The organism is Streptomyces hesseae, from assembly GCF_031845785.1.
Lineage (GTDB): Bacteria > Actinomycetota > Actinomycetes > Streptomycetales > Streptomycetaceae > Streptomyces > Streptomyces hesseae.
The window spans coordinates 282787-331508 of record NZ_JAVRFI010000006.1; the positions used below are offsets into that span (position 1 = coordinate 282787).

The following is a 48722-nucleotide window of genomic DNA, read 5'->3' on the forward strand; positions in this document are numbered from 1 at the left end:
TCGGCACGCCCGTCCTCGACCAGCTCGTCGTCACCTGGCTGCTCAACACCGGGGGCTGGGACGAGTCCATCGCCATACGGCGCGACCAGACGCGCGAGAACCGCGACGCGCTCGTCGCGGCGGTCCGGCGCCACCTCCCCGACTGGGAGTTCACCGTCCCCCGCGGCGGCCTCACCCTCTGGTGCCGCACCGGCGGCCTCTCCGGCTCCCGGATCGCCGAGGCGGGCGAGCGCCTGGGGGTACGGGTGCCGTCCGGTCCCCGCTTCGGCGTCGACGGAGCGTTCGAGGGCTATGTGCGTCTGCCGTTCACCGTGAACGGCGCCGTCGCGGAGGAGGCGGCGGCCCGCCTCGCCGAAGCCGCCCGCCTGGTCGCGAGCGGTGCGACGGCGGCGGTGGAGATGCCGCGCACGTACGTCGCCTGACGGGCCGGGGGCTCCGGGGGCGGAGCCCCCGGGCCCCGTAGGGCGAGGGGCTTCGCCCCGCCCAGGCCCGTCCGGGGCTATGGGGTTTCCACTACCGGGGTGGCCCGGGGCGAAGCCCTCGGGCCCGACCCCGGGGGCCGGTCGGAGCCCAAGTGGGTCCCGTGCGGTGCCGCCACGAAGGCCCGCCGGCCGGGGGTCCGGGGGCGGAGCCCCTGGGGAAACGGTGAAAGGGCGGGACCGGGGCCACTCACCCCGTGGGCTGCGCCGGTTGCGGCAGCAGGGCCAGTACCGCCCGCCGTTGCGCGTCGGACGTCTCCTCGTCGTAGGGATCCGGCGTCGCCGGCACCTGGAGCCGGTGCACCGGGCCCGTGCCCACCCGCGCGTAGCCGCGCCCCGGCGGGACGTGGTCGGCCGGGGTGGTGTGCGAGGGCGCGCCGAGCACGGCCGTCACCTGCTCCGGGGCGACCGCGCCCAGGACGGCCCGGGCCCGGGTGTGGGTGAGCACCGCCTCGGCGAGCCGCCCCACGCCCTCCAGGTGTTCCCCCACCGCGACGGTGACCTGCGCCGTCCGCCCGTGCCGCAGCGGAACCGCGAGCAGATCCTGCGGATCGGGCCGCCCCTCCCGCGCGGCGAGATGGCTCAGCGCCCCGGGCCGGTCCACGACGATCCACAGCGGGCGCCGCACATCCTCCGGCAGGGACCGCCCCTCCCGCCGGGCGCGTCCGGCGGCGAGCAGCCGCCGCTCGGTCTCGTGGGAGGCCCACTCCAGGATGGCGAGCGCGCCCGGCAGCGAGGACTCGACGGCCAGTACCCCGTCCCGGCCCTCCAGACAGGCATACTCGCCAGCGCCCCCGCCATCCACTACCACCACGTCGCCGTGGAGCAGGGCCTGCAGGACGACCGAGCGCAGCAGCGTCGTGACCCCGGCCGACGGCTGGCCGAGGGCCAGCAGGTGCGGCTCGGTGGAGCGCGGGCCGGTGCGCCAGACGACGGGCGGCGCGTCGTACGTCTCCTCGCCCGCCGTCACCGGCACGGTCCGCAGTACGGCGGACGGGTCGGTGAAGCCCAGCACGGTCTCGCCGGGCGCGGTCACGAAGCGCTGGGCCCAGACGTCGGTGGGCAGCACGGGCAGGACGCCCAGGCCGAGGCGGTTGGCGGCCTCGTCCCAGTCGAAGCGGTACTCCGGGCCCCGGCCCGCCTTGAGGTGCAGCAGTTGCTCGATCCTGCTCCGCGCGCCCTCCTCCCCGTCGGTGAAGTAGCCGGGGTAGCGCAGCCGGAGGGCGGTCAGCCGGCCCAGGCCGTCGAACGCGTGCTCCTCGAACGCCTGCCGCCAGTCGCCGCCGTGCTCGTAGAGCGGCCGGGGGTCCTGCGGGGCGGAGAAGTAGGGCACGAGCGCCTCGTAGAGCGCCTGGAGCCGGTGGCTCTGCTCCTCGTCCGGCTCGGCCACAGCCCCTCGTGCCCCGCCCCGGTCGCGCCCGGCCCAGGCGCCCGCCGCCAGCAGGGCCGCCGTGCCCAGGGTCGGCCCATAGGGGACGAGCGCCACGATGGCCAGGCACGAGGCCACCAGGAGCAGGGTGGGGCCGCGGCGTTCCCGTGGCATCCGCCCCCAGCCGTGGCGTCCGGTGGTGGCCAGCGACCGCAGCCCGCGGGCGACGACGAGCAGCGGGTAGAACATGTCCCGGGCGTTGTCGGCGAGGCCGCGCGCCAGCTCCCGGCCCGGGGAGGGCACGGCGGGTCCGGTCGGGATGCGGGGGAGTGAACGCCGGCCCACGTCGTTCTCCTAGAACTTGATGCCGCCCAGCAGGCTGGCCAGGCTCGCGCCGCCCGCCTTGATGCTCGGCGCGATGCCCGTTCCCGCCAGGTAGAAGCCGAACAGGGCGCAGACGAGGCCGTGCGACGGCTTGAGGTTGTCCTTGCGGAAGAACAGGAATACGACGACACCGAGCAGTACGACGCCCGAGATGGAGAGGATCATGGGAATCTCCTGGGAACTGGGGGCGGTCACCACAAGTTCCTCCAGCTTCACAGAAAGTATTTTTTAAGCAACTGGGGATACACCCGTACGGAGGATGACGAATTATGACCGAGCCGACACCCGTATCCGGCGAGCCCGCACACGACCCGGAGGTGCTCCAACTCGCGGCCAAGGTTTTCGACCTGGCGCGGCACGGCGACACCGATACCCTGGCCGCATATGTGGACGCTGGAGTTCCGGTCAATCTCACCAATGACCGGGGGGACTCGCTGCTGATGCTCGCCGCCTATCACGGCCACCTCGCGACGGTCACCGCCCTCCTGGAGCGCGGCGCCGACGCGGACCGTCCCAACGACCGGGGCCAGACCCCACTGGCGGGCGCCGTTTTCAAGGGGGAGAGCGAGGTCGTCCGCCTTCTGGTCGCCCATGGCGCGGACCCGGCCGCCGGGATGCCCTCGGCCGTCGACACCGCGGCCATGTTCGCCCGCCAGGACATGCTGGACCTCCTCCAGGGCGGCTGACCGGCGCCGGCCGGGGGTGCCGCGCGGCGGCGTGACGCTCCCTCAGCACCCCCGGCCGGGGCGGCGGTTGGGGCGTCCGGTAGTCGACCGGCAGGCGGACCGCAGCGGTCACCGCGGCCGCGGGATCAGCTGAGGTGTCCCCTCCCGCCCCTCCGACCGTTCCGTGAGGACCTCGCGGTAGTGGTCGAGGAGCTGGTCGCCGATCGCGCTCCAGGTGCGGGTGAGGACTGCCGCCCGGCCCGCGCGGCCGTAGGCGTCGCGGGTGCCCCGGGCGGCCTCCAGGGTGAGGACCGCGTCGCGGAGGGCCTCGGGGTCGCGGGGGCGGACCAGCAGGCCCGTACGGGTGTGGTCGATCAGGTCCAGGGGGCCGCCGACGGCGGGGGCGACGACCGGCACGCCGCTGGCCTGGGCCTCCTGGATGGTCTGGCAGAAGGTCTCCTGGGGGCCGGTGTGGACGAAGACGTCCAGCGAGGCGAAGACGCGGGCGAGTTCGTCGCCGGTGCGGGTGCCGAGGAAGCGCGCCCCGGGCAGCAGGGCGCGCAGCCGCGCCGAGTGCGGTCCGTCGCCCGCGATGACGACCCGTACACCGGGCAGCGCGCAGACGGGGGCCAGTAACTCCACGTGCTTCTCGGGCGCGAGCCGCCCCACGTAGCCGACGATCAGTTCGCCGCCGGGCGCGAGCGCGCGCCGCAGCTCCAGGTCGCGCCGGGCCGGGTGGAAGCGCTCGGAGTCCACTCCGCGCCGCCACAGCCGGACCCGGGGCACCCCGTGCGCCACCAGGTCGCGGACGGCCGCGGCGGAGGGCGCGAGGGTGCGGTCGGCCGCGCCGTGGATGGCGCGCAGCCGGTGCCAGGCGTAGGACTCGCCCGCGCCGACGTACGTCCGGGCGTAACCGGCGAGGTCGGTCTGGTAGACGGCGACGGCCGGGAGTCCGAGGCGCCCGGCGGCGCGCATGGCGCGGGCGCCGAGGACGAAGGGGCTGCCGAGGTGGACGACGTCGGGCCGGTGGGCGCCGATCGCTGCGGCCAGTCGCCTGCCCGGCAGCGCGACGCGGACCTGCGCGTAGCCGGGCAGCGGGACGGACCGTACCCGTACGACCGGGCAGGGCACGGCCGCGCCGGTCCCGGGCTCCGTGCCCCGAGGCCCGGCCGGGGCCACGACCAGCGGTTCGTGGCCGCGCAGCACGAGGTGCCGGGCGGTCTGCCAGGCGCAGTGCGCGACGCCGTTGACGTCGGGCGGAAACGATTCGGTGACGATGACGACACGCATACGGCTGTTGTCGGCGTTCCGCACGCCCGACGGGCCACGTCGATCTTTCCGCCCGGGAAACGTCCCGTGAGCGTCAGGTCGGTCCGTCAGTCCATGCCGCGGATGATGTGGGACTCGGCGGCCTCCGCTCCCTCCGGATCGTCCTCGGTGGGCGGGGGTGCCGCCTTGTCCGGGGCGTCGGTGCGGGCGCGGGCGCGCTCTTCCCGTCCTGCCGGTTCTTCCATGGGTGGGTCGCCTCCCCCTGCCGTTCGGTTCTGACCCGTAAGCCTTCCCTCTTCCCTCACTCGATACACCGCCCATTTGGGTGAATTAAAGGGTAATTGGGGTAAAATGGCGCCAGGTCCAGACCCACAGGGAAAGAAGGTGGCTGACGTGACCGTTCCTACGTCGCCCCGGATCGAAACCCACCCCGACATCCTGGCGCTCCGTGCCCATTCCGAGGAGACGACGGCGACCACCGCCGCCCAGGCCGTCGAGGCCCTCGCACTCCTCTGCGGCGTTTACCTGGCCGCCTCACCATGGATTGTGGGCTTCAGTTTCGCCACCAACCTGGCCATCAATAATCTGATCGTGGGCATCGCCTTCGCATGCCTGGTCGGAGGTTTTGGCTCCGCCTACGAGCGCACCCACGCCATGAGCTGGGCCGCCGTCGGCCTGGCCCTCTGGACGATCGTCTCGCCCTGGGTCGTCGCCGGCCACGCCCTCGTCACCGCCTTCGCCACCCGCGCCGTCGTCAGCAATGTCGTCATCGGCGCCGTGTGCTGCCTGATCGCCCTCGCCTGCGCGCGTATGGGACTCAGCAAGGGCGCTCTCGGCAGAGGCGCTCTCAGCAGAGGTACTCCGGGAGGCCGCCGCTGACCCCCGCCCGTTGAGGCCCCCGCCCTTTCCCCTCCCGTCGACGCCCCGCCGCCCGCCAACCCGGACGGCGGGGCGCGTCGGCTATTCGCCCTGCTGCGCGGGCCCGGTGGCGGCGGGCGCGGCCGCCTCCGCGCCGGAGCGCACGCCCTCGCCGGGCTCCCCGGCCCCGCTCGCGACGGCCCCATCCGTGCCGGTCTCGCCCGAGACGGCCCACCCCGACGGCCCGTCGAGCGCCCGCCGCGCCCGCTTGCGCAACTCGGTGTTCATGTCTCTGCGAATCCGTCGGATGATCTGATCCATATCTGGCATACGGGGGACGCTAGAACCCGCCCGACGGCAACAGCCCGCAGGTCAAGACGTATTCACCCGCTCGGATGAATACTCAGGTGATCTTCCGGGGTCCTGGCTTCGGCGGGCGGGAAGTGGCAATGCTCCCCTCCCCCGATCGGCCCACGGATCCCAAGAGGTGCCAGGCGATGACGACCGTACGCGCAGCCACTCGTGAGCTGTTGCGGTCCCGCGGAGCGACAACGGTGTTCGGCAACCCGGGCTCCACCGAGCTCCCCTTCCTCCAGGACTTCCCCGAGGACTTCCGGTACGTGCTCGGCCTCCAGGAGGCCGTGGTCGTGGGGATGGCCGACGGCCACGCCCAGGCCACCGGGCGGACGGCCCTGGTCAACCTCCACACCGCGCCCGGGGTGGGCAACGCCATGGGGGCGATCGTCACGGCCGCCGCCAACCACACCCCGATGGTGGTGACGGCGGGGCAGCAGGTGCGGGCCATGATGACCATGGAGGCGCTGCTCACCAACGTCGACGCCACCCTCCTGCCGCGCCCCGCCGTGAAATGGGCCTACGAGCCGCCGCGCCCCCAGGACGTGCCGGCCGCGCTCGCCCGGGCGTTCCACATCGCCGAGAGCGCGCCGCGCGGCCCGGTGTTCCTCTCGCTGCCGATGGACGACTTCGACGTGGAGCTCGACGCGGCCGAGGCCCGCGCAGCGCGGCACGCCACCGCCCGCCGGGTCGGCGGGGCCGCCCAGGCGGACCGTGCCGAGGTCGAGGCGCTCGCCCGCAAACTGATGACGGCCGTCAACCCCGTGCTGGTGACGGGCGGCGCGGTGGACGCGGAGGGCGCCTGGGACGCCGCCGTCGCGCTCGCCGAGCGCCGGGGGCTGCCTGTGTGGGCCTCGCCGATCGAGGGACGCGTGGGCTTCCCGGAGACCCACCCGCTCTACCAGGGCGTCCTGCCCCCGGCCATCGGGCCGCTCGCGCAGACCCTCGCCGGGCACGACCTGGTCCTGGTAGTGGGCGCGCCCGTCTTCCGCTACTACCCGTACGTCCCCGGCCCGCTGCTCCCCGAGGGCACCGAGCTGACGCTGCTCACCAGCGACCCCGGCGAGGCCGCCCGGGCACCCGTCGGCGACGCGCTCGTGGCGGGGCTGCGGCCCACCCTGGAGCTGCTGTGCGAGCTGGTCGACAAGCGCCCGCACGACGAGGCGGCGCACCGCGCCGACGACACCCCCGTCGAGGTCCCGGAGGCCGACGGGGAGCCGATGTCGGCGTCCATCGCGCTCGCCGCCATGGCCAGCGCGGCCCCCGCCGACACCGTGTGGGTCAATGAATCCCCCTCCAACATCCAGGCGTTCCGCGACCACGTCCGCATCGACCGGCCCGGCTCCTTCCTGATGACGACGGGCGGCGGGCTGGGCTTCGGCCTGTCGGCCGCCGTCGGGGCCCAGCTCGGCCGCCCCGACCGGCCGGTGGTGGCGCTGGTGGGAGACGGCTCCGCGCAGTACGCCATCACCGCGCTGTGGACGGCGGCCGCCTACCGGGTGCCCGTCACCTTCGTCGTCCCCGCCAACCGCGAGTACGCGATCCTCAAATGGTTCGGCCGCTTCGAGAACACCCCCGGCGTGCCCGGCCTGGACCTCCCCGGGCTCGACCTGTGCGCGCTGGCCCGGGGCTACGGGGTGCCCGCGCACCGCGCGACCGACCCCGCCCACCTCGCCGAACTGGTCGGCGCCGCCACGACCGACCCGGACGGGCCCGTGCTCATCGAGGCCCCGGTCACCACCGTGCCGCCCGTCCTCTGACACCTCCCGCCTCCCGGTGCCGCGCACGGCGTCCGCCCGCGCGCGGCCGCTCCACCACGCCTTCCACCGGCCCCCCACCGCATGGAGCTGAAACATGTCCGTTTCCGTAGCAAGCCCCCCGGAGAGCACCTCGCTGCTCACGGCCCTCGGCGCGGGACTGCCCCCCGACGCGCTGCTCACCGGGGACGCCGAACGCGCCCTCCACAGCCGCGACGCGGCCCCCTTCGGCGTGGCGGGGCGGCCTGCCGTGGTCGTGCTGCCCGAGACGGTGGAGCAGGTGCGCCACGTGGTGCGCACGGCCCGCGCGCTCGGCGTCCCGGTGGTGCCGCAGGGCGCGCGGACGGGGCTGGCGGGCGCCGCGAACGCCGTGGACGGCTGTGTGGTGCTCTCCCTGGTCCGGATGGACCGCGTGCTGGAGATCGACACCGCCAACCGGCTGGTGCGCTGCGAACCCGGCGTGGTCACCGCCGACCTCGCGGCGGCCGTCGCCCGGCACGGGCTGTGCTACCCGCCGGACCCCGCCTCGTGGGAGACCTGCACGATCGGCGGGAACATCGCCACGGGCGCGGGCGGCCTGTGCTGTGTGAAATACGGGGTGACCGCCGACTACGTCCTGGGACTGACGGTCGTCCTGGCCGACGGGGAGATCCTGCGGACCGGGCGGCGCACCGTCAAGGGCGTCGCCGGCTACGACCTGACCCGGCTGTTCGTCGGGTCCGAGGGGACGCTCGGCGTCATCGTCGAGGCGACGCTCGCGCTGCGCCCGTCCCGGCCGCCGGAGCTCGCGCTGCTGGCCCGCTTCGGGTCCGCCGCCGACGCGGGCGAGGCCGTCGCCGCGATCGTCCGCGCGGGCCATACGCCGTCCGCGCTGGAGCTGATGGACCGTACGACGACCGCGGCGGTCGCGGCCCTCGGCCACCCGCTGCTGGCGGACGACGCCGGGCGGGAGGCGGCCACGCTGATCGTGGCCTCCGACGCGCCCGACGCTCCTGAGCGCCTCGCGGAGATGGCCGGGCTGTGCCGGGAGGCCAAGGCGCTGTCCGTGACGGTCGCCGCCGACGCGGCGGAGACCCGCGGGGTGCTGGACGCCCGCCGCATGGTGATGCCCGCGCTCACGGCCCGCGCCCGGGAGGTGGCGGGCGAGGCGGCGGCGTTCATCGAGGACGTCGCCGTGCCCCGCGACCGGCTGGCCGCCCTCGTCGACCGGATCGAGGAGATCGCCGAGGAGTACGGGCTGTACATCGCCACGGCCGGGCACGCGGGCGACGGCAACCTCCATCCGGCCGTCGTCTTCGACCGTTCCGATCCCGACGCGGTGCGCAGGGCCGAGGAGGCCTACGACGCCATCATGGCCGCCGGGCTGGAACTGGGCGGCACCATCACCGGCGAGCACGGCGTGGGCGTCCTCAAGCGCGACTGGCTGGAGCGCGAACTGCCCGCCCGTAACCTGCGGTTGCAGCAGGACATCAAGCGGCTGCTGGACCCCGAGGGGCTCCTCAACCCGGGGAAGGTGCTGGCATGACCTGGACGAGCGAGACCTCCGGCACCACGACCGTCCGGGACGAGGCGGGCACCGCCCTGCCGGTCGCCTCCCGGAGCGAGAACCTGCGGCTGACGCTGGCCTACTTCCTGCCCAACTACCTCAAGGGCGTCTTCCGGCCCCGGCCGCGCGTCGCCCGGCTCGTGGCCCGGCTGGACCCCGGCCGGCACGGCGCGGAGCTGATGCGCGCCCTGCGCCGCCGGCACGGCAAGGGGCCGGTCGTGGTGCGCGGCACCTCGGGCCCCACGCTGCTGGTGCTGGACGCCGAGGACGCCCGGCAGGTGCTGGCCGGGCCCGTGGAGATCTACGCGGTGGACACCTGGGAGAAGGTGAGCGGCTTCGCCGCCGTGCAGCCCGAGGCCCTGATCGCCTCGCACGGCCGGCAGCGCACGGTACGGCGCGCCTTCAACGACGCGGTGCTGGACGCGGGCTGCCCGGCGCACCGGCTCGCCGGGCACTTCCTGCGCGTGGTGGGCGAGGAGGCCCGGGCGCTGCTGGGCCCGGAGGCGGCGGCCGGGCTGCCCGCCGGCCGGGTGCGCGAGCGCCTCGACCGGGTGGGGCGGCGCTGCTTCCTGGGCGACGCGGCCGCCGACGACCTGGAGTTCTCCCGGCTGCTGGACGAACTGCTGGCCGAGGCCAACTGGATGGGCGCCCGGCGCTGGCGGACGGCACGCACCCGCCGGGTACGGCGCCGGATGATGCAGCGGCAGGCCCGCTATCTGTGCGACGCCGATCCGCGCAGCCTCGGCGGGCTGTTCCGGACCTCGCCCCGGGGCCCGGAGACGGCCCCCGAGGGACAGGTCGCCCACTGGTTCATGGCGCTGGCCGTGGTGCACGCGGCGGTGGTGCAGACCCTGGCCCTGCTCGCCACCCACCCGGCGCACTACCGGAAGGCCGCCGAGGAGGTACGGGAGGCGGACCGGGCGCACGGCGCCCACACGGTGCCCGGGTTCCTGGCGATGCCCTATCTGCGGGCCTGTGTGCAGGAGGCGGCGCGGCTGTGGCCGCCGGTGGCGAACCTGATGCGGCGCACCACCGCCGAGACCCGCTGGCGGTCGGCGGTGGCCCCCGGCGGCGTCAACGTGCTGGTGCCCGCCACGTTCCACGCGCGGGACGCGGAGCGCATCGACTACGCGCACCGGTTCGCGCCGGAGAAGTGGCTGGACGGCACGGCCGAACGCGACTGGGCGATCAGCCCCTTCAGCCGGGGCGAGGCGCGGTGCAGCGGCATGGAGCTGGGGCTCCTGCTGGCCACCGGGTTCGTCGCCGAGTTCCTGCGCGGCGGCGAACTGGCGGTGGCCGGGGTGCGGCTGGGACCCAAGCGGCCGCTGCCGTACGCCTTCGACGCGACACGGCTGCGCATCGGCTACCGCCCTTACCGGACACCGGAGGGGTCATGACGGCCGGCACCGCCCTCGCCGTGCCCGGGCAGCCGTCCGAGGAGGACCTGGCGGCCCTCGCCGCGGTGGCCCGGACCCTGGGCGAGGTGGCGGGCGAGATCCGCGCGGCGGGCCGGGCCCTGACGGCCGTGGCCACCGACCCGGCGCTGGCCGGCTCGCTGACCCGCTCCCCGCGCACCGGGCTGCGGGCCCTGGCGGCCCTGGCCCGTTCGCTGACCGCCCCCGCCGGACTGGGCTACGCCCCGGACGGCGGCGGGCTGGGCCGGGCCGCCTGGCTGGGCGGGGTGCTCACCGGCCGGGAGAGCCTGGCCGTCGCCGTGGCGGTGGCCTCGCTGAAGCTGCGCATCCGGCTGTGCGCGGTGCGGCACCCGGAGTTCGGGCCGGAGGGGCCGGTGCGGCGGCTGCTGGACGCGATCGAGGCGGGGCGGCAGACGAGGGCGCTGCGGGTGCTGCGGGAGCACGTCCGCGAGGAGGGCGCCGAACGGGCGCTGGCCCGGCTGGCGCCGTCGCTGGCCGAGGTGATGGCGTGGAACGCGCTGGTCGACGAGAACCCGTTCAACGACGCGGCCGCCTGGCACATCGTCACCGGCACGCGCGCCGACGGCGATCCGCTGCTGGGCACGACCATCGGCGCCTGGGCCCGCTGGGACCGGGGCCCGGGCCGGGCCGAGGTGGTGGCGGACGAGGGCCTGGCGGCCCGGCTGGACCACGGCGGGAGCGTCAGCGCGCACGTGCGCAACATCGCCGCCCTGGGCACCGACGGCCGGATGCTGGTGACCCGGGTGGCCGGGCCGGACGGCGAGATTCGCCATGTGCTGCTGCTGCCCGGCATGGCCTTCGGCCGGCCCCGCAACTCCACCCCGCAGGACCTGGTCGGGGCGGTCACCGCCGTGGGCCGCAACGACACCCCGTACACCCGTGCCGTCCGCAAGGCCCTGGACATCACGGTGCCGGAAGGGGCGTCGGTGGCGCTGATCGGGCACAGCCTGGGCGGCATCACGGCCATGAACCTGGCCGAGCTGCCCGCCGTCAACGACCGCTGGCGGATCACACACGTCGTCGCCGTTGGCTCGCCGATCGACTTCAAACGCCCCTACGACCCGCGCACGAAGGTGGTGAGCCTCGTCAACGAGCACGACGTGGTGCCCAACCTGGAGGGCCGCAGCCCCGTGTCGGTCTTCCCGCTGCCCGCCGGCTGGCTGGAGATCACCTGGGTGGACCGGGCGCACGACTTCCCGCAGTGCCACAACGCCGCGGTGTACGCGCAGAGCCTCGACGAGGTGGTGCCGGACGCCCGCGACCGGGTGGACGCCCTGCTGGGCGAGTACCGGGGCCGGGTGGAGGAGACCGTCGTCCTCCGGCTCCACGACCGCTGAACCGATCCCTGGAGAGTGACGGATGACCCCGGTACCGCGGCCCCGCCGCGAATGGCACTCCCTGCCCTTCCCGCTGGCCCTGCTGGAGATCAGGCGGCAGCGGGAACTGCTGCGCACCCACAATCTGCACGACACCTACGGCGCCGGCGGCGAGCGCCCCCGCCGGCCCACCCCGCGAATGCTGCCCCACCGCAGCTACGACGGCTCCGGCTACGACCCGGACGACGCCGACATGGGCCGGGCGGGCACCCGCTTCGACCGCAACTGCGCGCTGCCGGGAACCTTCCCGGAGGCGGAGGACGACGGGCTGTTCGCCCCCGGCCCCCGCGAGGTGAGCCGGCGGCTGCTGGCCCGCGACGGGGGCTTCCGCCCGGCCCCGACGCTCAACCTGCTGGCGGCGGCCTGGATCCAGTTCCAGAACCACGGCTGGTTCAGCCACGGCGACAACACCACCGACCGGCCCCTGGACGTGCCCCTGGGCGAGGGCGACGACTGGCCGCAGTGCCCCATGCTCGTCCGCCGCACCCGCCCCGACCCTGTCGCCCATACCGGTTCCGGGCGGCCGCCGACGTACGAGAACACGGTCACCCACTGGTGGGACGGCTCGCAGATCTACGGCTCGAGCGAGGAGCGGTGCCGGGAGCTGCGGACGGGCGAGGGCGGCAGACTGGCCGTCGTCGACGGCAGGCTGCCGGACGAGAGCGGGCCCGGGCTCTCGGGCATCGACGCCACGGGCTTCAACGACAACTACTGGGTGGGGCTGTCGCTGCTGCACACGCTCTTCGCCAAGGAGCACAACGCGATCTGCGACCGGATCGCCGCCGCCCATCCCACCTGGGACGACGAACGGCTCTTCCAGACGGCCCGGTTGGTCAACGCCGCCGTGATGGCGAAGATCCACACGGTGGAGTGGACCCCGGCGGCCATCGACCAGCCGGTGACCCGGGCGGCGATGCACCTCAACTGGTACGGCGTGCTGCCCGCCCGGATCCGCCGGCGGGTGCGCCGCCGGGGCGGGGGCGAGGCGCTCTTCGGCATCCTCGGATCCCCCACCGCGCACCACAGCGCCCCGTACTCGATGACGGAGGAGTTCGTCACCTCCTACCGGCTGCACCCGCTGATCCGCGACGAGTACGAGATCCGCTCGCACCGCACGGGTGAGATCGTCGAGCGCTGCGGCTTCGAGCCGCTCCAGGCACTGGCCACCCGCAAGGCCGTGGACAAGTGGGGCCTCACCGACCTGTTCTACTCCTTCGGCACCATGCACCCCGGCGCCATCACCCTCCACAACCACCCCGACTGTCTGCGGGATCTGCTGAGGATCTCCGGCGAGCGCGTGGACCTCGGCACGGTCGACGTACTGCGCGACCGCGAGCGCGGCGTACCCCGCTACACCGCCTTCCGCGCGGCCCTCCACCGCCCGCCGGTGCGCGACTTCGAGGAACTCACCGGCGGGGACCGCGCGCTGGCCGCCGAGCTGCGGGAGGTCTACGACGGGCGGCTGGACCGGGTCGACACGATGGTCGGCATGTACGCCGAACCCCGGCCGCGCGGCTTCGCGTTCAGCGACACGGCGTTCCGGGTGTTCGTGCTGATGGCGTCCCGGCGGCTGAAGAGCGACCGCTTCTTCACCGTCGACTACCGGCCGGAGGTCTATACGCCGGAGGGCCTGGAGTGGGTGGACCGGACGGGCATGCGGGACGTCCTGCTGCGCCATCATCCGGAGCTGGCGCCCGCCCTGGAGGGCGCGCGCAATGTCTTCGCCCCCTGGCCGGGTGCGCGGTGAGCGCCCCGGACGCCGGGGACGGGGCGCCCTGGTCGGGCCGGGTGCGGGCCCAGGCGGGCCGGCTGCGCGAGCAGGCCGGGCGGCTGCGGGCGGGCGCGGAGGCCGTGGCGCTGCCCGGCGCGGAGGGCACGGCCCTGCGGCGGAACCTCCTCGCCCACGCGGGCCGGGCGGAGACCGCCGCCCGGTCCCTGGAGCGCGCGGCCGACGCGCTCCACGGTCACGAGGCCGTGCTCGCCGCCCTCGCCCGCGCCCGGCGCGAGGGCGGGGGCGCGCGGAACACCGGCCGGTGAGAGAGACCGTCCGTTGAGAGAGACGCCGGGCCGGGGGAGTGCGGGATCCCCCCGGCCCGGAGCACGTCAGCGGCCGGCGGCCGCGGGCTGCCGGCCGGCGCTCTCCAGGGCCTCGGCCGTGGCGTACCAGCGCTCGTCGCGCAGCTCCGCCAGACCGTGATCGGCGAGCCCGGCGACGTGCTTGACGATGGTGCGCGCCTGATAGCCCACCGCGAGGCACAGTTCGTCGACGGAGGCGCCCTCGGCGCCTCGGGCGAGCAGCCCGTTCCAAGTGCGTGCCTCATGACGGCCGAGCGCGGGGACCTCTTTGGACCGCGCTTTCACACGCGCCTCCACGCGCCCCTCCACACGCGGCTCGTGGCGCTGCTCCGCCCGGTGCTCCGGCCTCGGCTCGGGCCGCGCCGCGCCGTGGCGGGAGGGGCCCACCGGGCGCGGCGTGCGGTTGACCCTGCGGTGTCGGCGGCCCTTCTGGCGCTTGCTCATCGCTGAACCACTGCTCCGTTCTGCGTCGTCGATCCTGCGGTGCCGGTGCGTCAACCCGCCGCGACACCGCCCGGTTACGACCCTTCCACTAAGTGTGCGCGACATCACGCACCGTGACTCCGGATGGCGGTGCCCGAGTTGCGTCCCGTCAGCTATGTGAGGCTTGGGGCGTGCGCATCTTGATAGTCGAGGACGAGACGGGTCTCGCGGACACCCTCCGACGGGGGCTGGCCGCCGAGGGACACTGGGCGGACGTCGTCCACGACGGGCACCGGGGCCTGGAGGCCGCCCTGGCCGGCCCGTACGACGTGATCATCCTGGATGTGATGCTGCCGGGCCTCGACGGCTACGAGGTCTGCGGGCGGCTGCGCCGGCTGGGCGTGTGGACGCCGGTGCTGATGCTGACGGCGAGGGACGGCGAGTACGACGAGGCGGAGGGGCTCGACGCGGGCGCCGACGACTACCTCACCAAGCCGTTCTCCTTCGTGGTGCTGCTCGCCCGGCTGCGGGCTCTGGGCCGCCGCCGGGGCGCGGCCGGCAGCCCCGTGCTGCGGGCCGGGGACCTGGAGCTGGACACGGCCGGGCGGCGCTGCCGCCGGGGCGGCCGGGAGATCGAGCTGACCGCCCGCGAGCTGGCCGTACTGCGCTGCCTGATGGCCGCCGAGGGAGGGACGGTGGCCAAGCGGGACGTCCTCGACGAGGTGTGGGACTCGCCCGGCGGGACGGACCCCAACATCGTCGAGGTCTATGTCTCCTCCCTCCGCAGGAAGATCGACGCGCCCTTCGGCCGCCGGTCCATCCTCACCGTGCACGGCACCGGCTACCGCATGGCGCCCGACGGTGGCTGAGCCCCTCCGGCCGCGCCGCCCCCGTCCCTTCCCCCGGACCGTCCGGGGCCGCTGCGCGGCGGCGGCCGCGCTGGCGATGGCACTGCTGCTCACGGCGGGCGGGGCCTGGCTCTACACGGTCCTGCGCGCCAACCTCCTGGACAACGTGAGCGGCCGCACCGAGCTGGCCGCCCGCGAGGTGGCGGCCCGGGCGGACGCCGGACCACTGCCCGCGCTGCTGCCCGCGCCCCGGGACGGCGTCGACGTCGTGCTCGTCCTCGACCCGCGCGGCACGGTGATCGCCACGACCCGCCCCTCGGCCGAGCCCCTGGCCCGCCGGTTCGCCCCGCTGCGGCCCGCCCCGGGCGCCGACACCGCCTCCACGGTGACCCGGGCCATGGGCGGCCAGCGCGGCGACCTCGTGGTCGTCCGCGCCACACCGCCCGGCGCGGAGGAACACTACGTCTACGCGCTGACCGTCCTCAGCGACGTCGACGACGCCACCCACACCATCGCCATGGGCCTGCTCGCCGCCGCGCCCCTGCTGATCGCGTTGGCCGCCGGCCTCGGCTGGGCGGTCACCGGGCTGGCGCTGCGGCCGGTGACCCGGATCCGTACCGAACTGGCGGCGGTGACCGCCAGCGAGCTGGACCGCCGGGTGCCCGAGCCGCCGGCCGACGACGAGGTGGCCCGGCTGGCCCTGACCGTCAACGCCACCCTGGACCGGCTGGAGCAGGCGGTCGGCAGACAGCGGCAGTTCGTCGCCGACGCCTCCCACGAGCTGCGCAACCCCGTGGCCGCCGTGCGCTCCCAGCTGGAGGTCGCGCTGAGCGCGCCCGGCGGGCCGACGACGGAGTCGGTACGGGCGGCCCTGGCCGACACCGTGCGGCTCCAGCGCGTCGCGGCGGACCTGCTGCTGCTCGCCCGGTTCGACGCGCGCGTCCCCTCGGGCGCGACGGAACCCGTCGACCTGGCGCTGCTGGCCGCCGAGGAGGCCGCCCGCCGCCCCGCGCCCCGGGTACCGGTCACGGTGGACGCCCCCGGGCCCGTACCGCTGCGCGGCCGGGCGGCCCAGCTGGAACGGCTGCTGGCCAACCTGGTGGACAACGCCCTGCGGCACGCCGCCTCGGGGGTCACCGTGCGGGCGTACGTCATGGAGGGGGAACCGGAGGCGGGAACGGGCCGGTGTGCGGTGCTGGAGGTCGTCGACGACGGGCCCGGGATCCCGCCGGAGCAGCGGGAGCGGGTCTTCGAGCGGTTCGTGCGGCTGGACGCGGCGCGCGACCGGGAGAGCGGCGGCAGCGGGCTGGGGCTGGCCATCGCCCGGGAGATCGCCCGGGCGCACGGCGGCGATCTGGCGGCGGGCGCGCGGACGGGCGGCGGAGCGCTCCTGGTGGCGCGTTTCCCGCTGCCGGAGGAGACGGGTGAACCGGTCGGGAAGCGCCGCTTCCGGGGCTTTTAGATTCCGGGACTTCTGAACGGGCCTTCAGGAACCTCAGATTTCTTTCAGCACCCGCCGATCACCATGGCCGGTGTGACCGTGGAAACCGTACGAGCCACCGCGTACCGGCGCCGGCGCGGGGAGGCGCTGCTGCTCGGCCTCACCGTTCTCATCAGCTGTTTCGGCTATCTGTACACCGGCCTGGCGACCACGGGGAGCGTGCCCGGCGGGCTCCCGGGGTTCGCGGGGAGCATGACCTGCCTGGCGCTGGTGCCGCATCTGGCGGTGCGCCGCTGGGCCCCGCACGCCGATCCCCTGATCCTGCCGCTGGCGGTGCTGCTCTCCGTGTTCGGGCTGGTGCTGCTGTACCGGCTGGACCCGGCCTACCGCGCGCGGTACCACGCCGAGCCCACCGCCTCCGGCCAGCTGATGTGGACGGTGATCGGGGTGGGCCTGTGCGTGCTGGTGCTGGTGTTGCTGCGCGACCACCGCCGGCTCCAGCGCTACATCTATCTGACGATGGCCGTGGCGCTGGTGCTGCTGATGGCGCCCGCGTTCTTCCCCGGGGACACCTACGGCGCCAAGCGGTGGATCTTCATCGGGCCGCTGTCCTTCCAGCCCGGCGAGTTCGTCAAGACCATGATCGCGGTGTTCTTCGCGGGCTATCTGGTCACCCACCGCGACGCGCTCGCCCTGACCGGCCGCCGGTTCCTGGGCGTACGGCTGCCACCGGGCCGGCAGCTGGGGCCGATCGTGACGGTGTGGGTGCTGAGCCTGATGGTGCTGGTCCTGGAGCGGGATCTGGGCACCTCGCTGATCTTCTTCGGGCTGTTCGTGGTGATGCTCTACGCGGCCACCGAGCGGACCAGCTGGGTGGTGTGCGGGCTGCTGATGGCCGTCGTGGGGGCGGGCGTCGTCGGCTCGCTGGAGCCGCACGTCAAGAGCCGGGTCGACGCCTGGCTGCACCCCTTCGGGGCGTTCGAGCCGGGCAGCACGTTCTCCCCACAGGCCGCCCAGGCGCTGTTCGGCTTCGGCAGCGGCGGCGTCACGGGCGCGGGGCTGGGCCGGGGCCACCCGGAGCTGATCGGCTTCGCGGGCCGCAGCGACTTCATCCTCACGACCGTCGGGGAGGACCTGGGGCTGGCCGGCACGATGGTCGTCCTCGTCCTCTACGCGCTGCTGGCGCAGCGGGGCCTGAGCACGGCGCTGCGCTCGGCCGACCCGTTCGGCAAGCTGCTGGCGATGGGCCTGGCGGCGGCGCTGGCGCTCCAGGTCTTCGTGGTGGCGGGCGGGGTGATGGGCCTGATCCCGCTGACCGGCAAGGCGCTGCCGTTCCTGGCGAAGAGCGGTTCGTCGCTGGTGGCGAACTGGCTGATGGTGGCGCTGCTGATCAGGGTCAGCGACAACGCGGGGAGACAGGGCGGGAACCAAGCGGCGAGACAGGACGGGCCGGACTCCTGACCTGCGCCGCCCCCGGCCGGGGCGCACGATGAAGGCATGCTGCTGAGCGACGTCGCGCGGGCGTCGGAGGAGATCGCGGCGACCCGTTCCCGGTCGGCGAAGACCGCCGTGCTGGCCGGGGTGTTCCGGGCGGCCGGGCCGGACGAGGCGCCGATCGTGATCCCGTATCTGGCGGGCCGGCTGCCGCAGCGCCGGACCGGGGTCGGCTGGAGCACGCTGCGGGACGTGCCCGCCCCGGCCGCCGCGCCCTCGCTGACCGTGGGGGACGTGGACCGGGCGCTGACCGCGATCGCCGCCGTGGCGGGACCGGGCGCGCGGGCCGAGCGCAGACGACTCCTGGACGGGCTGCTGGGGGCGGCGACGGAACGGGAGCAGCACTTCCTGCTGCGGCTGATCGGCGGCGAGTTGCGGCAGGGCGCCCTGGACGCGCTGGCCGTGGAGGGCCTCGCGGCCGCGACGGGGGCGGCGCCGGAGGAGGTACGGCGGGCGGTGATGCTCGGCGGCTCGCTGGGCGCGGTGGCCCGGGCGCTGCTGGCCGACGGTCCGGGGGCGCCGGCGGGGTTCCGGCTGGAGGTGGGGCGGCCGGTGCTGCCGATGCTGGCGCGGAGCGCGAAGGACGTCGACGAGGCGCTGGACCGGCTGGGGCCGTGCGCGGTGGAGGAGAAGCTCGACGGGGTCCGGGTACAGGTGCACCGCGACGGCGGGGACGTGCGCGTCTTCACCCGCACGCTGGACGAGATCACCGGACGGCTGCCGGAACTGGTGGGGGCGGCGCTGGAGTTGCCGGTGTCGTCGGTGGTCCTGGACGGCGAGGCCGTCGCCCTGGACGCGGCGGGCCGCCCCCACGCGTTCCAGGACGTCGCGGGCCGGGTCGGGACGCGAACGGAGGGAGCGGGAACGAAGGCGTCGACGCTTCCCTTGTCAGCGGTCTTCTTCGACGTGCTGGCCGTCGAGGGCAGGGAACTGCTGGCACTGCCGACAGCCGAACGCCACGCCGTGCTGGCCCGCGTGGTACCCGAGTCCCTGCGGGTGCGGCGGCTGGTGGTGGCGGACCCCTCGGACGAGACCGCCCGGGCCTCGGCCCGGGACTTCGCGGCGGACGTGCTGCGCGACGGCCGCGAGGGCGTGATGCTCAAGGCCCTGGACGCCGCCTATGTCGCCGGCCGCCGGGGCGCGGCATGGCTGAAGGTGAAGCCGGTGCACACGCTGGACCTGGTGATCCTGGCGGCGGAGTGGGGCCACGGCCGGCGGCACGGCCGGCTCTCCAACCTCCACCTGGGAGCGCGCCGCCCGGACGGCTCGTTCGCCATGCTGGGCAAGACGTTCAAGGGCCTGACGGACGACATGCTGGCCTGGCAGACGGACCGGCTGGGGTCGCTGGCGGTGAGCGACGACGGGTATGTGGTGCGGGTGCGGCCGGAGCTGGTGGTGGAGATCGCGTTCGACGGTTTGCAGCGGTCTTCGCGGTATCCGGCGGGGGTGACGTTGAGATTCGCGCGGGTGGTGCGGTACCGCGAGGACAAGGGGCCGGAGGAGGCGGACACGGTGGAGACGGTGCTGGGCTTTCTGCCCTGACCGGGGGCTCCGCCCCGGGCCCCTCGCGGGGGGTCACCCACGCTGCGGGACGAAGCGGATCGGCGTGCCCGGTGGGGACTGGGCCGCGCCCGGGAGGGACGGCTCGGGAACGACGCCGACGACCGGGTAGCCCCCCGTCGTGGGGTGGTCCGCGAGAAAGACGACCGGCCGCCCGTCCGGCGGCACCTGGACCGCCCCCAGGACCAGCCCCTCGCTCGGCAGTTCACCGCCCCGGATCCGCGGCAGCCCCGGCCCGTCCACCCGCAGCCCGATCCGGTTGCTCGCGGACGACACCCGGAAACCGCCGCCAGCCAGCACCCCCACCGCCTCCGGCGCGAACCAGTCCGCCCGCGGCCCGAGAACGACCGGCAGAACGAGCTCATCGAGCGGCAGCGCCACGCACGGCACGGCGTCCACGCCCGCCGGCGGCCCGCAGGGCGCCCCCAGCGGCAGCCGGGCGCCGTCGGAGAGCGGCTCCGGGCCCAGCCCCGACAGCAGGTCCCGCGACCGGCTGCCCAGCACCGGCGGCACCGCTACCCCGCCCGCGAAGGCCACGTACGACCGCAGCCCCGCCGTGGCGGCGCCCACCTCCAGGACCGCCCCCGCGGGCACCCGCACCGGCGCGCCCCACGCCACGGGCCGCCCATCGGCCCGTACCGCGCAGGGCGCGCCCGTCACGGCCACGGTCACGGCCGCGTCGACCCGTACGGCGCAGCCGTCGATGGTCGTCTCCAGCGTGGCGTGGTCCACGGGGTTGCCGACCAGGCGGTTGGCGAGCCGGTGGGCGGGTTCGTCGAGGGCGCCGGAGCGGGGCACGCCGAGGTGGGCGTGGCCGGGCCGGCCCAGGTCCTGGACGGTGGTGAGCGCCCCGGCCCGGAGGACGGTGACGGCGGTGAGAGCGTTCAGGTCGGTCATCCGTGCTCCTCGAAGCGGACTCGCGTCCCCGGCGCGAGCAGCGCCGCCGGCTCCCGTTCCGGGTCCCACAGCACTGCGTCCGTCCGGCCGACGATTTGCCAGCCGCCGGGGGAGGAGCGTGGGTAGACGCCGGTGTACGGGCCGGCCAGCCCGACCGCGCCGACGGGCACGGAGGTGCGCGGCGTGGCCCGGCGCGGTACGTGCAAACGCTCCGGAAGCCCGGTGAGATAGCCGAAACCCGGCGCGAATCCACAGAAGGCGACGCGGAATTCGATGCCGGAATGAATGCGCGCCACCTCGTCCTCGGTCACCCCCCACAGCGCGGCGACCTCCGCGAGGTCGGCCCCGTCGTAGCGGACGGGCAGCACGACGAGCGGCGCGTCGGCGGTGGCCACGGGCGGCACGTCCCAGCGGGGCAGTTCGGCGGCGAGGCCGTGCGGGTCGGCGAGCCCGTCCAGCAGCACGGTCCGGGCGGCCGGCACGATCTCGCGCACGGGCGGCAGAGTGCCCGCGTCGCGGCGCCGCAGCAGTTCGGCGTGGAGGGCCTGGGCCTCCTCGGCGGTGGCGACCTCCACGAGCAGGGCGTGCCGCCCGACGGGCAGGACGCGCCGCGCGCCGCCGTCGAGCGGTACGCCCGGGGGGCCGCCGGCGGCGCTCACGCGAACGCCTCCACCGCGACCCCCGCCGCCGAGAGCGCCTCGCGCACCCGCCGGGCCAGCAGCGCCGCCCCCGGGGTGTCGCCGTGGACGCACAGCGAACGCGCCCGGACGGCGACGTCCTCACCGGTGAGCGCGGAGACCTCCGCGTCACGGGCGATACGGACGGACCGGGCGACTACCGCGTCCGGGTCGAGGACCACGGCCCCCGGGTCCCGGCGCGGTACGAGCGTGCCGAGCGCGGTGTACGCGCGGTCGGCGAACGCCTCGGCGACGACCGGCAGTCCGGCGCGCTCCGCCGCCTCGTGCAGCCGCGACCCGGGCAGGCCCAGGACGGGCAGCGTCCCGCCCGCGCGCAGCACCCCGCTCACGACGGCCTCGGCCTGCTCGACGTCGGTGACCACACGGTTGTAGAGCGCGCCATGGGGCTTCACATACGTCACATCCGTCCCGGCGGCCCGGGCGAAGACGCGCAGCGCGCCGATCTGATAGGTGATCTCGTCGGCGAGCTCGTCCGGGGGCACGTCCATGGCGCGGCGCCCGAAGCCCGCGAGGTCGCGGTAGGAGACCTGGGCCCCCACGCGCACTCCGCGTTCGGCGGCGCGCTCGCACACCCACCGCATGGTGGAGGGGTCGCCGGCGTGGAAGCCGCAGGCCACGTTGGCGCTGGTGACGACCGACAGCAGGGCGTCGTCGTCGGTCAGGCGCCAGCGGCCGAAACCTTCGCCGAGGTCGGCGTTGAGGTCCATCGACGTCACCATCGGCGTCATCGGTCGGTCTCCCTCATCGCGTCGAGGACGATCGCTCGCGCGTCGTCCAGATAGGTGGTCAGCTCCGCCTCGGCGCGCTCGTGCGCGCCTTCCGTCAGCAGCCGGGCGATCGCGCGGTTGCGTGCGACGAACGGTTCGTGGAAGCGCCGGGGCGAGGGCATCTCGTGGAAGGCGAGCCGCAGTTCGGCCAGCAGGCGGTCCATCGCCGTGTCGACGCGCTCGCTGCCGGCGAGTGCGGCGAGCGCCCGGTGGAAGAAGAGGTCCGCTGAGCCGACCCGGCGCCAGTCGCCGTCGGCGGCGGCCCGCTCGGCCTCGGCCACGGCGGCCGTGACGGCCGAGAGCGCGGCGGGCGGGGCGCCGGGGGCCGCCCGTACGCCCGCGGTCTCCAGGGCCGCCCGCATCCGGTAGATGTCCACGACGTCGGCGGGCTCCAGGACCCGGACGAACACCCCGCGGTTGAGGAGGTGGACGACGAGGTTCTCGTGGACGAGCAGCCGGAATGCCTCGCGCAGCGTGTTGCGCGACACCCCGAGCTCCCGCCCCAGGGCCTCCTCCGACAGCTGGGTGCCGGGCGGCAGTTCCCCGCCCTCGATCCGGTCGCGCAGCGCCGCGGCGACGCGCTGGGCGCCGGAAGCGGTGGTTCGGGCCATGGGTTCGCTCATTCGTCCAGCGTCACCTATTGAGGATTGTTGAACAATATCTTAGCGTCCTCCGCAGTCGCCTCACCTGATCGAGTGAGGTCCGGGAATGCGGAAGGCCCACGCATGCTCGTACTCCTGGGTGTCCTCGTGGTCGTAGCGGGCTTCGCCACGAGGCGCAACCCCCTGCTGGTGGTCGGCGCGGCCGGCATCGTCACCGGCCTGCTGGGCGGGCTGTCCCCGCAGCGGATCCTCGCCGACTTCGGCACCGGCTTCGCCTCCAGCCGCGCGGTGACCGTCTTCGCCATCACCCTCCCCGTCATCGGCCTGCTGGAGCGCCACGGCCTCCAGGAACAGGCCCGGCATCTGATCGGCCGCTTCGCCGGGCTCACCGCCGGCCGCTTCCTCGCCCTCTACCTCCTGCTGCGCCAGCTCACGGCGGCCCTCGGGCTCAACGGAGTGTTCGGGCCGGCCCAGACCGTGCGCCCGCTCGCCGCGCCCATGGCCGAGGGCGCGGCCGAGCGCAGCCATGGGCCGCTGTCCGGCCGGGCGCGGGAGAAGGTGCGCTCGTTCGCCGCCAGCGCGGACAACGTCGGGCTCTTCTTCGGCGAGGACGTCTTCCTCGCCGTCGGCTCGATCCTGCTGATCACCGGATTCGTCAACACCACCTACCACGCGCACCTGGAGCCGCTGGACCTCGCGCTGTGGGCCGTGCCCACCGCGCTGTGCGCCCTCGCCGTCCACGGCTGGCGGCTGCTGCGCCTGGACCGCGCCCTCGCGCACCCGCCGACAGGCCACAGGGAACCGGAGGACGCGGTCAAATGATCAAGGCGGAGTGGTTCTACTGGCTCGTCGGCGGCGTCCTCCTGGTGATGTCCGCCCAGATGCTCGCCGACCGCACCAACCCCCGGCGCCTGGGCACCGCCGCCTTCTGGGGCCTGCTCGGCGCGGGCTTCTGCTACGGCACATGGGTGGCCGACGGGAGCGCCCCGCCCGAACCGCTGGGCGCCGCCGTCCTCGTCATGGCCTGCCTGGCCGGCTTCGGCCTCACCGGCCGCGGTACGCCCCGCACCGCCGGCCCGGAGCGGCGGGCGGCCGACGCCCGCCGGCACGGCAACGCGCTCTTCGTACCCGCCCTCACCATCCCCGCCGTCGCCCTGGTGTGCGCGGTCGGGCTGAAGCGGGTGTCCCTCGGCGGGGTACCGGTCCTCCAGAAGGGCAGCGAGACCGTCCTGGGGCTGGGCATCGGCGCCGTCGTCGCGCTCGCCCTCGGCATGGTGATGCTGCGTGAGCGGCGGCCGTCCGTACCGCTGCACGCGGGGCGCTCGATGCTGGAGGCCATGGGCTGGGCCATGCTGCTGCCGCAGCTGCTCGCCACGCTCGGCGCCATCTTCGCCGACGCGGGCGTCGGCAAGCAGGTCGGCCGCCTCACCGCGGCCGTACTGCCGCAGGGTTCGGTGTTCCTCGCGGTCGTCGTCTACTGCTGCGGCATGTTCCTCTTCACCGTCCTCATGGGCAACGGCTTCGCCGCCTTCCCCGTGATGACCGCCGCCGTCGGCTGGCCCGTCCTCGTGGAGCAGGCGCACGGCAACCCCGCCGCCGTCCTCGCCGTCGGCATGCTCGCGGGCTTCTGCGGCGCGCTGGTGACGCCCATGGCGGCGAACTACAACCTGGTCCCGGCGGCCCTGCTGGAGCTGACGGACCAGTACGGGCCCATCAAGGCACAGCTGCCCACGGCGTTCGTCCTGCTCGGCTGCAATATAGGCATCATGTCCGTTTTTGCGGTGTGACGGGTGGCGGGTGACGGGTGACGGACGACCGGAGGGGCGCCGTCCGGACGGGCGGGGCCCGGCCCTAGACTGATGGGCCGGCGGCCCGGCCGAGCCCGTGCCGTTTCGTCCGTTGTCGGTGCGACCACCTACTCTGTGCGACGTGACTTCTCCAGCCCCGGCGGCCGTTCCGCCCCAGCTCAACGGGCCTTCCCGGCCGGCCCCGGGCCCCGCCGCCGACGAGGGCCTGGCCCGTCGGCTGCGCGCGCTCGCCTGCACCGCGCCGCTGCACGACCTCGACGCGCGCAAGGCCAACCTCGCGGGGGAGTTCGGCGTCTACGCCATGGCGGAGGTGGCGCTGTCCGCCATCGACCTCGTCACGCTCAACATGGACTTCGACACCGGGGCCGACCACGAGCAGATAGTGGCCAGGCTCCAGCCGCGCGTCGCCGCGCAGGCCCCCGAGCGGCCGGCCGCCGAGCACGAGCGCGTCGCCCGCTGGGTCCTGGAGAACCTCATCAACGTCGGCAGCGTCGACCGGGGCTTCCGCGCCGTCTACGGCACGTTCGGCGCCGACGGCGCGTACGTCAGGCGCGACTACGACTTCAAGCTCATCGAGGAGGTCCCCGGGCCCGGCGGCACGGTCTTCCTGCGCACCACCGACGAGGCGGTCAACGTCCTGGTCGGCGCCCTCGACACGGACGTCACCAGCGCGCAGATCGCCGCCGAGGTCAAGCTGGAGGTCCTCATCAGCCGGGGCCGCCTCGCCGACGCCCAGCTCGCCGCCGAGCAGGCCCGCTACCGGACCGTGCAGTACGCGGAGACCCTCCGCAAGACCCTCGACGCCACCCGGCGCAACGTCCGCGCCGTCGACTGGCTCCAGACCGTCCCCGACATGATCGCCGAGGCGCTCGACCACGTCGCCGACCGCTACCGCCACGAGAACGCGATCCTCACCAACATCCGCAAGGCGCGCGACGAGGCCGAAGCCGCGGTCGACTCGAAGACGGCCGAGCACAAGCGGCGCGCCGCCGAGCTCGTCGACATCGTCAAGGACTGCATCCGCCGGCACACCCAGCTCCAGTCCCGCCTCCTGGAGGCCGGCCCGCTCTTCCGCGCCGAGCAGGACCGGCAGGCCTTCGCCACACCCGCCGCCAGTGCCGGCCTCGACCTCTACGGCCAGCTCCTGGCGCCCGTTCTGCCGCTGCCCCTGGAGCGGGCGGGCCGGGTCACCGACGCCTTCTTCGCCCGCGGCACGGGCCTGCGCGTCCCGGCCTCGGTACGGGTCGGCGACCTCGTCGAGATGCTGCTCACGCCGCCCGTCGAGCGCGAGCACCTGGGCGCGGAGATGCCCGAGCCGGACCTGGTCGAGACGCCCGACGACAGCCGCTTCAGCGAGGAGCAGCTGGCGAGTGCCCTGGAGCTGCTCGACCTGCCCGCCGACGCGCCGCGCCGCCTCTCCGGCCTGCTCGCCGAGGCCCGCCGCCGCGACCCCGAACTGCCCTACCTCCTCGCCCTGCTGGCCGTCCACGCCGCCAGCCCCTCCGTCGGCACGGCCTACCGCCAGGGTGAGCAGTCCCTGCTCTTCGCCGTCGACGACGGCACCCGCCTCGACGACCCGGAGTTCGGCGGCGCCGACCTCATCGTGGGCAGGGCCCTCCTGGACGCGGCGGGCATGGCGGCGGACCGGGCGGAGGCGTCGTGAGCGCCGTCCCCGGGTCCGGGGCACAGCCCTCGACCGCGTGCCCGGCGGTGCCGAACCGACCACACCCCATGGACCCCAGCAGGAGCACCAACCGTGACTGAGTACGACGCCGAGGCCCCCGCCGAGGAACCCGGCACCGGCGAGACCGGTGAACCCCGAGCGGCGAGCGGCACCGCTCAGGTGACCCCCGCCGACGCCGCCGACGCCGCCCGCCTCATCGCCTTCGGCCTCCAGCCCAAGCTCCAGCCCGCCCGCGACGCCGAGTACGCCGACCTGCTGCGCCGGCACCGCGACGAGCCCGCGTTCGCGCGCCTCGCCGACGCCGTCGCCGCCGGGCTCGGGCTCATCGTGCTGGAGGTCTCCACCCGCGCGGGCATGGCCGTCACCGCCGCCGAGGACTCCGTCTTCGCCGTCCGCATGGGCGACTACGCCCGCCGGGCCACCGTCGACTCCGGCGACCGCTTCCTCCACGGCCTCGCCCACCTCGCCGTCGCGGCCATGGCCTTCCCGCGCCCCGAGGACCTCGCCGACGACGGCTACATCGGCCGTATCACCGTCAACGGCGTCGACGCGTTCGTCCGCCAGGCGTGCCGCCGGCTGGAGGAGCGGGCCGCCGAGCAGGGCGAGAACACCGACCCCACCAGCGACGCCCCCGGCCTGGAGGCGGCCTGGCGGGTCTACGCGCGCCGCAGCGCCACCGGCGCCACCAAGGACGCCCGCCGCCTCGCCGGGTCCACCACCGGCATCATCGCCAAGGCCGTCGCCTTCCTCGTCGACTCCGGCTTCCTCCAGCGCACCGGCGACGACGCGGGCGGCGCCTTCCGCACCACCGCCCGCTACCAGCTCCAGGTCCGCGACATGGCCGCCACCGCCGCCATGGCCGAGCTGCTGGAGCTGGGCGTCGTCCCCGTCGGGGACGGCACCCCCACCCTGCTCCCGCCGGACGACACCGACGACCTCGAACTGGTCGCCGACGCGGGCCTGCCCTTCCACGGGTGAGAACCCCCGGCCGGCCATCATCCCGTCCGTAAACCGTCAACCCAGCGACAAACAAACGAGAGTCCGCCGCCATGTACGAGCTGTCCCGGGTCCGCCTCTACTCCATCGGGCCCGCCGGCGCGCGCTATGCCGACACCGTGCTGGACCTGCGCGGGGTCGGCGCGCCGGTGCCGAACCCCGCGCCCGCGCAGGCGGAGTTCTTCGAGGACGAGCCCGTCGGCCCGCCGCGCCGCCCCGCGCCCGCCGGCGTGCTCTTCCTGGAGAACGGCGGCGGCAAGTCCGTCCTGCTCAAGCTGATCTTCTCGGTGATGCTGCCGGGCCACCGCAACACCCTGGGCGGCGCCAGCTCCGGCGTGCTCCGCAAGTTCCTCCTCGCCGACGACTGCGGTCACGTCGCCCTGGAGTGGCAGCACGTCCTCACCGGCGAGAGCGTCGTCGTCGGCAAGGTCAGCGAGTGGCGCGGCCGCCAGGTCTCCAACGACCCCCGCAAGTTCGCCGAGGCCTGGTACTCCTTCCGGCCCGGCCCCGGTCTCAGCCTGGACTCGCTGCCCGTCGCCGAGTCCTCCGCGATGCGCCCCAAGGCGGACGGCGCCTCCGGCGCCCGGGGCCGCCGCCGCACCATGAAGGGCTTCCGCGACGCCCTCACCGAGGCCGGCAAGGCCTACCCCAACCTGGACGTGGTGTGGGAGGAGATCCACGAGCGCTGGAACGAGCACCTCGGCGAGCTGGGCCTGGACCCCGAGCTCTTCCGCTACCAGCGCGAGATGAACGCCGACGAAGGTGAGGCCGCCGGCCTCTTCGCCGTCAAGAACGACTCCGACTTCACCGACCTGCTGCTGCGCGCGGTCACCGACACCCGGGACACCGACGGCCTCGCCGACCTGGTCCACGGCTTCGCCCACAAGCTGGGCCGCCGCGCCGAGCTGACCGCCGAACGGGACTTCACCGCCGGCTCCCTCGACCTGCTCTCCCGCATCGCCGAGGCCGCCGGGCAGCGCGACCGGGCCCGGGGCGTGCACACCGGCGCCGAGCGCCGCACCCGCCTCCTCGCCCGCCGGCTGTCCGCGCGCGGCGCCGAGGAGCGCGGCCGCGTCGTCGAGCTCGCCGAGCGGGTCGCCGCCGCCGCGCACGCCGTCACCGACGCCGAGACCGGGCGCGGCCGCGCCGCCCTGGTCGCCGCCGAACTCGCCTACCGCCACGCCTCCCTCGCGCTGGCCGCCGCCGAGAAGTCCGCCGCCGCCCAGCGCCGCGAGCTCAACGACGCCCGTACGCTGCACTCCGCCTGGCAGGCCGCCGAGACCGTGCTGCGCCACCGCGCCGCCGCCGACCGCTCCGCGCGCGTCGCCGCCGCCATCCACGAGGCCGAACGGGACGCCGCCCCGGCGCTGGCCGCCCGCTCCCTGGCCGCCACCGAGCTCGTACGGGCCCTCAACACCGCCGCCGAGAAGGGCGAGCGGCTCGCCAACGAGCAGGAGGAACGGTCCGCCACCCTCCAGGAGGCCGGCGAGGCCGCCCACCGGGACGCCACCTCCGCCGCCACCGAGGCCCAGCGCGCCCGCAGCGAATCGGGCCATCTGCGCCAGCGCCTCGCCGAGGTCGAGCAGGAGACCGCCGAGGCGGTCCGCGCCGGCTGGATCGACGACAGCGACCCCGACGCCGACCCGGCCCGTGCCGCGCTCGCCGCCAGCGACGCCGAGAAGCCGGCCGTCGCCGCCTACGAGACCGCCCGCGAGGCGGCCCGGCAGGCCGCCGAGCAGGCGAAGGAGACCGCCGCGGCCGAGAGCCGCGCCGAGCTCGCCGCAGCCCGTGCCGCGGACGCGGCGACGGCGGCGGAGGCCGCCCACGACGCCGAGCGCCGGGCGGCGGAGTCCATCGGCGCCGACCGGCGCCTGGTCGAACTCCTCGGTCTGCCGGAGCCGACGGCCTCCGGCCAGGTCCCGGGCCAGCGGGGCGCCTCCGGCGCCCGAGGCACGGACGGCACCGGTGCTCCCGGCGCCGGCGAGGCGGCCGGGCAGCCGAGCGGTCCCCACGCCGCGCACGGCGACGGCGCCGTCCCGCGCGGCAGCGCGCCCGGTGGGGCCCTCACCGCCGAGGAGTTCGACCGCAGCGCCGACGCGCTGCGCGAGCTGCTCGACGAGAACGTCGCCGCCGCCGAGCGACAGCTGTTCGACCTGCGTACCGCCGCCGCCGACGACTCCCGCATCCTCGGCGCCCTCGGCGACGGCGGCCTGCTGCCGCCCAGCGCCGACGTGCTCGCCGCCGTGGAGTACCTCGGCGAGCACGGCATCCCCGCCCTGCCCGGCTGGCGCTACCTCGCCCAGTCCGTCGACCCCGCCGAGCACGCGGCCGTCCTGGCCGCCCGCCCCGAGCTCGTCGACGGCGTCATCATCACCGACACCGACTCGCACGCCCGGGCCCGCGAGGTCCTCGCCGCGGCCTTGCTGCTGCCCCGCTCGGCCGTGGCCGTCGGCACCGCCGCCGCCCTCCTCGCCCCCGCTCCCACCACGGACGGCGGCGACGGCGTCTTCCTCGTCCCGCCGAACCCGGCCATGCACGACGAGCGCGCCGCCGACGAGGAGCGGCACGCCCTGCGCGAGCGGGCCCTGGCCCGCGACGAGGAGATCCGGTCCGTCGCGGCCCGGCTGGCCGGCGACCGCACGCTCGCCGCCCGCATCGCGTCCTGGCGCGCCGGCTGCCCCGCCGGGCGGCTCGCCGAGCTCGCCGCCGAGGCCGAGCGCTGCCGCACCGCCGCCGACACCGCCCAGGAGACCCTGGCCGAGGCCCGTACGGCCCGCGCCGAGGCCGACCAGGCCGCCACCGAGGCGGCCCGGCTGCGCGACGAGCGCCAGGAGACCGCCCAGCGCGCCCGCCGCGTCGCCGACGCCCTCGCCGGCCTCGCCTACCGGCTGCGCGAGCGCGCCAACTGGCAGAGCAGGCTGCGCGAACTGGCCGAGGAGGCCGCCGAGGCCGAGGAGCGAGCCGAGACCTGCGTCGACCGCGCCCGCGCCGCCGACGAGGACCGCCGTGCCGCCCAGCGCGCGGCCGACGACGCGCGCCGTACCGCCCGCGCCCTGCGCGCCGAGCGCGCCGAGATCGCCGGCGCCCCCGACGACGTCGCCGAGAGCGCCGACGCGCCCACCGCCTCCCTGCCCGCCCTCCGCGAGGCCTACCGCGCCGCCTCCCAGGTCTACGAGAAGGTCGGCGTCGGCGCCGACCTGCGCGCCGAGCAGGCCCGCGCCGAGAGCGACGAGACCGCCGCCCGCGCCGAACTCGAGCGTCTCACCAACAAGGTGCGCACCCGCGCCGCCCAGCTCCTGGAGGGCACCGACGGCGCCGACGGCCCGTCCCGGCAGGCCGCCGCCGCCCGCGCGGAGTCGCTGGTCCAGACGCTGGAGTCCCGCATCTCGGCCGCCAGCGAGCAACTGGGCCGGCTGCGCGGCGAGGCCGAGCGCCTCGCCCCCGCCGACGGCGAGGCCCACACCGAGCTCCCCGAGGAGCTCGTGCCCGACGGCGCCGACCGGGCCAAGGAGCTGCTGCGCACCGCCACCGGCGAGCTCACCGCCCGCACGGAGGCCCTGGAGGCCGCCCGCACCGCTCACGGCGACCTGCTGCGCGCCCACCGCGCCGCCGAGGACGCCGCGACCGGCTTCGACGACACGGCCGCGCTCCTGCGCGACCTGCTGCGCGACAACACCCCCGAGGACGACGCCGAGCAGCCCGAGCCGTACACCGGGACGCTGGAGGAGGCCCGGCAGGCCGCCGCCGAGACCCGCCGTTCGCTGCGCGGCTGCGCGGGCGACCTGTCGGCCGCCGACGCCGCCGTCCGCGAGGCGAGCGACGTACTCGTCCGGCACGCCAACTCCACCCGCTACGAGCAGGTGCGCACCCCCGCCCGGCAGCAGATCCGCGAACTGCCCGCCGCCGCCCTGCCCGAGCACGCCACCGCCTGGGCCGAGGCCTTCGCGCCCCGCCTGCGCGTCCTCACCGACGAGCTGGAGCAGCTGGAGCGCAACCGCGACAGCATCGTCGACCGGCTGCGCGGGCTGGTCGAGTCCTCGCTGACCACGCTGCGCTCCGCGCAGCGCCTCTCCCGGCTGCCCGAGGGCCTGGGGGAGTGGTCGGGACAGGAGTTCCTGCGCATCCGCTTCGACGACCCCGACCAGGCCACGCTCACCGAGCGGCTGGGCGAGGTCATCGACGAGGCGACCCGCTCCGCCGTCAAGAAGAACTCCGACCTGCGCCGCGACGGCATGTCGCTGCTGCTGCGCGGCGTGCAGGCGGCGCTGCTGCCGCGCGGCGTGGCCGTGGAGATCCTCAAGCCGGACGCGGTGCTGCGCGCCGAGCGCGTGCCGGTCCGGCAGATGGGCGACGTGTTCTCCGGCGGCCAGCTGCTGACCGCCGCCATCGCGCTGTACTGCACCATGGCGGCGCTGCGCAGCAACGACCGGGGCCGCGACAAGCAGGCGCACGCGGGCACGCTGTTCCTGGACAACCCCATCGGCCGCGCCAACGCCACGTATCTGCTGGAGCTCCAGCGGGCCGTCGCCGACGCGCTGGGCGTCCAGCTGCTCTACACCACCGGCCTGTTCGACACGACGGCCCTCGCCGAGTTCCCGCTGGTCATCCGGCTGCGCAACGACGCGGACCTGCGGGCGGGCCTGAAGTACATCAGCGTCGAGGAGCACCTGCGCCCGGGCCTGCCGCAGCCGCAGGACCCGGAGGAGGAGAAGGTGCACGGCCAGATCACGGCCACGCGCATGTACCGCCGCCCGGCGGACGAGCTCGCCGAGCAGACCGAGCCCGCCCGCGCCTGACGCGCCGTTCGCCCGCCCGGCATGCCGGGCGGGCGAGCTCACCCCACCAAGGCGCGCGTGATGTGGTCGGCGAGCCGGGGCAGCCAGTCCGCCCGCGCGTTGCCCAGAAGGTGATCACCGTGCGGCACCGACAGATAGGTGCCGTGCGGCGCCAGCCGGGCCAGCGGCCCGCCGTTCGTCGCGCCGGGTATGACGTCGTCGCCCCCGTCCACGACCAGCAGCGGGGCCGCGATGCGGGGCGCCAGGGCGGAGAGGTCCACGTGGCCGGCGAACTCACGGGCCGCCTCGGCCCCTCCGGTGCGCCGGGCCATGATGTCCCGCACCGGCCCTGGCAGTTCCTCCCAATCGAGGCGGAACGGACCGCTGACGGTCGCGACCGCGGCCACACGCGGCTCCAGCGCCGCGCTCCGGGCCGCGAAATAGCCGCCCAGGCTGAGGCCGACGAGCCCCACGCGCGCGACACCGAGGGCGTCGACGACCCGGCCCACGACCCGTTCGTAGTCCGGCCGGAGGGTCGACATGGCCGCGAGCACGCCCTGCCCGGGACCGTCCATCGCGAACACGGCCAGCCCCCTGGCCAGCAGCGCCGACACCAGATCGAGGAACTCCTCCTTGGCCGAGTCCAGGCCCGGGACGACGATCACGGTGCCGGGCGCGTCGGCGGGGCCGCGCAGCCAGCCCGTGAATCCCTCGCCGCTCACGCGCCGGGCACCGGGCTCCAGCACCGTCAGGGCCCTGCCCAGGGCGCGGTCCGCCTCGGCGGCGGCGCGATGCGCCTCCGCGTACGGCGCGAGCGTGGCGACGTGGAACCACCGGGCCGCCATCAGCAGGTACTCGCCCACCGAGACGGAGGATTCCGCGTTCTCCGCGCGCTCCAGATAGTCCTGTCCGGTGCGCAGGAAGGCCGGTCCCCAGTCGGCGACGGAGGCCAGGCCGTCGGTGACGCGCCGGTACTCATGGGGGTCGACGCCCGCGCCGGTGGCGCGTGTCCACTGGGCGGCGGCGAATTCGGACGTGTTCATCGTGCTCCTCCTGTCAGCAGGACCGCCTTGCCGCGTATCCGGCGCTCTCGCAGGTCGACCAGGGTGCCGGCGGTCTCGGTCCAGTCGGCGGTCCGGCCGATCTCCGGGTGCAGCCGCCCCCGTTCCACAAGACGCACCAGTGCCGCGAGGTCGTCGCCGTAGGGGGCGCCGGCGTAGTGGAAGTGCTGGATCGTGACGCGCTCGGGCCCGCCCAGCAGCTGGAAGAAGTCGAGGGTCACCGGGGTGCGGCTCGCCTGGCCGAACCAGACGAGCGTGCCGCCCGGGCGCACCTTGGAGAGGGCGACCGGCAGATCCGGCCCGCCCGTGGACTCCAGCACCACGTCGAAGGGCCCCTGGGCGGCCGCCACGTCGTGCACCACCTCCGCGCCCAGCTCCGCGAGCCGCTCGCCGCGCGCCGGCGTGGCCGTCACCGCCGTCAGCTCGGCTCCGGCCCCGACGGCCAGTTCGGTGACGTAGTGGCCGACGCCGCCCGAGGCTCCGGTCAGCAGCACCCGCCGGCCGGCCAGGGAACCGGCCGTGCGCAGCAGCCGCAGGGCGGTGATCCCGGCCAGGGGCAGGGCCGCCGCCCGTACGGCGTCGATGCCGTCCGGGAGCACCGCGAGCGAGTGCGTGGGCACGGCGGCGTACTCGGCCCAGCCGCCCAGCGCCGGATGCCCGACCACACGAGTGCCGATGCCGGGTCCCGAGCCGTCGGCGGCGGCCTGCACGATGAGCCCGGCGACGTCCTTGCCGGGCAGCAGCCCCGGCCGGGGGCGTTCGAGGAGGAAGGTCTCGCCCCGGTTCGGCGCGAACGCCTCGACCTTGACCAGCGCCTCACCGGGCTCCGGGACGGGCTGAGGGACCTCGGCGAACGCGACCGGACGCGCCGCGTCCCCTGTGGGAATCAGTCTTCGCATGACGGGTATGCAACCCCCGCGACCGCCCCGCGATCCAACAACGAACGAGCACGACCGACAACTTCTGGTTGTCGCCTATGGTGGGGGCCATGGATCTCGACGTGGCGCAGATACGTGCCTTCGTCCGTACCGCCGAGGAACTGCACTTCGGGCGGGCCGCCGGGACGCTCGCGGTCTCCCAGCAGGCGCTGTCCAAGAGGATCGCGCGGCTGGAGTCCCTGCTCGGCACCGAGCTGTTCCACCGCGGCGGCAACGGGGTGCGCCTCACCGAGGCCGGGGAGCGCTTCCTCCCACCGGCCCGGCAGACCCTGGCCGCAGCGGACGCCGCGGTCGCGGCGGTGATCGGGACGGACCGTCCGCTGCGCGTCGACGTCTGGGGCCATCTCTACGCGCCGATGCGGACACTGGCCCGGGTCGCCGGACGGGCCGGCGAGCTGGAGCTGGGGCACGGACGCGACCTGCCGTCCGTGACGGCGGCCTTGCTGCACGGCGACATCGACGCGGCCTTCGGCCGGGTCCACCCACCCCTGCACACCGGGCTGACACACCGTCTCGTCCGCCTCGAACCGGTCGACGCCGTCATCGGCGCGGACCATCCGCTCGCGGCCGAGGCGGCGCTACGCCCGGACCAGTTGCGCGACAGCGTGCTGTGGGCACCCGGCGCGCTGGACCGGCTCGACTTCCTCCATCAGTTCGCCGACCGGTTCGGCATCGGGAACCGGGCCACGAGCGTCAACCTGGGGCTGACCCACTTCCTCACCGAGGTGGCGGCGGACCCGCGACGCTTCTCGCTGCTGCCCGCCGACCTGCCCCTGCCGAAGCTCCCCGGGCTGCGCTGCGTCCCGCTGGTCGACCCCACGCCGCTCTACGCCTGGTCGCTGCTGTGGCGCACCGGCGACACCCATCCGGGGCTGAGCGGCCTCACCGCCGCCTGTGCCGAGGAAGGCGGGCGCGGCCGCTGGCTGGAGTACGACCCGGCGCGCGACTGGCTGCCCGAACCGCCCGCCCACGCCCCCACAGCCACCGCGCCCACGCCCGCAGCGCCTATAACCTCTCCGGGCTGACCGCCCCGGGGAAGCGCGCACGCCGTGCCTTGCGCACCGCCCGGGCCGTACTGCTCGGCACGGACACCACACCGTGCCGCTGGCGCCACACCTGCCGCGTCACCCACACATCGAGCACCGCCCACGTGGCGGCCACCGTCCCTCCCACCGCGCACAGCACGGCCGGGAGGACCAGCCATACCCCGGCGAGGGCGAACAGCACCGTCACCGTGGTCACCTCAAGCGTCCCCGCGATGACGAGGACCGCCCGCACGGCGGACGAACGCACCGGATCGGGCATACGCGGCCTGCGCGCCGGTTCCTCGACCCACAACGGCCTGCGCGCGCCCGAGTCATGGGACGAGACGTCACGTTCCAGGTCCATGGCGGCTCACCTCCCCCTGTGGCTGCCCCGAACGGGTTCTCCCGAAGCGCCCGGAAACAGCCCCGCCTCCCCTGTGAGGGAAGAGCGAACGGGACGCCCCGAAGGTTCCCCGTTACGAGGAGAAATCCGGCCAGACCGATGTGCCCCGGACGTACTGGTCTTCGAGCCGAGCGCGTGGCAGTAGTAGGCTCGCGGCGCATCACTGTCGCCACGATCTGATCGGAACACCATCCCCGTGCGCCGGGGTTGACGTAGGGGAGGCCATGCGCTTTCGCGGGAAGTCGATCCGCCGGAAGATCGTGACGCTGCTCCTGGTGCCCCTGGTGTCCCTGACCGGTCTGTGGGCCTTCGCCACCGTCATCACCGGCAACGAGGCCGTCCAGCTGATGGACGCGGCCGACGTCATGCGCACCGTCGGCTACCCCGCGGGGGACATGGTCCGTACCCTCCAGAAGGAGCGCCGGCAGACCCTCGTCCACCTCGCCGACCCCCGCCGCGCCGACGTCCGGGGCGAACTGCGCGCCGAGCAGCGCGCCACCGACAAGGCGGTCGCCGCCTTCCGCGCCGGCATCCACGGCGATGTGCGCGAGGACATGAGCCCCACCGCCGCCCGGCGCTTCCGCATCCTGGAGAAGACCCTCGACGGGCTCCCCGGCGTGCGCCGCAAGGTGGAGGACGGCACCCTCACCCGCTACGCCGCCTTCCAGGCGTACAACGACATCGTCGAGCCCTACTACGACTTCCTCGGCAGCCTCGCCGCCCTCCAGGACGCCGAGACGGACCGGCAGAGCCGCGCCATGGTGGGCCTCGGCCGCGCCCGCGAGGCCGTCGCCCGCGAGGACGCCCTGCTGGCCGCCGCCCTCGCCGCGGGCAGCATGAGCCGTCAGGATCTACGCGCGTTCTCCGACCACATCGCCGAACGCCGCACCCTCTACAACACCCACCTCGCCGTCCTGCCCGTCGCCGAGCAGAAGACCTACGAGGACTACTGGCGCGGCACCAACGCCGAGGCGCTGCGCGCCGCCGAGGACACCGTCGTCCTCGCCGGCTCCGCCCGGGCCCCGCACGCCATCGACGCCCGGCGCTGGCAGACCACCGTCACGCCCGTCCTCGACGACCTCGGCCGGATGAGCATCGAGGCCATCGACCGCTTCAGCGACCGGGTCCGGCCCGTCGCCCTCGGCGTCATCGCCAAGGCCGTCGTCGCCGGCGTCCTCGGCCTGATCGCCCTCGTCTGCTCCGTCGTCATCTCCTTCCGCGTCGGCCGGGGCCTCGTCAAGGACCTCCACCGGCTGCGCAAGGAGGCCCACGAGGCGTCCGGCGTCCGGCTGCCGGGCGTGATGCGCCGCCTCGCGGCGGGCGAGCGCGTCGACGTCGAGGCCGAGGTCCCCCGGCTCGCCCACGGGCCCGACGAACTCGGCCAGGTCGGCCAGGCCCTCGACACCCTCCAGCGGGCCGCCGTCGAGGCGGCCGTCAAACAGGCCGACCTGCGGCGCGGCGTCTCCGACGTCTTCGTCAACCTCGCCCGCCGCAGCCAGGTCCTGCTCCACCGTCAGCTGACCCTGCTGGACGCCATGGAACGTCGCACCGAGGACACCGACCACCTCGCCGACCTCTTCCGCCTCGACCACCTCACCACCCGGATGCGCCGCCACGCCGAGGGCCTGGTCATCCTCTCCGGCGCCGCCCCCTCCCGGCAGTGGCGCAAGCCCGTCCCGCTGATGGACGTCGTCCGGGCGGCCGTCGGCGAGGTCGAGGCGTACGAGCGGATCGAGGTGCGCCGGCTGCCCCGGCTGGCCCTCGACGGCCCCGCCGTCGCCGACCTCACCCACCTCCTCGCCGAACTCCTCGAGAACGCCACGGCGTTCTCCCCGCCGCACACCACCGTCCACGCCCTCGGCGAGCGCGTCCCCAACGGCTTCGCCCTGGAGATCCACGACCGCGGCCTCGGCATGAGCCCCGACGCGCTGCTGGAGGCCAACCTCCGCCTCGCCGATCCTGTCGAGTTCGAGCTGTCCGACACCGACCGCCTCGGCCTGTTCGTCGTCGGCCGGCTCGCCCGCCGCCAGGGCGTCCGCGTCTCCCTCCAGCCCTCCCCGTACGGCGGCACCACCGCCGTCGTCCTCATCCCGTCCGCGCTGCTCACCGAGATCGCCCCGAGCGGCGGACGGACGGACCGGGAGGACACCGGCGGCCGGCCCCTCGTACGCACCCCGGCCCGTCGCGCGGTGTTCCCCGACGAGGAGACCCACCAGCAGGCCGCCGACGGCGCCCACGACGAGCGCACCCCCACCGGGGGCCTGCCCCGGCGCGTCCGGCAGGCCAGCCTCGCCCCACAGCTGCGGGAGCCCGCCCAGGCGCCGGCCACCCGCACCCGTCCCGCCCCGGAACCCGACTCCGACCGCGACGCCGAGGAGGTACGGGCACGCATGGCCGCCCTCCAGCGCGGCTGGCAACGGGCACGGGAGGACAATGAGATGACGACGAGCACCACAGCACCACGAACGACAACTGAGGGGGACGGTCGATGACCGCACACCAGGCCGCGATACGCAACACTCCGTCGGCGACGGGCGAGGACCGCTCACGCGCCGGATCCGGCGAGCTCAACTGGCTCCTCGACGACCTCGTCGAGCGCGTCGGCACCATCGGCAAGGCGCTGGTGCTCTCCAGCGACGGCCTGGCCAAGGGCACCTCCAAGGGCCTGTCCCAGGAGGACGGCGAGCACCTCGCCGCCGTCGCCTCCGGCTTCCACAGCCTCGCCAAGGGCGTCGGCCGCCACTTCGCGGCGGGCGAGGTCCGCCAGACCATGGTCGAGCTGGACCGGGCGTTCCTGTTCGTCACCGCCGCCGGCGACGGCAGCTGTCTGGCCGTCATCGCCGACGCCGACTCCGACATCGGCCAGGTCGCCTATGAGATGACGCTGCTCGTCAAGCGGGTCGGCGCGCACCTGGCCACCGCTCCGCGCACCGGCGTCGCCGGCGAGTGACCGGCGGTATGACCGAGGACCCCACCGCGTTCCCGCGGCAGACACCCTCCGGGCCCACGGCCGGGACCACCGGCCGGTGGGGTCCGGCCGCCCGGCCGGGCGCGGCGCCCGGCGGCGAGCACACCGCCCAGTGGTACGACGACGCGGCGGGCCCCGTGGTCCGCCCGTACACCATGACCCGGGGCCGCACCAAGGCCCCGGCCGAGGGACGGCTCGACCTGATCGCGCTCGTCGTCGCCGAGGAGTTCCTGCTGGCCCACCCCGGCGGCGCGTACGCGATCGCCGACCGGACCCTCTCGCCGGAACACCTCGACATCGCCGACCTCGCCCGCCGGGAGCCCCACTCCATCGCGGAGCTGGCCGCCACGCTGGACCTGCCGGTCGGCGTGGTCCGGGTCCTGGTCGGCGATCTGATCGACGCCGGGTACGTCCGGGTCTCCCGCCCGGTCCCGCCGGCGGAGCTGCCCGACGCGGGCGTCCTGCGCGAGGTGATCGACGGTCTGCGCGCCCTGTGAGGCCGCCCGGCCCACGGGAAGGGCCGAAAGGGGGTTGAACAGACCGCCGCCCGTACGGAACGATCACCACGAGGGGGAACACGGGGGCACGACCACGGGGGAGCGCCATGTCGCACCGATCCTGAATTCGGAGGAAATCCCATGGTTTTCGGGCGCCCCGACCGCGGAATACAGCCCCAGGCCGCACCGCTGACCCTCAAGCTCCTGGTCGCCGGCGGCTTCGGCGTCGGCAAGACCACGCTGGTCGGCTCCGTCAGCGAGATCATGCCCCTGCGCACCGAGGAACTGCTGACCGAGGCGGGCCGCCCGGTCGACGACACCTCGGGCGTCGAGGCCAAGCGCACCACCACCGTCGCCATGGACTTCGGCCGGATCACCCTCCGCGAGGACCTCGTCCTCTACCTCTTCGGCACCCCCGGCCAGGACCGCTTCTGGTTCCTCTGGGACGAGCTGGCCCAGGGCGCCCTCGGCGCGGTCGTCCTCGCCGACACCCGGCGCCTGGCCGACTGCTTCGCCGCCGTCGACTACTTCGAACGGCGCGGCATCGCCTTCACCCTCGCCGTCAACTGCTTCGACGACGCCCCGCGCCACTCCGCCGAGGCCATACGCGACGCCCTCGACCTCGACCCCGAGGTGCCCGTGATGATGTGCGACGCCCGCGAACGCGAATCCGTGAAGCGCGTCCTGGTCTCCGTCGTCGAACACGCCCTGGCGACAGGCATCACCGCCCGCCGCCCGGCGACCGTCTGAGGGCACCTGCCCGCTGCGCCGGTGTCAGCGGACCGGGAAGTCGAAGTAGGTGTCCGGATACGGCTCACCACGCAGCGTGTAGTGCCACCACTCCTCCGGGAGATTGCCGAACCCCGCCCCCTCCATCACCGACTTCAGCCGCAGCCGGTTGGCCCGCTGCTGCCCCTGGATCCGTGGGTCGAGGGTGTGGGCGAGGGTGTCGAAACAGTCGAAACCCGTCCCCATGTCCAGGGAATTGTCGGGAAAACGCTGCCATCGAGGAGCGAAGCACGGCACGAGCGGCTCACCGGGCACATACGGACGCGTGGGCCACGCCGGCAACCGCACGATCGTCAGATCCATCGTGCTGCCCCGGCTGTGCCCGGACTTCGCCGCGATATAGCCGTCCTCGAACAGCCGCGACTTGGCCACCCGCGGATAGAACTCCGCCTTCATCCGCTCGTCGCCCAGGTCCTTCGCCCACGCGACGAAGTCGTTCACCGCGCGCTGCGGGCGGTAGCAGTCGTACACCTTGAGCGAGAGCCCCTGCCGCAACAGCACCCGCTGCGCCCGCCGCAGCGCCTCGGCGGCCGGGCGCGTCAGCAGACACCGCGGACGTTCGTAGCCGTCGACGCGGTGACCGGTGAAGTTGTGCGGGGTGAAGTACCGCATCTCCTGCACGATCGTCGGATCGACGTCGGCGAGGGCGACGAACCCCGGGGGCGGCTTCGGCCCGGACGGGGCCGCCTGGGCGGCGGGCGCGGAGGCGAGGGCCGTGAGCGCGGCGAACGGAAGGACGAGCGCGCGACAGAGCGCGGAGAATCTCGGCATGGCCCACGGGAATACCAGCCCACGGGGCGGTACGGAAGGGGGCGTACCCGCGCAGTGGGCCCCGGGCTCACCCCCGCACCCGCACCCGATACCCCACCTCCTCCGCCCCCTCCCGCTCCACCGTCACGACCCCACCCCGCGACCGCGAGGTGAACCGCACCACCTCCGGCCCCTCCCACCCCGTCCCGGCGTCGGTGATGAGCACCCCGCCCCCCGTACGCCCTGGAGCCGGCGCCCACACCTCCAGCTCCACCTCCCCGTCCGCACCCGCCACCGGAATCACCGATCCCGCCCGCGCCAGCACCGGAACGCGCGACAGCGGCGCGTCCAGCAGCACCTGCCCCGGCCCCTCGTACGGCCGCCCCGTCGCCGTGTCGTACCAGCGCCCGCGCGGCAGCCGCACCGCCCGCCGGTCCGCCCCCAGCTCCAGCACCGGCGCCACCAGCAGCGAATCACCCAGCAGGAACGCGTCCTCGCAGTCCCGCAGCGCCCGGTCCTCCGGCGAGCGCCACCACACCGGCCGCACATACGGCGCCCCCGTGCGCTGCGCCAGATGCGCCAGCGTCACGAAGTACGGCAGCAGCCGCGCCCGCTCCCGCAGCGCCGCCCCCGCGTGCTCCAGCACCTCCGCCCCGAACTCCCACGGCTCCCGCCGCCCCGCCGAGATCGCCGCGTGCGTACGGAACAGCGGCAGATACGCGCCCAGCTGGAACCACCGCAGATACAGCTCCGGCGACGGGAACCCCGTGAACCCCCCGATGTCCGGCCCCGAATACGGCACCCCGCACAACCCCAGCCCCAGCACCAGCGCCAGCGACGCCCGCAGCCCCGGCCAGCCCGTCGCCACGTCCCCCGACCACGTACCGCCATAGCGCTGCATCCCCGCCCAGCCCGAGCGCGAGAACAGGAACGGCCGCTCGTCCGGGCGCAGCTTCCGCAGCCCCTCGTACCCGGCCCGGGCCATCGCCAGCCCGTACACGTTGTGGGCCTCGCGGTGGTCGCCGCCCCGGCCCTCCAGCGCGTGCCGCGCCGAGCGAGGCAGCGTCGGATCGCCGAACGCCGCGAACGACACCGGCTCGTTCATGTCGTGCCACACCCCGGAGAACCCCTGCGCCAGCCGCTCCGCGTACAGCCCGCCCCACCACGCGCGCGCCCCCGGATCCGTGAAGTCCGGGAAGACGCACTCGCCCGGCCACACCTCGCCGCGCACCTCACGCCCCCGCGCGTCCTTCACGAACGCCCCCGCCGCCACCCCCGTGTCGTACTCCGCCAGCCCCGGCTCGGCCTTCACCGCCGGGTCGACGATCGACACCAGCCGCACCCCCTCCTCCTTCAGCCCGGCGGCCAGCCCCGGCAGATCGGGGAAGCGCTCCCGGTCCACCGTGAACACCCGGTGCCCCCGGAAGTGGTCGATGTCCAGGTGCACCGCCGACAGCGGCAGCCCCCGCTCCAGATAGCCGGTCACCACCCGCCGCACCTCCCGCTCGCTGCCGAAGCCCCAGCGCGCGTGCTGATACCCCAGCGCCCACGCCGGCGGCAGCGCGGCACCCCCGGTCAGCGCCGCCCAGCCGTGGAGCACCCGCGCCGGGGTGCCCACCATCACCCAGTAGCGCAGCGGGCCGCCCTCCATCCGCGTCTCGCAGCGCCCCGGCCGGTCGTGCCCCGAACCCGCGCCCTCCTCGCCCTCCCACAGGGTGACCCGGCCGTCCCAGGTGTTGTCGTGGAACACCAGATGCGTCCCCGCGTCCGCCACCACCAGCTGCACCGGCATCGTGATGTACAGCGGATCGTCCCCCGGCCCGAACGCCCCGCCCGGATCGGTGTTCCACAGCCGGTACACGCCGTCGCGCAGCCGCGGCCCCGACGCCCGCCCGCCCAGCCCGAAGAACCGCGCGTCCGCCGCCACTTCCGAGCGCTGCACCCACCGCCCGCCACTCTCCGCGCCCGCCGGCTCCCACCAGCGCGGCGCCGGATCGCGCCGCAGCACCACCCCGCCCGGCGTACGCACCTCCACCGTGCCGTGCCGGGACACCGCCACCAGCACCCGCTCGGAGACCACCCGCCAGCCGCCGTCCGTGTCCGGCTCCAGCACCGCCCGCTCGTCCGCCTCCGGACAGCCGCCCGCCAGCGCGTACGACGGCTCCGGCACCGCCCCGTCCCACCCGCAGAACACCGCGCCGCCCGCCGCCACCCGCACCCGCAGCGAGGAACGGGCGAACCGCACCACCCCGCCCCCCGGCTCCGGATCCGCGCCCTCCGCCACCCCCGGCACCCGGGCCCGCGCCGCCCCCTGCCGGGGCAGCCCCACCGCGTCCACCCGGTGCCGCCGCCAGGCCGACCGCACGGACCGCAGCCCCTGCGCGCTCCCCACCGCCCGCAACGAGGCCATCCACTTCACCGATCGCACAAGGTCACCAGCGTCCATGCCGCTCACCCTGCCACCCGCCCGGGCCGCTCCGCGCACCGTTCAACCCCCGTTCACCCCCGCAAGACGTGCCCCTCCCGCGACGGTGTGACACCGGCCCTGGTGCACGAGTCGATCACATGGCATCGTCCTCACAGCCACCGCACGCGCGCACCCCGTTCGTGCGCACGGCTCCGCCCACGACGCGCAGAAGCCCGGGAGCAGCCACATGACCACCGCACCGCAGCCCGTCGACCAGCCGGCGCCCCTGTGGCGGCCCGGCGCGGACCGCGTCGACAGCGCGCAGGTCACCCGCTTCCACGCCCGGGCCGCCGAACGCCACGGCGCGCCCGCCCCCCTCCCCGGCGACCCCGTCGCGAGCTACGCGGCCCTCCACCGCTGGTCCGTGGCCGAACCGGAGACCTTCTGGCAGGCCGTCACCGAATGGTGCGACGTCCGCTTCACCACCCCCTACGAGCGCGTCCTCGCCGACCCGGCCATGCCCGGCGCCCGCTGGTTCCCCGGCGCCACCCTCAACTACGCCGAGCACGCCCTGCGCACCGCCGAGGACCCCGCGCGAGCCGACGAGCCCGCCCTGCTCCACGTCGACGAGACCCACGACCCCCGCCCCATCACCTGGGCGGAACTCCGCCGCCGGGTCGGCTCACTCGCCGAGGAACTGCGCCGCCTCGGCGTCCGCCCCGGCGACCGCGTCAGCGGCTACCTGCCCAACGTCCCGCAGGCCGTCGTCGCCCTCCTCGCCACCGCCGCCGTCGGCGCCGTCTGGACCTCCTGCGCCCCCGACTTCGGCGCCCGCAGCGTCCTCGACCGCTTCCAGCAGGTCGAACCCATCGTCCTCTTCGCCGTCGACGGCTACCACTACGGCGGCAAGCGCCACGAGCGCGCCGACGTCGTCGCCGAGCTGCGCGCCGAGCTCCCCACCCTGCGCGCCGTCGTCCACATCCCGCTGCTCGGCACCCCGGCCCCCGAGGGCACGCTGGAGTGGGACGCCCTGACCGCAGCCGACACCGAGCCGGTCTTCGAGCAGGTCCCCTTCGACCATCCCCTGTGGGTGCTCTACTCCTCCGGCACCACCGGGCTGCCCAAGGCCATCGTCCAGTCCCAGGGCGGCATCCTCGTCGAACACCTCAAGCAGCTCTCCCTCCACTGCGACCTCGGCCCCGGCGACCGCTTCTTCTGGTACACCTCCACCGGCTGGATGATGTGGAACTTCCTCGTCTCCGGCCTCCTGGTGGGCGCGACCGTCGTCCTCTACGACGGCAGCCCCGGCCACCCCGACACCGCCGCCCAGTGGCGCGTCGCCGAACGCACCGGCACCACCCTCTTCGGCACCTCCGCCGCCTACGTCATGGCCTGCCGCAAGGCCGGTGTCCGCCCCGGCCACGACTTCGACCTCTCCCGCGTCCGCTGCGTCGCCACCACCGGCTCCCCGCTGCCGCCCGACGGCTTCCGCTGGATCCACGACGAGGTCTCCGAGGACATGTGGATCGCCTCCGTCAGCGGCGGCACGGACGTGTGCAGCTGCTTCGCCGGCGCCGTCCCCACCCTCCCCGTGTACATCGGCGAGCTCCAGGCCCCCTGCCTGGGCACGGACCTCCAGGCCTGGGACGCCCAGGGCAAGCCCGTCGTCGACGAGGTCGGCGAGCTGGTCGTCACCAACCCCATGCCCTCCATGCCGATCCACTTCTGGAACGACCCCGACGGCCACCGCTACCGCGAGAGCTACTTCGAGATGTTCCCGGGCGTCTGGCGGCACGGCGACTGGATCACCCTCACCTCCCGGGGAACCGTCGTCATCCACGGCCGCTCCGACTCCACCCTCAACCGCCAGGGCGTACGGATGGGCTCCGCCGACATCTACGAGGCCGTGGAACGCCTCCCCGAGATCCGCGAATCCCTCGTCATCGGCGTCGAACAGCCCGACGGCGGCTACTGGATGCCCCTCTTCGTCCACCTCGCACCGGGCGCGGCACTGGACGACAGCCTGCTCGCGAAGATCAAGAGCACCATCCGCGAGCAGCTCTCCCCGCGCCACGTCCCCGACGAGGTCATCGAGGTCCCCGCCGTCCCCCACACCCTCACCGGCAAGCGCATCGAGGTCCCGGTCAAGCGCCTCCTTCAGGGCACCCCCCTGGAGAAGGCGGTCAACCCCGGGTCCGTCGACAACGCCGAACTGCTGGGCTTCTACGAGCGCCTGGCCCGCGAACGCCGCTGACCTGGGCGAACGGAGCGCGGAGGGCCGTTGTCAGTGCCCCTGGTTACGCTGAGTGAGCATTGTTTCACGCAGCGCCGAGGGGGAGTTCATGCCGCACACCGACAACGGCCGGAAGCGACCGACCGCGCGACAAAGGCTGCGCCACGAGACACCGAGCACCGTGGCCGTCCTCGCCGACGAGACGGACTTCGCCGCCATGCGGCGATACCGCAGCTTCCGCTTCGACGACCACGCCGGCTACCTCCGGCAGGTCGAAGGCCTGCTCAGAGCACTCGCCGCCCAGGGCACCCACATCAGCCTCGCCCTCTTCGACCCCACCGCCTACGAGGAGTACTGCGCCGACACCCGCCTCGACCCCGACACCCCCACCAGCCGCACCCGCTACACCGCCGACATCGCGGCGGCCGGCGCCCGCCTCACCTACGACGGCCGCCCCCTCGCCCACCTGCTGCCCGACCTCGTCCGGGAGGCCGAACAACAGGCGACCTGGGAATACGCCTCCGCCCTCCTCGAACCCGGCGAGGACGCCGGCCGGGCCGCCTTCGCCAGGGCATCGAAGCTCCTGCGCCGCCTCGTCGAAACGGCGGGCGACGGCAGACACCACCTCGTGTGCAGCGTCTCCGCGCCCGACGACGCGAACACCCCGCTGGTCGCCGTCGTCGAAGCCCAATGCCACGACGGACTGCTGCGCCTCGGGGAATCGGCGGCCCTGCTCTTCTGCACGGTCCTCGCGGCGGGCATCGCCCTGCGCAGCCCCGGCGGCGTCGTGCTCCGCACCACTCGCTCCGGCGAGTCCGAGACCGTCCGCGGCTGGTGCCTGGACGGCGACGGACTGCGCCCCCTGACGGCGGGCGAGGTCTTCGCCGCCTACTGCACCGACACCCGCACCGGCGAACCCGTACCCCCGGAGCCCGGAGTCGACTACCTGGCGGGCCTCCAGCTCGAACAGCTCGAATAGAAAGAGGTGAGGGGTGCCCCACCGGCAGGTGGGACACCCCTCACTCATGGAACAACCGGGCTCACTCGCCCGACAGCACCGCCTGCGCGGCCAGACGGGCCTCCTCGGCCGAGTCCGTCGCACGGGCGGCCGCGGCCGCCCGCTCGCACTGCGCCAGCGTGTGCTTGGCCAGCGTCGCCCGCACATAGGGGATCGACGCCGCGCCCATCGACAGGCTGGTCACGCCCAGACCCGTCAGCACACAGGCCAGCAGCGGGTCGGACGCCGCCTCACCGCAGACGCCACAGCTCTTGCCCTCGGCCTTGGCGGCCTCGGCCGACATGGCCACCAGGTCGAGCAGCGCCGGCTGCCACGGGTCCTGAAGACGCGAGACCGCGCCCACCTGACGGTCGGCGGCGAAGGTGTACTGCGCCAGGTCGTTCGTGCCCAGCGACAGGAACTCGACCTCCTGAAGGATCGAGCGGGCCCGCAGCGCGGCGGAGGGGATCTCCACCATCGCGCCGAACTTCGCCTGGAGCCCGGCCTCGCGGCACGCGTCCGCGAACGCCTTGGCGTCCGTGCGGTCCGCCACCATCGGGGCCATGACCTCGAGGTACACCGGCAGCCCCTTGGCCGCCTCGGCCAGCGCGGTGAGCTGAGTGCGCAGCACCTCCGGGTGGTCCAGCAGCGTCCGCAGACCACGCACGCCGAGCGCCGGGTTGGGCTCGTCGGCCGGGGTCAGGAAGTCCAGCGGCTTGTCCGCGCCCGCGTCCAGCACGCGCACGACCACACGGCCCTCGGGGAACGCCTCCAGCACCTTGCGGTACGCCTCGACCTGCTTGGCCTCGGACGGCGCCTTCGCGCTGTCGTCCAGGAAGAGGAACTCGGTACGGAACAGGCCGACGCCCTCCGCACCCGCCTCGACCGCGGCCGCCACGTCCGCCGGACCGCCGATGTTCGCCAGCAGCGGCACCTTGTGACCGTCGGACGTCGCACCCGGACCGGACGACGCGGAGAGCGCCGCCTTCCGCTCCTCGGCCGCCCTGGTCAGCTCGGCGCGCTTCGCCTCGCTCGGGTCGACGAAGACGTCACCCGTGCTGCCGTCCACGGCCACCACCGTGCCCTCGGCGAGCTCACCGGCGCCGGGCAGCGCCACCACGGCCGGCACCCCGAGCGCCCGCGCCAGGATGGCGGAGTGACTCGTCGGCCCGCCCTCCTCGGTCACGAAGCCCAGCACCAGCGCCGGGTCCAGCAGCGCGGTGTCGGCCGGAGCCAGGTCCCGCGCGATCAGCACATAAGGCTCGTCGCTGTCCGGCACACCCGGCATCGGCACGCCCAGCAGGCGCGCCACGATGCGGTTGCGGACGTCGTCGAGGTCGGCCACCCGGCCGGCCAGGTACTCACCGGCGTTGGCGAGCAGCGCCCGGTAGGCGGCGAACGCGTCGTACACCGCGCGCTCGGCGGTGCTGCCGACGGTGATGCGTCGGTCGACGTCGGCCATCAGCTCGGGGTCCTGGGCCATCATGGCCTGGGCCTCCAGCACGTGCTGGGCCTCGCCGCCGGCCAGGTTGCCGCGCGCGATCAGATCGGCGGCGACGGCCTCGACGGCCTGCCGCGCGCGCCCCTGCTCACGCGGCGCCTCGTCCGCCGGGATCTGCTTGGCCGGCGGTTCCAGGACCGCCGTGCCCATGTGCCGGACCTCGCCGATCGCCACACCGTGGCTCACGCCGACGCCTCGCAGCGTTGTCTCCATTTCACGTCTCCGGTTGGATGCGGCGGCTCATGGCCGCCGCGGTGGATGTCGTACGCGCCGTCCGTCCGGACGGCTCAAGATCACCGAAGGTGAAAGGTCACTGCCAGGAGAAGAGGGCGTCGCCGGCCTTCACATCGCCGTCCTCGACGACGTCGCCCAGCGAGTCGGCGGTCGCCTCGAGCGCGACGACGGGGCAGACCGGGGACTTGCCGGCCTCCTCGACGGCGACCGGGTTCCAGCGCACGATCTCCTGGCCGCGCGTGACGGTGTCGCCCTTGTTGACGAGCAGCTCGAAGCCCTCGCCGTTGAGCTGAACGGTGTCGATGCCGAGGTGCGTCAGCACTCCGTGGCCCTCGCCGTCGACGACGACAAAGGCGTGGGGGTGGAGCGAGACGATGACGCCGTCGACCGGGGAAACCGCGGCGTGCGGCTCACGGACCGGGTCGATAGCGGTACCGGGTCCCACCATCGCGCCGGAGAAGACCGGATCGGGCACTGCCGCGAGTCCGATGGCGCGTCCGGCGATCGGGGACGACACGGTGGTCATGGGAAGCCTCCCAGAGGTGGAGAATCATCACGCGCCGTCACTACCTGTCCTGGACGGCGCACTGGTCGGAAGCCTAAGTCATAGGAACTGAGGATTCCGCACGAGCGTGCGCGCTGCGCACGCGTAGGAGCGCGGGGCGGGAACCGTGTGCGGTGCGTAATCGATTTGCCTCGACCTGGCAGTCGCTGTACTGTCGGGTTCCTGCCCACCACCGAGGCCCGCAGCAAGCTGCTGGCGAGGCGGGGGCGGCACTCCAATGGACGAGATCCTTTCCCGGATCCGCTGCTGTGTGCCTGCATGCCTTTGTGTATGCGAGGTGAACGGGGCGGAAACGGGGCCGGAAAACTCCTGATAGAGTGGTGGAACACCGAAGGGAAGCCCGGAGGAAAGCCCCAGTAAACAAAACTGTGGGTGAGTACAAAGGAAGCGTCCGTTCCTTGAGAACTCAACAGCGTGCCAAAAGTCAACGCCAGATATGTTGACACCCCGTCCATCTCGTATGGATGAGGTTCCTTTAAAAAAGTCCTTCCCTAGGGAAGGCACACAGCGAGGACGCTGTGCACGGCTGGGCCTATTCCGCCCGGCTGTGCCGCTCAACGCGAGTGTTGACCGGATTACCGGTAATCATTCACGGAGAGTTTGATCCTGGCTCAGGACGAACGCTGGCGGCGTGCTTAACACATGCAAGTCGAACGATGAAGCCTTTCGGGGTGGATTAGTGGCGAACGGGTGAGTAACACGTGGGCAATCTGCCCTGCACTCTGGGACAAGCCCTGGAAACGGGGTCTAATACCGGATATTACCTGCCGAGGCATCTTGGCGGGTGGAAAG

The 48722-nt window shown here is 74.6% G+C and carries 42 protein-coding genes and 1 rRNA gene (1 of these 43 running past the window's edge); 26 read left to right on the forward strand and 17 right to left on the reverse strand.

The genetic code is table 11. From position 1 onward, the window contains the following. Positions 1-422, forward strand: the end of a protein-coding gene (locus RM609_RS13150) for an SCO1417 family PLP biosynthesis transcription factor (RefSeq protein WP_311610610.1). Its footprint begins 1084 nt before the window's first position; 422 of the gene's 1506 nt are visible here — the last part of the coding sequence; its start codon lies off the left edge, out of view; it ends in the stop codon at positions 420-422. Positions 423-669: 247 nt separating this feature from the next. On the opposite strand, the gene RM609_RS13155 is transcribed toward RM609_RS13150, so the two are convergent. Both RM609_RS13155 and RM609_RS13160 read right to left on the reverse strand, forming a co-directional pair. Beyond that, positions 670-2193, reverse strand: a complete 1524-nt coding sequence (locus tag RM609_RS13155) for a hypothetical protein (protein ID WP_311610612.1) — start codon at positions 2191-2193, stop codon at positions 670-672. Between the two features lie 9 nt (positions 2194-2202). Next, positions 2203-2397, reverse strand: coding sequence for a hypothetical protein (locus tag RM609_RS13160; protein WP_126913219.1), 195 nt, complete (start codon positions 2395-2397; stop codon positions 2203-2205). Between the two features lie 104 nt (positions 2398-2501). Between RM609_RS13160 and RM609_RS13165 the strand changes: the two genes are divergently transcribed. Further along, a complete protein-coding gene (locus tag RM609_RS13165; protein WP_311610613.1) occupies positions 2502-2918 on the forward strand; it encodes an ankyrin repeat domain-containing protein in 417 nt (138 codons plus the stop codon). Positions 2919-3026: 108 nt separating this feature from the next. Here the strand turns inward: RM609_RS13165 and RM609_RS13170 are convergent, their stop codons facing one another. Further along, the gene (locus RM609_RS13170; RefSeq protein WP_311610614.1) at positions 3027-4187 is read right to left on the reverse strand and encodes a glycosyltransferase family 4 protein; all 1161 of its coding nucleotides are present in this window, start codon (positions 4185-4187) and stop codon (positions 3027-3029) included. 86 nt (positions 4188-4273) lie between these two features. Further along, positions 4274-4411: a hypothetical protein gene (locus tag RM609_RS13175; RefSeq protein WP_311610616.1), complete on the reverse strand. Its 138-nt coding sequence runs from the start codon at positions 4409-4411 to the stop codon at positions 4274-4276. Between the two features lie 148 nt (positions 4412-4559). Between RM609_RS13175 and RM609_RS13180 the strand changes: the two genes are divergently transcribed. Then, complete coding sequence (locus tag RM609_RS13180) at positions 4560-5045, forward strand: SPW repeat protein (RefSeq protein WP_311610617.1); 486 nt, start codon at positions 4560-4562, stop codon at positions 5043-5045. A gap of 81 nt (positions 5046-5126) precedes the next feature. Here RM609_RS13180 and RM609_RS13185 read toward each other — a convergent pair whose 3' ends face one another. Beyond that, positions 5127-5312 carry a hypothetical protein gene (locus tag RM609_RS13185; RefSeq protein ID WP_311610619.1) on the reverse strand — a complete coding sequence of 62 codons (186 nt, stop codon included), beginning with the start codon at positions 5310-5312 and terminating at the stop codon, positions 5127-5129. A 209-nt stretch (positions 5313-5521) separates the two neighbouring features. On the opposite strand from RM609_RS13185, the gene mdlC reads away from it, so the two are divergent. The 6 genes from mdlC (at position 5522) to RM609_RS13215 (ending at position 13530) form a co-directional block, all read left to right on the forward strand. Continuing rightward, positions 5522-7138 (forward strand): benzoylformate decarboxylase, encoded by a 1617-nt coding sequence (mdlC, locus tag RM609_RS13190; RefSeq protein WP_311610620.1) that lies wholly within the window; start codon positions 5522-5524, stop codon positions 7136-7138. 94 nt (positions 7139-7232) lie between these two features. Continuing rightward, positions 7233-8660 carry an FAD-binding oxidoreductase gene (locus RM609_RS13195; protein WP_311610622.1) on the forward strand — a complete coding sequence of 476 codons (1428 nt, stop codon included), beginning with the start codon at positions 7233-7235 and terminating at the stop codon, positions 8658-8660. Beyond that, complete coding sequence (locus RM609_RS13200; protein WP_311610623.1) at positions 8657-10078, forward strand: cytochrome P450; 1422 nt, start codon at positions 8657-8659, stop codon at positions 10076-10078. The genes RM609_RS13195 and RM609_RS13200 overlap by 4 nt, the downstream gene beginning before the upstream one ends. Continuing rightward, positions 10075-11454 (forward strand): lipase family protein, encoded by a 1380-nt coding sequence (locus RM609_RS13205; RefSeq protein WP_311610624.1) that lies wholly within the window; start codon positions 10075-10077, stop codon positions 11452-11454. Before RM609_RS13200 ends, RM609_RS13205 begins: the two co-directional genes overlap by 4 nt. A gap of 22 nt (positions 11455-11476) precedes the next feature. After that, entirely contained in the window at positions 11477-13240 is a 1764-nt protein-coding gene (locus RM609_RS13210) for a peroxidase family protein (RefSeq protein ID WP_311610625.1), read from the forward strand. Next, on the forward strand, positions 13237-13530 hold the full coding sequence (locus RM609_RS13215) for a hypothetical protein (protein WP_311610626.1): 294 nt from the start codon (positions 13237-13239) through the stop codon (positions 13528-13530). Before RM609_RS13210 ends, RM609_RS13215 begins: the two co-directional genes overlap by 4 nt. 66 nt (positions 13531-13596) lie before the next feature. Here the strand turns inward: RM609_RS13215 and RM609_RS13220 are convergent, their stop codons facing one another. Further along, positions 13597-14013, reverse strand: a complete 417-nt coding sequence (locus tag RM609_RS13220; protein WP_311610628.1) for a hypothetical protein — start codon at positions 14011-14013, stop codon at positions 13597-13599. 170 nt (positions 14014-14183) lie between these two features. Here RM609_RS13220 and RM609_RS13225 point away from each other — a divergent pair, with 170 nt between their 5' ends. From RM609_RS13225 to RM609_RS13240, 4 genes are all read left to right on the forward strand, one after another. After that, positions 14184-14861 carry a response regulator transcription factor gene (locus tag RM609_RS13225; protein ID WP_311610629.1) on the forward strand — a complete coding sequence of 226 codons (678 nt, stop codon included), beginning with the start codon at positions 14184-14186 and terminating at the stop codon, positions 14859-14861. Continuing rightward, positions 14854-16302: a sensor histidine kinase gene (locus RM609_RS13230; RefSeq protein WP_311610630.1), complete on the forward strand. Its 1449-nt coding sequence runs from the start codon at positions 14854-14856 to the stop codon at positions 16300-16302. Before RM609_RS13225 ends, RM609_RS13230 begins: the two co-directional genes overlap by 8 nt. A gap of 63 nt (positions 16303-16365) precedes the next feature. After that, the gene (locus RM609_RS13235; RefSeq protein WP_311610632.1) at positions 16366-17742 is read left to right on the forward strand and encodes an FtsW/RodA/SpoVE family cell cycle protein; all 1377 of its coding nucleotides are present in this window, start codon (positions 16366-16368) and stop codon (positions 17740-17742) included. Between the two features lie 36 nt (positions 17743-17778). Continuing rightward, positions 17779-19317 (forward strand): ATP-dependent DNA ligase, encoded by a 1539-nt coding sequence (locus RM609_RS13240; protein ID WP_311610633.1) that lies wholly within the window; start codon positions 17779-17781, stop codon positions 19315-19317. Between the two features lie 33 nt (positions 19318-19350). Here RM609_RS13240 and RM609_RS13245 read toward each other — a convergent pair whose 3' ends face one another. The 4 genes from RM609_RS13245 to RM609_RS13260 are packed head-to-tail and all read right to left on the reverse strand — an operon-like array spanning position 19351 to position 22308. Then, entirely contained in the window at positions 19351-20232 is an 882-nt protein-coding gene (locus tag RM609_RS13245; RefSeq protein WP_311610635.1) for a 5-oxoprolinase subunit C family protein, read from the reverse strand. Then, positions 20229-20891 carry a 5-oxoprolinase subunit PxpB gene (pxpB, locus tag RM609_RS13250; RefSeq protein WP_311610637.1) on the reverse strand — a complete coding sequence of 221 codons (663 nt, stop codon included), beginning with the start codon at positions 20889-20891 and terminating at the stop codon, positions 20229-20231. Before pxpB ends, RM609_RS13245 begins: the two co-directional genes overlap by 4 nt. Next, positions 20888-21658: a LamB/YcsF family protein gene (locus RM609_RS13255; protein ID WP_311610639.1), complete on the reverse strand. Its 771-nt coding sequence runs from the start codon at positions 21656-21658 to the stop codon at positions 20888-20890. The genes pxpB and RM609_RS13255 overlap by 4 nt, the downstream gene beginning before the upstream one ends. Continuing rightward, a complete protein-coding gene (locus RM609_RS13260) occupies positions 21655-22308 on the reverse strand; it encodes a GntR family transcriptional regulator (RefSeq protein WP_311610641.1) in 654 nt (217 codons plus the stop codon). Before RM609_RS13260 ends, RM609_RS13255 begins: the two co-directional genes overlap by 4 nt. Positions 22309-22422: 114 nt before the next feature. Between RM609_RS13260 and RM609_RS13265 the strand changes: the two genes are divergently transcribed. The 5 genes from RM609_RS13265 (at position 22423) to RM609_RS13285 (ending at position 31583) form a co-directional block, all read left to right on the forward strand. Beyond that, the gene (locus tag RM609_RS13265) at positions 22423-23121 is read left to right on the forward strand and encodes a DUF969 domain-containing protein (protein WP_311610643.1); all 699 of its coding nucleotides are present in this window, start codon (positions 22423-22425) and stop codon (positions 23119-23121) included. Beyond that, entirely contained in the window at positions 23118-24086 is a 969-nt protein-coding gene (locus tag RM609_RS13270; RefSeq protein ID WP_311610645.1) for a DUF979 domain-containing protein, read from the forward strand. Before RM609_RS13265 ends, RM609_RS13270 begins: the two co-directional genes overlap by 4 nt. Before the next feature lie 142 nt (positions 24087-24228). Beyond that, positions 24229-25770, forward strand: a complete 1542-nt coding sequence (locus tag RM609_RS13275; protein ID WP_311610646.1) for a hypothetical protein — start codon at positions 24229-24231, stop codon at positions 25768-25770. Between the two features lie 180 nt (positions 25771-25950). Further along, complete coding sequence (locus tag RM609_RS13280; RefSeq protein ID WP_311610697.1) at positions 25951-26769, forward strand: hypothetical protein; 819 nt, start codon at positions 25951-25953, stop codon at positions 26767-26769. A 71-nt stretch (positions 26770-26840) separates the two neighbouring features. Next, positions 26841-31583, forward strand: coding sequence for a coiled-coil domain-containing protein (locus tag RM609_RS13285; RefSeq protein WP_311610648.1), 4743 nt, complete (start codon positions 26841-26843; stop codon positions 31581-31583). 38 nt (positions 31584-31621) lie between these two features. Here RM609_RS13285 and RM609_RS13290 read toward each other — a convergent pair whose 3' ends face one another. Together RM609_RS13290 and RM609_RS13295 are read right to left on the reverse strand one after the other, a co-directional pair. Then, positions 31622-32605 (reverse strand): alpha/beta hydrolase family protein, encoded by a 984-nt coding sequence (locus tag RM609_RS13290; RefSeq protein ID WP_311610650.1) that lies wholly within the window; start codon positions 32603-32605, stop codon positions 31622-31624. Beyond that, positions 32602-33522, reverse strand: a complete 921-nt coding sequence (locus tag RM609_RS13295) for a zinc-binding dehydrogenase (protein WP_311610651.1) — start codon at positions 33520-33522, stop codon at positions 32602-32604. The genes RM609_RS13290 and RM609_RS13295 overlap by 4 nt, the downstream gene beginning before the upstream one ends. Before the next feature lie 89 nt (positions 33523-33611). Between RM609_RS13295 and RM609_RS13300 the strand changes: the two genes are divergently transcribed. Next, positions 33612-34586, forward strand: coding sequence for a LysR family transcriptional regulator (locus tag RM609_RS13300; RefSeq protein ID WP_311610653.1), 975 nt, complete (start codon positions 33612-33614; stop codon positions 34584-34586). Here RM609_RS13300 and RM609_RS13305 read toward each other — a convergent pair. Next, complete coding sequence (locus RM609_RS13305; RefSeq protein ID WP_311610655.1) at positions 34567-34950, reverse strand: hypothetical protein; 384 nt, start codon at positions 34948-34950, stop codon at positions 34567-34569. The genes RM609_RS13300 and RM609_RS13305 overlap by 20 nt on opposite strands. A 263-nt stretch (positions 34951-35213) precedes the next feature. Here RM609_RS13305 and RM609_RS13310 point away from each other — a divergent pair, with 263 nt between their 5' ends. The 4 genes from RM609_RS13310 to RM609_RS13325 all read left to right on the forward strand — a co-directional run bounded on the left by RM609_RS13310 (position 35214) and on the right by RM609_RS13325 (position 39204). Further along, positions 35214-37481 carry a sensor histidine kinase gene (locus RM609_RS13310; RefSeq protein ID WP_311610656.1) on the forward strand — a complete coding sequence of 756 codons (2268 nt, stop codon included), beginning with the start codon at positions 35214-35216 and terminating at the stop codon, positions 37479-37481. Next, the gene (locus tag RM609_RS13315; RefSeq protein WP_311610658.1) at positions 37478-37939 is read left to right on the forward strand and encodes a roadblock/LC7 domain-containing protein; all 462 of its coding nucleotides are present in this window, start codon (positions 37478-37480) and stop codon (positions 37937-37939) included. Before RM609_RS13310 ends, RM609_RS13315 begins: the two co-directional genes overlap by 4 nt. A gap of 8 nt (positions 37940-37947) precedes the next feature. Further along, entirely contained in the window at positions 37948-38454 is a 507-nt protein-coding gene (locus RM609_RS13320; protein ID WP_311610659.1) for a DUF742 domain-containing protein, read from the forward strand. Positions 38455-38595: 141 nt separating this feature from the next. Beyond that, a complete protein-coding gene (locus RM609_RS13325) occupies positions 38596-39204 on the forward strand; it encodes a GTP-binding protein (protein ID WP_311610661.1) in 609 nt (202 codons plus the stop codon). A gap of 24 nt (positions 39205-39228) precedes the next feature. On the opposite strand, the gene RM609_RS13330 is transcribed toward RM609_RS13325, so the two are convergent. After that, complete coding sequence (locus RM609_RS13330) at positions 39229-40014, reverse strand: M15 family metallopeptidase (protein ID WP_311610662.1); 786 nt, start codon at positions 40012-40014, stop codon at positions 39229-39231. A 67-nt stretch (positions 40015-40081) separates the two neighbouring features. Continuing rightward, positions 40082-42439 carry a glycoside hydrolase family 31 protein gene (locus RM609_RS13335; RefSeq protein ID WP_311610664.1) on the reverse strand — a complete coding sequence of 786 codons (2358 nt, stop codon included), beginning with the start codon at positions 42437-42439 and terminating at the stop codon, positions 40082-40084. 208 nt (positions 42440-42647) lie between these two features. Here RM609_RS13335 and RM609_RS13340 point away from each other — a divergent pair, with 208 nt between their 5' ends. Together RM609_RS13340 and RM609_RS13345 are read left to right on the forward strand one after the other, a co-directional pair. Then, complete coding sequence (locus RM609_RS13340) at positions 42648-44654, forward strand: acetoacetate--CoA ligase (RefSeq protein ID WP_311610666.1); 2007 nt, start codon at positions 42648-42650, stop codon at positions 44652-44654. Positions 44655-44742: 88 nt separating this feature from the next. Then, entirely contained in the window at positions 44743-45612 is an 870-nt protein-coding gene (locus tag RM609_RS13345) for a DUF8829 domain-containing protein (RefSeq protein WP_311610668.1), read from the forward strand. A gap of 61 nt (positions 45613-45673) precedes the next feature. Here the strand turns inward: RM609_RS13345 and ptsP are convergent, their stop codons facing one another. Further along, the gene (gene ptsP / locus RM609_RS13350; protein WP_311610669.1) at positions 45674-47344 is read right to left on the reverse strand and encodes a phosphoenolpyruvate--protein phosphotransferase; all 1671 of its coding nucleotides are present in this window, start codon (positions 47342-47344) and stop codon (positions 45674-45676) included. Between the two features lie 97 nt (positions 47345-47441). Further along, entirely contained in the window at positions 47442-47891 is a 450-nt protein-coding gene (locus RM609_RS13355; protein ID WP_311610670.1) for a PTS sugar transporter subunit IIA, read from the reverse strand. A 627-nt stretch (positions 47892-48518) separates the two neighbouring features. Between RM609_RS13355 and RM609_RS13360 the strand changes: the two genes are divergently transcribed. Further along, positions 48519-48722 (forward strand): 16S ribosomal RNA (locus RM609_RS13360); the annotation flags it as partial.

What these genes read in the sequence shown, in the direction of transcription:
- RM609_RS13205 (WP_311610624.1), top strand. Translation starts at nt 10,075, where the DNA reads ATGACGGCCGGCACCGCCCTCGCCGTGCCCGGGCAGCCGTCCGAGGAG.
- RM609_RS13245 (WP_311610635.1), bottom strand. Translation starts at nt 20,232, where the DNA reads ATGACCGACCTGAACGCTCTCACCGCCGTCACCGTCCTCCGGGCCGGG.
- RM609_RS13270 (WP_311610645.1), top strand. Translation starts at nt 23,118, where the DNA reads ATGATCAAGGCGGAGTGGTTCTACTGGCTCGTCGGCGGCGTCCTCCTG.
- RM609_RS13330 (WP_311610662.1), bottom strand. Translation starts at nt 40,014, where the DNA reads ATGCCGAGATTCTCCGCGCTCTGTCGCGCGCTCGTCCTTCCGTTCGCC.
- RM609_RS13200 (WP_311610623.1), top strand. Translation starts at nt 8,657, where the DNA reads ATGACCTGGACGAGCGAGACCTCCGGCACCACGACCGTCCGGGACGAG.
- RM609_RS13285 (WP_311610648.1), top strand. Translation starts at nt 26,841, where the DNA reads ATGTACGAGCTGTCCCGGGTCCGCCTCTACTCCATCGGGCCCGCCGGC.
- RM609_RS13305 (WP_311610655.1), bottom strand. Translation starts at nt 34,950, where the DNA reads ATGGACCTGGAACGTGACGTCTCGTCCCATGACTCGGGCGCGCGCAGG.
- RM609_RS13335 (WP_311610664.1), bottom strand. Translation starts at nt 42,439, where the DNA reads ATGGACGCTGGTGACCTTGTGCGATCGGTGAAGTGGATGGCCTCGTTG.
- RM609_RS13315 (WP_311610658.1), top strand. Translation starts at nt 37,478, where the DNA reads ATGACCGCACACCAGGCCGCGATACGCAACACTCCGTCGGCGACGGGC.
- RM609_RS13325 (WP_311610661.1), top strand. Translation starts at nt 38,596, where the DNA reads ATGGTTTTCGGGCGCCCCGACCGCGGAATACAGCCCCAGGCCGCACCG.
- RM609_RS13300 (WP_311610653.1), top strand. Translation starts at nt 33,612, where the DNA reads ATGGATCTCGACGTGGCGCAGATACGTGCCTTCGTCCGTACCGCCGAG.
- ptsP (WP_311610669.1), bottom strand. Translation starts at nt 47,344, where the DNA reads ATGGAGACAACGCTGCGAGGCGTCGGCGTGAGCCACGGTGTGGCGATC.
- RM609_RS13265 (WP_311610643.1), top strand. Translation starts at nt 22,423, where the DNA reads ATGCTCGTACTCCTGGGTGTCCTCGTGGTCGTAGCGGGCTTCGCCACG.
- RM609_RS13255 (WP_311610639.1), bottom strand. Translation starts at nt 21,658, where the DNA reads ATGACGCCGATGGTGACGTCGATGGACCTCAACGCCGACCTCGGCGAA.
- RM609_RS13355 (WP_311610670.1), bottom strand. Translation starts at nt 47,891, where the DNA reads ATGACCACCGTGTCGTCCCCGATCGCCGGACGCGCCATCGGACTCGCG.
- RM609_RS13235 (WP_311610632.1), top strand. Translation starts at nt 16,366, where the DNA reads ATGGCCGGTGTGACCGTGGAAACCGTACGAGCCACCGCGTACCGGCGC.
- RM609_RS13175 (WP_311610616.1), bottom strand. Translation starts at nt 4,411, where the DNA reads ATGGAAGAACCGGCAGGACGGGAAGAGCGCGCCCGCGCCCGCACCGAC.
- RM609_RS13165 (WP_311610613.1), top strand. Translation starts at nt 2,502, where the DNA reads ATGACCGAGCCGACACCCGTATCCGGCGAGCCCGCACACGACCCGGAG.
- RM609_RS13220 (WP_311610628.1), bottom strand. Translation starts at nt 14,013, where the DNA reads ATGAGCAAGCGCCAGAAGGGCCGCCGACACCGCAGGGTCAACCGCACG.
- RM609_RS13295 (WP_311610651.1), bottom strand. Translation starts at nt 33,522, where the DNA reads ATGCGAAGACTGATTCCCACAGGGGACGCGGCGCGTCCGGTCGCGTTC.
- mdlC (WP_311610620.1), top strand. Translation starts at nt 5,522, where the DNA reads ATGACGACCGTACGCGCAGCCACTCGTGAGCTGTTGCGGTCCCGCGGA.
- RM609_RS13320 (WP_311610659.1), top strand. Translation starts at nt 37,948, where the DNA reads ATGACCGAGGACCCCACCGCGTTCCCGCGGCAGACACCCTCCGGGCCC.
- RM609_RS13310 (WP_311610656.1), top strand. Translation starts at nt 35,214, where the DNA reads ATGCGCTTTCGCGGGAAGTCGATCCGCCGGAAGATCGTGACGCTGCTC.
- RM609_RS13185 (WP_311610619.1), bottom strand. Translation starts at nt 5,312, where the DNA reads ATGAACACCGAGTTGCGCAAGCGGGCGCGGCGGGCGCTCGACGGGCCG.
- RM609_RS13195 (WP_311610622.1), top strand. Translation starts at nt 7,233, where the DNA reads ATGTCCGTTTCCGTAGCAAGCCCCCCGGAGAGCACCTCGCTGCTCACG.
- RM609_RS13160 (WP_126913219.1), bottom strand. Translation starts at nt 2,397, where the DNA reads ATGATCCTCTCCATCTCGGGCGTCGTACTGCTCGGTGTCGTCGTATTC.
- RM609_RS13290 (WP_311610650.1), bottom strand. Translation starts at nt 32,605, where the DNA reads ATGAACACGTCCGAATTCGCCGCCGCCCAGTGGACACGCGCCACCGGC.
- RM609_RS13240 (WP_311610633.1), top strand. Translation starts at nt 17,779, where the DNA reads ATGCTGCTGAGCGACGTCGCGCGGGCGTCGGAGGAGATCGCGGCGACC.
- RM609_RS13345 (WP_311610668.1), top strand. Translation starts at nt 44,743, where the DNA reads ATGCCGCACACCGACAACGGCCGGAAGCGACCGACCGCGCGACAAAGG.
- RM609_RS13170 (WP_311610614.1), bottom strand. Translation starts at nt 4,187, where the DNA reads ATGCGTGTCGTCATCGTCACCGAATCGTTTCCGCCCGACGTCAACGGC.
- RM609_RS13260 (WP_311610641.1), bottom strand. Translation starts at nt 22,308, where the DNA reads ATGGCCCGAACCACCGCTTCCGGCGCCCAGCGCGTCGCCGCGGCGCTG.
- RM609_RS13340 (WP_311610666.1), top strand. Translation starts at nt 42,648, where the DNA reads ATGACCACCGCACCGCAGCCCGTCGACCAGCCGGCGCCCCTGTGGCGG.
- RM609_RS13210 (WP_311610625.1), top strand. Translation starts at nt 11,477, where the DNA reads ATGACCCCGGTACCGCGGCCCCGCCGCGAATGGCACTCCCTGCCCTTC.